The sequence below is a fragment of the Bacteroidota bacterium genome (assembly GCA_018831055.1).
In the GTDB taxonomy this organism is placed as follows: Bacteria; Bacteroidota; Bacteroidia; order Bacteroidales; family B18-G4; genus M55B132.
The window spans coordinates 1-43321 of the sequence record JAHJRE010000137.1; the positions used below are offsets into that span (position 1 = coordinate 1).

Genomic DNA, 43321 nt, shown 5'->3' on the forward strand with positions numbered 1-43321 from the left:
CCCGTATGATCAGAAAGAGCGTGGGGCGGCGGGCTTCGCCCGCCGCCCCACGCCTCTGTTTTATTAGGCACCACGCCGTCATCCCGGCGTAAGCCGGGATCTGGCATCCGTCACCCCGGTGAAAACCGGGGCATCCCGGTGTAAGCCGGGACATCCCGGTGAACCCGGGGCATCCCGGCGAAAGCCGGGATCTGGCATCCCCGTCATCCCGGTGTAAGCCGGGACATCCCGGTGAAACCCGGGGCATCCCGGCGAAAACCGGGACATCCCGGCGTAAGCCGGGATCTGGCATCCCCGCACATGCCGGGACGGGACAGCCTAACATAATCCCCCAGCCCCCCTGTGACTTTTTCCCAATTCCCCGTCTAATGTTTGTTAAAAAACGTTTATAAAATATTTTTTGTGCTTTGTACCGGGATTCAATTTTTAGCATATTATTGCACGCTTTTTCAAATACCGGGGCGTAAAATACAAGGTGTTGAAAAGCAGGAAATTATATTAGGTTCTTTACATTAACTTTTTAATCATTTTAAATGATCACTAAAAATCTGCATGTTTCAAAATCTATCCTTGAACTGGATGATTTTGAAGAACCTCCGCCTCTGAACGGAAAGAACCGCTCAACCCTCATGGCCGAACCGGCCCACGTTTCGTTTCATACTTCCCAGAAAACCATCGTCTTCCGCGAAAGATTCTTTCCAGGAATCACGGATAATGAATGGAATGACTGGAAATGGCAGATACGGAACAGCTTCACTTCTTTTGAGGCATTGAGCAGGGTCCTGAGTCTATCGGCGGATGAGATCGGCTTCAAAGAGCAATCGTTGAATCTGCCGGTGCGTATCACTCCTTACTATGCCAGCTTGCTGGATGAGTTCGATTCGCTACAGCCTCTGCGGCGAACCATGGTACCTGTGATGGATGAGCTGATGGTCTCCCCCGGGGAGGCTTCCGATCCGCTCGGAGAGGAACACGACAGCCCCGTTCCGCTGATCATACACCGTTATCCCGACAGGGCGCTGTTCCTGGTTACGGACTTCTGCTCGGCCTATTGCCGCTACTGCACAAGATCGCATTTGGTATCGAAAAAGCAACACGCGGGGTCCAGACTGATCGATGGTGCCATCCAATACATTGCCAATCACCCGGAAATCCGCGATGTGATCATCTCCGGCGGCGATCCGCTCACTCAGTCGGACGAGCGCCTGGAGTATATCCTCTCAAGCCTGCGGGCCATCCCACACCTGGAGATCATCAGGATTGGCACCAAGGTACCGGCCGTACTCCCCATGCGGATTACGAAAAAGCTCACTAACATGCTGAAGAAATTCCATCCGCTGTTCATGAGCATTCATTTTACGCATCCCGACGAGATGACTCCCGAAACCGGCCATGCCTGCAATATGCTCGCCGATGCCGGGATACCCATGGGCAGCCAGACCGTCCTGCTTAAAGGCATCAACGATATGGAAGGTGTATACCGCAAGCTGACCCACGAGCTGCTGAAGGTGAGGGTGAAACCTTATTACCTCTATCAGTGCGACCCTATCCCGGGTTCCTCACATTTCAGGACAAGCGTGGAAGCCGGACTGGATGTGATACGCAACCTACGGGGCTTTACCTCGGGTTATGCTGTACCGCATTATGTGATCGATGCTCCGGGTGGGGGAGGAAAGATTCCGCTGCTGCCCGAATACGTTACCGGCAGGGAGAACGGAGATATCCTGCTGGTCAACTATCAGAAAAAGGTGTTCCGGTATCCGGATTATATGTAGGCTTTAACCGTTTAATTTTTACAGACCATGATCATCGGACTCACATATGATCTCCGTTCGGCTTATCTTGCCATGGGCTATTCCGAGGAGGAAACCGCCGAATTCGACCGTGAAAGCACCATCGATTCCCTCGATGCCACCTTGCAGGATCTGGGATACCAGACCCGCCGCATCGGGCATCTCAGGCAATTGATAGAACGGCTGCAACAGGGAGAAAGCTGGGACCTGGTTTTCAACATCTGCGAAGGCATGCACGGCATAGCCCGCGAAGCCCAGGTCCCGGCCCTGCTGGATGCATACCGCATCCCCTATGTCTTCTCATCCCCCCTCGTGATGGCCCTTACACTCGATAAGTCGATGGCCAAAAGGGTTGTTCGTGACGCCGGTATCAACACACCGGATTTTATCGTTGTCAACAAAACATCGGATATCAACCATGTCCGTCTTCCCTTCCCTCTCTTTGCCAAACCCCTTGCGGAAGGCACAGGGAAAGGGATCAACGGGAAATCGGTGATCCGCGACAGGAAAGAACTGAACGATACCTGTACCTACCTGCTGAAGGAATTCAGACAACCCGTGATCGTGGAAGCCTTCCTGAGCGGACGGGAATTCACCACCGGCATCGTGGGTACCGGCGATCGGGCCCGCTGCGTGGGAACCATGGAGATCATCCTGAACCATAAAGCAGAACAGGATGTATATTCCTATACCAATAAGGAAGAATGTGAATCGTTGGTAAAATATGTTGCCACCAAAGGAAAGGAAAAGGAGGAATGTGAACAACTGGCCCTGGATGCATACAGGGTTCTGGGCTGTGAGGATGCCGCCAGGGTGGATATACGCTACGATGCTGATGGCCGGGCTTCTTTTATGGAGATCAACCCCTTGCCCGGACTCCATCCTGAACACTCCGACCTGCCCATCCTGGCTGGACTGAATGGGATACCTTTCCCCGAACTGATGAAGATGATCATGGATTCGGCGGTCTCTAAGATCACATCAGCCATTCATAAAACCTAGCCGGTAATATGAAAAAGGCAATCATCCTGATCAACGCCCTGGGCCCGGATGCGGGACCTGATGAAATCGATGTTCTCAAACAGGCAGAAGCCATTGAACATGCACTGCTGGAACTGGGATATGCAACGGAACGGCTCTTTCTCGACCTTGACCTGAAACATGCCGCCCTAAAGCTCCAGGAAGCATCACCCCACTTTGTCTTTAACCTCGTGGAAAGCCTCGATGGCTCCGGCAACCTTATCCACCTTGGTCCCACCCTGCTGGAACATCTGAAGATCCCTTTTACAGGATGCGGCTCCGAAGCCATGTACATCACCAGCAATAAGATCCTGGCCAAAACCCTGATGCAACAGAAAGGCATACCTACCCCCCACTGGTTCGAAGATCCTTCGGATGCCATGCCGGATAAGCATTATATCGCCAAACCGATGTGGGAGGATGCATCCCTGGGTATAGGCGACGGCAATATCCTGCCGGGTGATCCCGTTGTGATCCGCAACTTCCTGGAAAATAACAGGAATTACCGTTATTTCTTTGAAGAATACATCGAAGGACGGGAGTTCAATATTTCTCTGCTTGCCGGAACGGTCCTGCCCGTGGCCGAGATCGAGTTCCGCGGCTACCCCGCCGGCAAACCCCGTATCGTGGGATATGAGGCAAAATGGCAGGAAGGTTCATTCGAATATGAGAATACGGTTCGCTCTTTCGGGCTTGATAGCAAGGATACAAAGCTTACCGGGCATTTAAAGGATATTTGTCTTCACTGTTGGTCCCTTTTCGGTTTATCGGGCTATGCAAGGGTTGACTTCCGGGTGGATCAGAAGGGCAGGCCCTGGGTGCTGGAAGTCAATGCAAATCCATGCCTGTCGCCGGATGCCGGATTTGTGGCCGCTGCCGACAGAGCGGGCATTGGTTTTACCAGGGTTGTTGAACGAATTATAAAGGATATATGGAAAGTATAAGTTTCAGGAAGGAAGTCAGGAAAAGCGATGTGGAGACCGTACGGGAAATGGTGACAGGAACGGGTTTCTTCAACCGGGAGGAGATTGATATCGCCGCCGAACTGGTTATGGAAAGGCTTGAAAAAGGCGAGGCCAGCGGTTATGAGTTCATCTTCCTGGAGCTCGACGAGACCACCGTAGCTTATTCCTGTTTCGGCAGGATACCCCTCACTAAAAGCAGTTACGACCTCTACTGGATCGTGACCAATACCCAATGGCGCAACCGCGGACTGGGCAAGATACTCCTGAAAGAAACCGAAGAGGCCATCCTGAAAGAAAATGGAAGTGCCGTTTACGCAGAAACCTCCTCCCGGGAACAGTACCTCCCAACCCGGAAATTTTACGAAAACAACGGCTATCTGCTTAAAGCCCGCTTCGAGGATTATTACGACAGGGGTGATGACCTGGTGTTTTATGTAAAGGGGTTGGCTTAGAGCAGGTTAGTAGAAGATAGATTGCAAGGATGATACTTGTTTTTGCAGGTTTAATGCTGGATAGTATTTCACCACAATAGTCACAACCTGTCCCGATGAAAATCGGGAATAGAACACATTAGTTTTATATGATTACTATTGTGTTCTATTGTGCCTATTGTGGTTACATTCTCTCATTCTTCACCACCTACTTAATCACAAGAAGCCCGGAACTAACCCTCATACCTGCTGCCTCCACAGTAACATGATAAACACCTGATGTAAGAACAAGACTATTGTCCGTTACCAGGTCCAATCTCCAGGAATGGGTTCCCTCTTCCTGAAAAACCGGGGCCGGCCGGTAAACGATCACTCCCCTGGAATCTGTCACAGTCACCCGAACTTCAGATGCCTTATTTAGTGTATATTCCAACCTCACGCTTTCCCTTGCCGGATTGGGGGAAAGGGACAATTGTATTCCTGTTTCGCTGCTATGTTCATTCAATCCTCCCAGGCAATTCAAATCCCGCGAATGGTATATTTTCCAATGTCCATATTCATAAGCTTCCCAAAGCAGATAATTATACCAGCAATAAAGTGGAGTACTTTCTCCCAGGAAGAACTCCGGATTCCTGTTGGGGCATCCCAGGTTTGAAAAGTTTTCCAAATAATAATAATCATCAATATATGGATTCTCATTGAGGAATATCTCATTATTACCCCCAACAGGATAGGTACATGCCAGGTAGTTTCCTTCCATATACAACGCTGAGGTAATATTTTTGCTGTTTGGCAAATACTCTCTGATGGCAACATCCGGAGGACCGGTCTGCTGGAAATAATACTCTGTTCCGTGCATTACATCGTCCCTTCCCACTCCGATGGGGCTCCAGAAGGAATCAACATGTTCCGTAGAAAACGCCAGAAGGTAACTATTATATGCCTTGTCGTCGGTGAGACCCACACAATTACCCCCATTATAAAATATCTCCGGTTCGCTCCATCCGCTGTCATAATCCCATTCACTCTGATAAATAAATGCACTGCTGTCGGTATTCCGGATCCACAGCACTTTGCTGTTTTCCAATGTCCAGCATCGAAATACAGGATCGGTACAGTTACCGCTATCAATAACCAGTGGTTCGGTAAAGTTTATCTGACCATCATCATTGTACAAAAAACAATGCATGACCTTCCCCCCCTGTATCCATGCAATATCATTGGAATACCAGTAATCATACAAAAAACCGCTTGAAGCAACATTCAGCTGTGTTTCATCCTCCGGTGTTGTGGCAAATGGAATGGGATCGGAAATGTATCCTCCCGAAGACAGTTTAAGATAATAAATATCCTGGTTCCCCGCTTCATCTGTCTGATACATAATGTATAGCGTATCAGCAGGGAAATAATCCGTTTCCACCACCACCGGATGGGTATAATGCACCCCGGGTGTGCTCAATAAGGCTGCAGCAGCATTGCCATGAAGCAACTCCTGGTGCCAGAGGGCAGTGGCAGTAGAATCTGACCACCGTTCCCAGAAAAGGTGCAATTGTTCGACATCATTGTCCTGGAACACGCTCAGATAAGGATTGGTGTTGTTATCCATAGTATCTCCCAACACTGCCGGATCATCCCACTGACCCCGAACACTGCTGACCAGGAAAACAAAAAGAATCGCAAAAAACACTTTAAACATTACACTTGCCATATAAATCTTAATTTTAAATGATAATTTTTCTAAATATATAACAATTCTCTACGTATTCCAAAAAATATTCCACTTAATACACCTTCCCACCCTCTCTTCTCCCCTCTCCCTTCTCCCTTCTCCCTGTTCCCCATTTTCTTTTTCCCTATATTTGCACTTCTCACTATTCCTGAAAGACATTTTTGCCATTATGAACAACTACAAATTCAAATCCCTGCAGGCTTTCAACTGGGATACTCCTGTTAACAAAAAGAAAAAATACCGTCAGGTATTCGACCGCTGGGAACTGACTTATCTCGGTGTTGAGCTGGCTTTTTTCAACAAAAAGTTTGACGAAAGCGACTGGGAAGCAAAATTTTCTTTTAAAGCCTTTACCCTGCATAACGGGGAAAAAGACCAGGAGATCTGCAATATCGAGGATACCTTGAAAATCACCAAAGAGAAGAACGAGGTGATCATCGACAAAGGCTGGGGCGACAGCGAACCAGGGAAATTCTGGAAAAAGCGCGATTACTTGTGGGAAGCCTATATCGATGGCAAACCGGTCGGTTCAGCAAAGTTTTACATTGAAGATAATGGGGTAGTCAGTCAGGATAATAACCCGTATTTTGATGTGGTTTCACTGAAGCTATACGAAGGGCCGGATGAAAACAAACCTGAAAAGGAAAGGGTTTATCTGCGGAGGTTTAACACCTCCCGGACCCGATATATCTTCGGGGAATTCCGGTTTATAAACCAGCTTCAGAAAGACTGGCTCTGCGAGGTGTTTTTCAATTATTTCGACGACACGGGATTGCTTGTGGGCAGGATACCTTCCCTCGACCATATTGTCCGCCAGGAACCCGGCGACGATGTCATCACCATCACCCACGGCTGGGGCCATAAAGATCCGGGATCCTGGAAAAAAGACGATTATACCCTGGAAATAGAATACATGGAAACGGTGGTTGCGGTGGTTCCTTTTAATGTAGGCGATAAAAACCAGGAAGAGCTCAAGGAAGAATCCGCCATTCCGAAAATGTCCGAAAAAGCGGAAGACAAGGTCAATGATTTTGCGGAGTCTCTTCGCGAAGCAAAAGAAAAGCAAGACAGGCAGCCGGATAAAAAGGCGCTCGAATCGGCTATGAAGGAACTTGATGAACTCATCGGGCTGGAGAAGATCAAAGCGCAAATACGGGAACATATTGCATACATCGATTTCCTGAGAGTAAGGGAAGAAATGGGGTATAAGGAGGAAGAAACCCTCAGTTTGCATAGTGTATTTACAGGAAACCCGGGCACCGGCAAAACCACCGTTGTACAGATGCTTGGGAAGATCTATCATGCCATGGGACTGCTCTCCAAAGGTCATGTGCATACGGTTGAGAGCTCCGACCTTATTTCAGGATATGTGCGTCAGACAGGACAGATGACGCAGGAAGAGATAGAAAAGGCCCGTGGGGGGATACTCTTCATCGATGAAGCCTACATGTTGTTTAAAAAAGGTGCCGACAACGATTTCGGTACTGAGGCCATTGCCGCCCTCATCACTGAAATGAGCGACGGGAAGGGCGATATTGCCATCATGGTGGCAGGCTACCCCGGTGAAATGAAGGATTTCGTCGAATCCAACCCCGGACTGAAATCCAGGTTCAGGTATTACTTCCATTTCGATGATTACACACCCCAGGAACTCATGAAAATAGCCGGATTCATTGCCCGGAAAAAGATGGTTGCACTTTCAGAAGCCGCCTTTGATCTTATGGAAACGGAGGTGACACGGGCATGGCGGTTGCGCGATAAATCCTTTGGTAACGCCAGGATGGTAACCGGTATCATCGACGATGCCAAGATCAACCTGGGCGTTCGCATCATGAGGGATATGCAGAATAATCACCTGAATAAAAAACTCGTCAGCACTATTGAGGAGGAAGACATCCGTGATGTGTTCATTTCCACCGGTAGAGCCCGGGTCGATATCCCCACCGACGAGGAACTGCTTGCCGAAACCATGAAGGAAATGGATCAGCTTATCGGACTGAATAATATCAAGGAGGAGATCCGCAACATGATCAAGCTCGTCAGGTATTATCGCGATATAAACAAGGATGTGCAAAAAGCTTTTCCCGTACACAGCATATTCACAGGAAACCCGGGAACCGGCAAGACAACCGTCGCCAGAATCATGGGGAATATTTACAAGTCGCTCGGAATTCTCGAAAGAGGACATTTGATTGAAACCGATGCCAGCGACCTCATTGCCGGATACCTCGGACAAACGGCGCTCAAGACACGCGATAAGATCAACGAGGCCATGGGCGGGATACTGTTCATTGATGAAGCCTATTCGCTGACCGAAGGACTACATCCTGAGTTTGGTAAGAAAGCAGTCTCCACCCTGATCAAGCAAATGGAAGACCGGAGAGGTGAGTTCTCGGTCATCGTGGCCGGGTACAGCATGCCTATGGCCGAGTTCCTGGAATCCAATCCCGGGATAAGGTCCCGTTTCGATCAAACCTTCCTTTTCCAGGATTTCCTGGAAGATGAACTGTTTGAAATTGCTTCTCTCATGTTCCGCAATTCCGGATTACAACTGGAAGATGCAGCCGGCCAATACCTCAGTGAGTACCTGAAACATCTGTACCAGGGCCGCAACCAGTTTTTCGGCAATGCCCGGTCGGTGAGGAAAATCGTTGAACGAACCGTCAGGAAACAAAACCTGCGCATGGCATCACTCCCCTCTGCCGGGAGGACCGCATACCATATTCATACGGTCACACTCGATGATATCAAGGATTTCCCCATGGAAGAGTCGGTTTCTAGGAAACCTATCGGATTTAAAAGAGAAGGAGAGTAGGCACTCCCCTATCATCATTCATAGCGTAATGTCTCCGCAGGATTTCTTGATGCTGTGCGAAGGGCATGCAGGCTGACCGTCACCAGTGAGATCAGAATAGAAAGTACAGCCGCCAGTATGAAGTACCATACGGATATCTCCGTGTGATAAACATAGTTCTCCAGCCAGTTTTTCATGGCATACCAGGCAACAGGCCATGCAATGATGTTGGCTATCAGAACCCAGCGCAGAAAATCCCTCGTCATCAGGTACATAAGCAAAGATGTGTTCGCCCCGAAGACTTTTCGCACGCTGATCTCACGGGTGCGTTGCTCTGCCATATAGGCGGCAAGTCCGAACAAACCCAGGCAGGAGATCAGAATAGCCAGCAGGGTAAACAAACGAAAAATACTACCCATCTTCTTTTCATTCCGGAAGGTATTGTTATACTCAACATCCAGGAATTTGACCTCCACCGGGAAATCCGGATTGAATTTCTTCCATGTTGCTTCCATCTGTTCTATGGCTGCATCACGGTTCTGCATGTTGATCCTGGCATAAAGGTAATTCCCATGATCCGGATTCAGTACCATGATCATTGGAGATATTTCATATTCCATGGGAAGATGATGGAAGTCTTTAACGACTCCGATGACCTCGTACCTGTTATCTGGTCCCCAGGAAACCCATTTCCCCAAAACCTCCCTGTCGGAGATGATACCGGCAAACTTTTCATTGATCACAATTTTTACCGTATCCGTTGAGAACTGTGCATCATAAAAGCGTCCCTCCTTGAGTTCCAGCCCCATGGTTTCCAGATAATTATAGTCTACAAAAGTAAAACCTACCAGAACGTCATCATCAGGATTCTTACCCTCCCAGGCTATACCTCCGCTGTTACTTCCCATCCAGAAAGGAAGGGAATTGCCGCGGGTAACACTCAGGATATTAGTATTCTGCAGCAGGTCTGTTTTCATAGGTTTGTAATTGCTGTTGATCGAACCGTTCATCTCCATAAATACAACATGCTCCCTGTCAAAGCCGGTATCGGTATCCTGCATGTAATTCATCTGCCTGAAAATGATCATGGTGCATATGATAAGTATGATGGATAACGAAAACTGAAAAACCACCAGCGCCCTGCGGAAGATCTTGCCACCTTTCCCTCTCAAAGCTTTACCCTTCAACACCCCTGCCGGTCTGAAACGGGAAAGAAACAACGCAGGATAGCTTCCTGCAAGAAAACCCACGAATACAAGGATAGCAATGAGAGCCAGCAAATTAACAGGATCCTGGATAGAAAAATGCAGTTCAGCATCTATAAAAGCATTGAAAGAAGGGAGAACAAAATAAACGATGACCAGGGCTAAAAGGAATCCAATCACCGTCATCAGCAAGGATTCCCCGAAAAACTGGCCCATGACCTGGGAACGTGTGGCTCCTATCGTCTTCCGGATACCTATCTCCCGGCTCCTGCGCGACGATCTGGCCGTGGAGAGATTCATGTAGTTGATACAGGCTATGATAAGAATCAGCAAGCCTACCACGGAAAAAATATATACATATTGAATATCCCCTCCTTTGCCGTCGAAAGAGAATAAATGCACCTTCTCAAAAGGGAACAGAAAAAGGGTTACTGTGCTTTCTTCCAAAGGAACCTCATTTTTAATACTGATGAAGTCCTTTATTTTTTCGTTTACTTCCCGGTAATCTGCATTTTCATGCAATTCGGCGTAAACATAATATGTATTCCACCCGTATCGATCAATGGTATAACCCATTTTTTCAACATGTTCAAACGGGATACAAAGCCCAAAGCGGAAGGATGAATTGGCCGGATGCTTTTTAACCACTCCGCTTACCTTAAACTGGTATTCATTGTTCAGCGAAAGGACTTTCCCCAGTGGATCCTCCTCGCCGAAATATTTCCTGGCCATTTCATCCGACAATACTACGGAGTTAAAATCATCAAAATAATGAGAAGGATCGCCCGCAAGATATTCAAAATCTATCATTTCAAATATCTGCGGATCGGATAACAATATCCTTTCTTCAAAAACCTTATCGTCATATCTTATTATTCCGCCCATCCAATAGTACATGAATGTATTAAGGATTTCGGGTATTTCCTCACGTATATCTTCGGCGATGGGTCCCGGCATGCAGGGCGTTGTCAGCGGACCGGTGGTATATTGCTGGGTTTGCACCAGTCGGTATAAACGGTCTGATTTGCTGTTAAAACGGTTGTAGCCGATTTCACTGCTAACCCAAAGAAAAATCAAAATGCTGCAGGCTATCCCGGTCGACAATCCAAGAATATTTATGAAGGAAAAACCCTTCTGGCGAATGAAATTCCGGAGGGCGGTAATCATATAATTCTTCCACATGATAACAAAAAATTAGTTTATCAGAATACTGGAGAAAATGAAAAAGATTACAATAATCGGTGTAATTTATAATCATTTCAGATAAAGGCCGGGTGCTCTGTCAACCTGAGGGAGGGAAAAATTTTGTCTGGCCAAAATTATTTACTGATGAACTTTCGACTGAAAACATTACCCTCTGCTTCAATCCGTAGAATATACATACCGGCGGGAAGGTTTCCGGGATGGACCCTGATCCTGTTTTCACCATCATGGATCATGATCTTTTCCGAAAATATGCTTGCTCCTGCGAGATCCAAAAGTTCTTTCCTGATCATGGTAGCCTTTTCAGAGTAAATTGTTAACCATGCTTCGCCGGAAGAGGGATTAGGGAAGATACCCGTTATCATCCTGATCCACGATGGCAAATTCTCATCGATACCCTGTACAATCTGATTGTCCATAATAATGAGTTGAATACCGCTGACGACCGGTTGACTGCCGGTAATGCTGAAATGAACAGGATTCATGGTTTTGCCTACAATTTCACCCAATATGTAATAATTTCCCCATGCAAGGTCTTTAAAGGTGAAGTATCCATTTTGGTCGGAATAGTCGATCCCAATGCAGGAACCGTTCTCATTAAAAATCATGACGGGGATGCCCTGGGCGGGAGAGTCTGTGCCGGTAAAAATATTTCCTGAAATGACGCCGTTTCCTGGCTGAACGCTTTCAAAAGGCACGAGATGAATGTCGGCATTGTAAATGTCAATCTCCAGGTGGATCAGGGATGCTTCTTCCCAGTGTATCACGTCCCCATAATACGTAGGAGCATAATTGTCAGCATAATCCGAGAATTCGGCCGGAATGGCTTTTACATAATAATTATTAACGCCAAAAGGATAAAAGAAATAATAACCCAGAGTGCTGATCCCGGTTTGGTACTCGCCAATCAATGCGCCATTATGCATTTTATATCCGTTTGCGCTCCCATCCTCAAGTTTCCCTGTCCCGGCAAATACATTCCCCCCCAGTACAAGGTCACCATCAACAGTTAGCATCAGCGGTCCGGATGGCTCCGACTCACAGATCTCTACTCCCAATGAATCCTGATAAGTAGCAGTGACTTCATACCTGTAGGTCCCGGGCTGAAGGAAAGAGTCGATGTAAAACGTATCCGCAACGGGACTCGTATTGAGCTTTACATAATTCCTGTATACATTATATCCTCCCAGAAAGAAATTGATTCCCGTATTACACAATTCCAATCCGAAAAAGACATCATTTTGTATTACGCCGCCAATTGTTACCTTATCGGGAATTAGTCCGGATTGTGTAAATAAACCTCCGGCAATGCCGGTTCCTGCAGTACTCAAAAACGATAAGTCCATAACAAATCCTGTTTCAATCCCTTCAGGAAGGGCTATTTGTACAAGTTCTGCACCCGAACCGCTCTGGCTGAAACCCCACAAGTAGGGTCCTCCTGAACTCCAGTCATCATAAGCAAAACCATAATAATTACCGTAAGCACCGACCGGGAAACTATTCACCAGTGCGCCTGTTAGCCTTTCTATAACCATAATATCGGTCGACCAGTTGTTGGCATAAAATACATCCTGATCATGATCATAAGCCAGAGCCCTTGCTATATCCGGAATTACTATGCTGTCTGCCGGCAACACCGAATTGAAATCCATGATAAATAAGCGGTCGGTGGCATCACTACCATACATCAATCCCCCGTTCTCAACATAGGCTAAGTCGCGTATCCTTTCCACTCCTGCTATAGAAAACTCTCCGACAAGAGATCCGTCAATCCCATACCGGTAAAAAGAAGATCCGTTCCACTTGGCTGTGTATAGGTAATTCCCGTCGGATTCTGCCCCGGCCTCTCCATCATTCACCGCCAGCGGGAAATTAAACTGAACATCCCATTGATCCCTTTGCGATTGTCTGTTCATGATTATCCTATGAACAGGGCTGATATCAATACCTGTATCCTGAGCATTTATATCCCGGGGCTTTTCCGCGAACTGTAATGGTTCGACAGGGGCATGCCAGGACAATACTGCCTCATCCCCGGATACGCTTCCTGTTAACTGATCCGGTGGCATGCAGGAATCCGCCCTGCTCTCCAGCCCATATAGCTCACCCGACTGGGCAGAAGCCAGATGGATCAGGAGTAAGAAGCCAAGAACAGGTAATATGCTTTTCATAAATACTTATTTTTCATTTATTTATAAAGAGGTTTAGTACAAGTTAAAAGTTGTATCACTATTTTAAAATTCATAAAGAAATCCAGCCTTAAAACTACCCGATAGCGTATTTTTTCCGTTGTTTCCCTTGTAAAGGGGTTTAGGGTAATAATGAAAGGCCGGTTCCAGTATTAATCTCCAGTTCTTCCCGATTTTCCAGGAAAAAGCCAATCCCCCGCTAAAGCGTATGTAGTTTTCCCTCCGGATGGCCGGTTCGGATCCTGTGCCCAGAATTCTCGAATTTCCATTCAAAGTATAACTGTTTTTCTCCAGGATGCCCAGTTGTGTGATAAAGGCTCCTCCTGCTTTAAGCGAAAGGGAAAAACCATCTTGCCTGTACACCGTCAGACCAAGCATGACCGGAACATGAAAGTATTGATACCTGGTCGTTAAACTTGTACCCGAAGTATGATCAACCGAGTCAAAAACCTCCACTGTAGTTGTATAATAATGAACCGTTCCTGTGTTAGGATCGATATAAATAGAATCAACATATTCATAAGTATCAACCAGTTCATATTCCCTCCAGGAATAATCCGATTTTGTTTCATCCGAGCTGATCGCATAACCCAGACCGGCTTCCACTGAAAACCGTTCATATTGCCATCCAATAATGAATTCTCCGGATGCCCAGGTCTTCATATCGGTATCCTGCCATAACCCTCCGGAGAAAAAATGCTGATATTCGATAGCCGGACCTAAATACCAATACTGTTCAGGACGGTTGAAATCACAGTCCCGGTATTGGTCCTGCCTGTCGTGTCCACCTTTTACTATTGTCTCAGTCTGCAACGGAATGAACGCCTGAAGATCCAACTCTAAAGCCTCTGGTGAAAGCAACGGCAGCCATGAAATACTGTAATCCTCCAAACAAATACTTTCTTCCGGATCCTGGACAACTGCTTCCCGTAGGAGTGTTTCCTGTTGCATGTTTATTATGTCATCAAGAGGAACATCAGCAGACCTGACAACATTCCTTGAATCCGGAGTATTTGCAGAAATTATGGTATTATTCCTTGCAGGGGTATCAACGGGTTGTTTGATATGGTCTTGATGATCAAAATACCAGAAAACACCTCCTGTGACCAGGAAGGCAAGTGGAATAATCAGCCACAGTGCCATTCTAACACTATCCCATCTGTTAAGCCCTGATTCAACTCCTTCCCACACTGAAACCGGGACATGATGGACAGGAAGACCGGAAACATCCATGAGCGGCAACCTGCTGTCAATCTCGTCCCAAACAACGGCAGGTGCTTTTCTCAGGGGCAATTCCCTGATAGCATTAGTCAGAATATTTCTGTTCTTCTCCTGCATATTAGATCCAGTCTCCTTTTAATAGTCTTTGTAAATATCTCTTTGAATGATAAAGCTGCGATTTGGAGGTGCCCTCCGAAATGCCCAGCATGGTGGCTACCTCCTGATGCTTATAACCTTCCACTTCCACAAGGAGAAATACCAGCCTGTATCCCTCCGGCAGGCTGAGGATGGCCCGTTCCAGGTCTTCACCCCGCATGGGCTCCGGCCATTCAACAGGATGTCCGTTTATCGGATCATCGGTAAACTGTATCCGTTTATACTTCCTCACGACCTTAAGCGATGTCCGGATAACAATACTTTTTATCCAGGAAGCCAGTGCCTGCCGGTTCCTAAGGTGTTTGATCTCTCTGAAAATATTTATGAATGATTCCTGAAGGGCGTCGGCAGCAAAACCTTCATCACCGGTTATTCGGAAAGCAATGGAGAACATCGCATCGCAATAATTGTCATAAAGCCTCTTCTGTGCAGCCCGGCTGTTGCGGATGCATCCTTCAATCAGTTCTGCCTCTTCCATGCCGGTAAAATACCCGGCTGTTGTCCCGTATTTATTCAATGTTGAAGCTTCTTACATGCAAAGAGTTTGGAAATATTAATTTGGTTGCATGATGATTTTAAATAAAATTGAAGCATGAAATGATTATTTAAGATAAAGCATCATGTATTGAATAAAAAAGGGGCCAGAGGCCCCTTTTTCATTAGACACTTTCCTAATTACTACTCTATGATGAGTTTTCTCACCACAGCTTCGTTACCTGACCAGATCTGTACGATGTACAATCCGGTGGCGTAATTTCCTGTATTGATGCTGATGGTTTTGTTATCAGCTTTCAGCACATCGATTTCCTGACCCATATTATTGAATATTCTTACTTCGTTGATCGGGTCAACGGAAGTAATGGTCAGATGGTCTTTGGCCGGGTTGGGGAATATAACCAGAGATTCATCGCTAACAGTTGAAGGATTGCTGATACCAACCGGTGGGATGATGACTTCGAAGCAAACATCGTCGAAGTATGCCTGCGGGCTGTTACCTGCTGAAGCCCATGCGTAGAAGTTTGCACCTCCCAGAGTAAGGGCACCCGGGTCTCCAAAGGTTCCCAGGGTCCATTGCCATTCAACAACCAGCTCTCCGTCTACCCAGTATTCGGCCCAGTCGGTGTTCAGGTCAACGATAAGTTCGTTGTGAATCCAGGTATCGAAATCAAAGTTGAAGGTAGCTGCTGCTGCTGCACCAGCATCAACCGTGGCAAGGCCGTCGGCATCATATTGTACCTGGAAGCCCCATTCAACACCCGGTACAATATCCTTCTGCAGGTTAAAATAACCGCAGAATCCGTCGGCAACATACATCATCAGGCTGAAGCCAAATTTACCGGAAGCATAGTTCTCATCGTTGAAAAGGCGGACTAGGTCGGTTGATCCTTCTACCAGGAATGAATTATCAGGGCTGAAAGAAACGACATCCGAAACCATGGCATCCTCAGCACTACCGGGATTGTTGCTCCAGGTTGTCCAGGGATCTCCCAACTGTAATGCAAGGTAATCATCCGCTGTAAGGTCGTCGAAATAATCGCAACCATCGTCAATCATCATATCGAAGCATACGTCATCAAAATATGCTAAGGGAGAATTTCCTGCTGAAGCCCATGCATAGATGTTCATGCCACCCAGGGTAAGGGCTCCCGGATCTCCGAATGTTCCGAGGGTCCATTGCCATTCAACGATCAGGTTTCCATCGACCCAATACTCTGCCCAGTCGTTGTCGAGGTCAACAATCAACTCATTGAATATCCATGTGTCGAATGCGAAATTGAAGGTAGCAGCACCGGCACCTCCGGCATCAACGGTAGCAACACCGTCAACATCGAATTGTACCTGGAAGCCCCACTCAACGCCGGGAACTATATCTTTCTGGAGGTTGAAATAACCGCAATTTCCATCGGCAACTAACATGTAATGGCTGGCAATCCATTTTCCTTCAGTGAGGTTTTCATCATTGTAAAGCCTTACCAGGTCAGTGCTACCTTGTATAACAATTGAATTATCCGGGCTGTTGGAAACAACATCGGTAACAGTAGCATCTTCGGCACTTCCCGGATTATTGCTCCAGGTTGTCCAGGGATCTCCCAATTCCAGTGCAACAAAATCACCCGGGGTGAGAGCATCAAAGTCTTCACAGGGTGATGGCGGCATGGCCGGCTGATAATTAACATCGTCGAAATAGAACATGGGGTCATCGCCTGCAGGTGCAGCGGCAAAGATATCCATGGCACCAAGCTGGTTCAGGCCTTGTCCTCCGCTGGCTTCAAGGCTCCATTGCCATCCATGAACATATTGAGCATCCACATAATGCTCTGCCCAGTCGCCGTCGAGGTCAATATAGGTTTCCACCATGAACCATTCCCCGGTGGGATAGGTAAACGTTGCCGAATTGGAACCGCCGGCATTGATGTATCCTGTTCCGTCGGAAGCAAAATAAACCTCGAGCGCCCACTCAGTCCTTTCACCGGTAAACTCATGCAGCAGGTTGTAGTATCCACCATAACCGGGTTCTACATACATATACATGCTAACGCTGTACATCCCTTCTGTTTTGTCACCAAAACCAAATATCAGGTCAGTGGAGCTTCCTTCAACAAGAACGGAATTAACACCGCTGAATGCCTGGGCATCTGAAATTAAAGCATCTTCTGCCGAACCCGGATTATTGCTCCAGGTTGTCCAGCAAGGATCCTGTACAGCCAGATAATCCCCTACTACATAAGAATCAAAATCGCTGAAATAAGGATCGCAGGAAACTGCACCTCCATAAAGCCAGTCAACAATGTCCATCAACAGGTCAGCCTGAACGACCGGATCGGAAATTGCGGCAAAAGAAACCGTGGTGAAGATGGTTTTGAAAGCCCTCATCTCGTGCTGCACGGCAGCCATTCCCGAGGGAGCCGGCGAGGTTACTTCAAAAAGGTCCATTCCTACATGGGCAATGATCTCATCGATGTAAAGGCCTTCACGTCCGGATGTAAAAATATCCTGGACTTCAAAGCTATACCCTTCGGCAAGTGAACCGGCTACACCGTCAACCATACCAAGATCGGGAGCAAAAACACCCCAGAAATCCTGGAAAACCTCCCTTAGGCCAAGGTAATCATAGGGAAATTCCCCTGACTGGAAAATGCCAGCACTCGGGAAACGGTCATAAAGGTAATCCTGGCCTGAAAAGAATAGCTTTCCTCCTCCATCAAGGTAGGATGCCAGGTTCGCCTCATCGTTATCGGTCATGGTCTCACTACCGCTCCATACCTCGCCCGTAAACCAGATGATAATGTCGTACATCTGCATAGTGGCCAGATCCGGACCGTCGTTGGCTCCATCCACAACTTCAAAATAAGTATAACTGTAACCATTGGCATCCAATGCCGCTTCATAATATGGCCAGCAATCAGTGAAATCTCCGGTCCATGCACTTCCATCCCTGTCAACTGCAAGGATCTCCTGCGCATTTACCGAATTAAACAAGAAAAAAACTGATGATAGGAAAATCATCAGAAATGCACGCGTAAATCTTTTCATGACGAACTGTTTTGGTTAATAATTAAACTATCGGGTTTGCTAGTGGCTTTAAATATAGTACATTTTTTATGAAATAGGTAAAATTGTCAGAAAAAAAAATTGATTTCGAAAAAATACTTGTATATTTTAGTCTTATGTTCTTATCTGTATATGTAAATATTCGTTTTGTTGAAAAAAAGTTTTCTCCGGAAGGTTACGTTTGGGGTGATTCCGGTATTAAAGGAAAAACCGGGGTTATGAACAAGTTTTATGAGATTGATTATCTGTTTGATGAGCTTTACCTGGGCCGGGCTAGTACAGATCAAACCAGGCAACTGGTAAACAGCATCCTGGAAGACCCTGAAATATATGAGTATTGTAAATTCAGCAAGGAGATAAATGATGAGTTGTATACTTATATCTTCGTGAAGAATGCCATCCCCCCGAAAAAACCCAAAAGGCTGGAATAATTATTTGTTTACAGTCAAACCCTTCAGCGAATCAATCCGGTAGGAATAAAAGACCTGCCCATTTTCAATGTATATCATTTCATCCGAAGTTTTCATATTTATCCTGATCTGGTCAGAGGATGAGATTTTATCAATTGCATCGTTTTGATAGCGGGATAGTGTTTCTTCCCTGGTTTTAAGATACTTACCGGAAAGCAAAGTAATTTGCTCCAGGGCCGGGCTGTATTTTTCAGGTTGACCCGAATCTTCCAGAGAGATCCTCATGTCTCCCGACACTCTCCATTCCAGATCCTGATAAACCATCGACTTTTCTACATGAACGGAGTGCCTGGAGATATTCCGCTTATCGGAACATGTTTCGTGTTTGCAGGCAAAAAAAGCAAAACAAACCAGAAGAGTAACCATTGTTTTATTTGACATATCTCTCAGATATTGACATTTAATAACCGGAGAAAGCCTTTTTGGTTTGGATTTAATGGCCTCCTAAACCGGGGTTCGGATCGTTAATCAATAAGACTGGGATTTAAAAACCTGGTGTTAATTGGGATCGTTATTACCAGGATCACGGTTAGATGTTTTGCTTCACAAATATAATAAAAAACGCAGGCAAAGAAAAAATTTATATGCCTGTTAAACGCAGAAAACATCTCATAGTTACAAAAAACCGGAAAAGACCAACGTCTTTTCCGGTATGAACCCTGAAATCTTTGTTGCAATTTAGCGTACAATAGTAAGTTTTTGTATAAAACCATCTCTATCCTTTACGATATAAATCCCCTGGCCCAGTCCGTTTGTTTCCATTCGATCTGTATTATTTTCTTTGCGTATCAACTGACCATTAAGGGAATACACACTGATATCCGTAGTTTTATTGAAATATACAATTCCTGTTTTGCTGGGGTTAGGATACAATTTGAAACTGTTACTTTCCTGGTTGTTCGTTCCATTATGAATACCAACCACGCCGCTGATCTCAAAAACAGCAAGTGTGCCGCTGATTTCGTAACCTACTACCAGCAAATCCTTTCCTGAAGGATGATCAGTTTTAGAGATGAAATACAAACCTTCAGGGCTGATATCACCTGAGCCTGTAGGAAAATCAGCAGTGTTGATATAATCCAGGAAAAGTGGAGAAAGCGGGTTTGTGACATCGTACATCATGATGCCGCCTGTTCTTTCCAATCCAATAAAGGCAAGTGTATATCCTTCAATTTTTCCGGTTGCTAAACCTTCGGGTTCCGGTCCCTTATCATCGCTTCGGGCCTTAAACTCAAATACTCCTTCGTCAAAATTGCAATTGAAATAATCAGGATAGGCAGAAAAAGTAATCTGCTCAAAATCATCACCATTATCAAAAACCATGTTCCCAAATCGGTCAAAGATGGAAAAAGAGCGGGCCCCAAAAGAATGAATGTACTCGGACTGACCATCATTATTAATATCGGTATTCAGCATGGATAATTTCAAGCGTCCAAGCATTGTATCATTTTGTAATTCAGCCATATTGGGGAAATAATCAGGATTTAAATCGAGGTTCTTAACACGTTCTTCTTCAGCATCCCTTGAATCCCCTTCATTTACTGTTATAACATAAGGTTTATCGTTAAACATGATGGTTCCCAATGCATCAGGCATATGCATGCCCCAGGTTGGATGATTTGTAATATCAACCAAATCAGCTTTATCGCTTGCATCAAATCCAAAATTCTCATCAAACGAAATAATACCAAGCGAAATAACATCGGAAATACCTGCGCCAGAAATGCCAAAGTCGTTATCGTTCAGTACCGCCAGGCTCCCATCAGGAAGTAATGTCAATCCTTCGGCTTTATCGCTGGGCATATAGCCAATGGAAGGAAGATTAAGCATTTTTATTTTATAGACCGGCTGAATTCCGGCTGTATCCAAATTATCTGCCGTGTACATTTCAAGTGTGAGATCATTCAGTCCGGAAGAGGTCATCTTGTTCGACAAAGCTGTCCCAAGAATATCTGTGGCTCCATTCAGGTCAATCATAAAAACATATTTCTTTCCATCCTCCTCGCCCGGTATGCTGGAATCCCTTTCAAAAACATAAAACCTTCCGTTACCTGCATAAACGGCATCCCCTATTTTATCGGTCCTTCCGAGCGCATAGCCACTGTTACGGTTACGTTCCAGGAGGTAAACATGTTCCGATACAGGGTTCCCCTGCATATCAATTCCTAATATGCGTAATACATCCGATTTGTTCTTGGTACTGCTGTTCGGATTGTACATAGGTGATTGTATGAAAGCATAAATAATTTCCTGATCCGGGTCAAAAGCAATAGCTTCGAACCCCCTGTTGGTCCACCTTTTCTTGTAAACCTCCGGAAGTGTTTCTGCACCAAAGGTTCCGGCAGGTTGTCCTCCCAGTGCACCGGTTCCCTGCGGAACGAATCTTTCGATCAAAATGCCATTTTCATTGAATTTGTATATAGCAGGACGATACTCGTCACACATCCAGAAGTTCCTGTCATTGTCGCGGAAAATCCCTTCGAAGTCACCTCCGAAAAAATCATATGGCAAGGCATGATAATAAACATCATTAACCGTATCATGGTAATCATGGTTCGGGTAAAAAATTTCATCAACATAAGCCACTGGTACTTCATCAAATCCTTCCACATTTCCCCTTCCTGAAATCGGAGTTGTTCCGTCCTGGCGAAACAGAAAAATAAAATCATTTTCATTTAGTGTAACGGTGCCTGATGTTTTATCCAAAGTTAATTTTACTATCCTGGCTTGATATTCAGGCAGTTTGAAGGGGCTCAGGTTTTGGAAGGGAGCCGGTACTACATTGGCCTTTGCCACGGCATCCGAATTTGGGCCCCTGTCAGGAATTGCATAGAAAACCCATTCATTTTCCGATGATTGCACCGGATCAAAATATAATCCTGAAAAACCTCCCAGATAGATCGGATCGGCACCCGTATATACCGGAGTTCCCAGCACCGGAAACGTCAGTAGTTCATTCAGAAAATATTGTTCCAGCATAGGCGAGCCCTTGCTATGATCTTTCAATCCCAAAGGCAGGATATCCACAATCTTGGCCTGGGCAATGTCAACAACTGCAAGTCCGTTGTTTTCCTGTAATGAAACGTATGCGATGGCATCATCTTCGCTGATTGTGATAAACTCCGGTTCAATGTCCTGAGCAACACTATCTGCATCATCAAAAATACGGATCCCCCTGTTAATCAGCGAGTATCTCATTTCATTATAAGCGCTGAAAGAAGCAGTATTAACAACAGGACTGGCTGCGCCCCCTGAAATATCAATGATGCTTATGCTTCCTTCGGGATTTATTTCATCACTCGGTTCACCTTCATTAGCAACTAAAACCTTCATCCCGTCGTGGGTAAATTTTACCATATCAGGCAAAGCTCCCACGCTTACTTCGCTGATAATTGAATAATCATCCGTGTTGATGAACATGACTTTCCCAGGATCAGTTTTCGGATCAGCAGCAACCGACATAGCAGCGATTCCGCTGTGTATGTCAATATGTGTTACACCGTCACCGAATGCTGAGAAATCAATGCCGGTTATGTAAACGGGCGATTGATAATCGGAAAAATCATAAATATCAACAGTGGAATTGGGACTGTTCAATATCCATAAACGTTGATTTTCCAAGTCATAGGAAACAATTTCCGCGGCAGATTCTTCGCCGATCGGAATACTGATAACATGTTCCAGAGACAGCCCATCCTGGCCAATCATCTGAAATGAATTCACCAGGAAAAATAAAAATATAATTCCTGAAAGAAATGGTAATGGTTTTTTCATGATGCATTAATTTGAAATGTGTATTCGTTATTTCAATCACAAAATTCCTATAGAAAAACCCTATTTCTATTAAATGAAAATCATCAATTGATTAAAGAATTGTTATAAGCAACTTTTTCCAATTTTGGTCAATGCAATAAGCTTCTGAAGGTTTTTGTGAGCTTTCAGGGGCTAATAAAAAGGCTGTTTTAATATTAATTTTATGTTAATCGAACGGAGTCAAGGTTATAAATAATAATTTTGCGCGGATTTTCCAGAGATCCTGAAAACATATAAACCAAATCTTTGTTATTACTTCAAACAAAAAATCATGTCTCTCAAGAACTTAAGAAATATTGGCATTGCCGCTCATATCGATGCGGGCAAAACCACACTAACCGAAAGGATACTATTCTACACCGGAATTAACAGAAAAATCGGGGAAGTCCATGATGGACAAGCTACCATGGATTTTATGAAACAGGAGCAGGAAAGAGGTATCACTATTGCATCCGCTGCTATATCCTGTGCCTGGAAAGACTCTCAGATAAATATAATAGATACTCCCGGCCACGTAGACTTTACAATAGAGGTGGAGCGTTCACTGCGTGTAATCGATGGAATGATAGCAGTTTTTTGCGCTGTTGGGGGCGTTGAACCTCAGAGTGAGACCGTATGGAATCAGGCCGACCGTTATAAAGTACCACGCATTGCTTTTATCAATAAGATGGACCGTACCGGTTCGGATTTTAACGATGTTGTCGGTCAAATGAATCAGTACCTGGATGCCAATGCCGTACCTTTTCAGTTACCCATTGGTGCAGAAGAAGAATTCAAAGGCATAATCGACATCATCGAAAAGAAAGCCTACATTTTCCAGGATAAGGATAGGATAGAAGTTGACATACCGGCTGAATACAAATCGCAATGCCAGAAAGCCAGGGATTTCCTGGTGGAGAAGCTTGCCGAAGTGAATGATGAGATCATGGAACTTTTCCTGGAAGAAAAGGAGATCCCGGTGGAAATGCTTAAAACGGCAGCACGTGACGCCACCCTGAAGCTTATGATCACTCCGGTATTTTGTGGGGCAGCATATAAAAACAAAGGGGTTCAACTTCTTCTGGATGCTGTGATCGACTACCTCCCTTCTCCTTTCGACATCGGAGCCGTGGTTGGTATTGATGTGGACAATCCTGAGAAATCCCATACACGCAATCCTTCCCCCAAAGATCCTTTCGCTGCACTGGCGTTTAAGCTGATCAATGATCCTTATGTTGGTCAGCAGACTTTTATCCGCATTTATTCAGGAACACTTACAGGAGGATTGCAATTACTGAATTCCACCAAGGGAAAGATGGAAAGAACGGGCAGGATCCTGAAAATACATGCCAAAGACCGTGAAGAGGTGGATTATGCCGGACCGGGGGATATTGTTGCTCTCATTGGCATGAAACTCACGAAAACCGGTGACACATTGTGTGACCCTGATCATCCTCTTCATCTTGAATCAATTAAGGTGCCGGTTTCGGTTATTGAAATGAAGATCAACCCTGCCAACAGGAAAGATCAGAGCAAGCTCGGGGAAGCCCTCAGCAAACTGGCCAATGAAGATCCTTCATTCAATGTCAGGTTCGATCATGAAACTGAAGAAACCATCGTTTCAGGAATGGGAGAGCTCCACCTGGAGATCATTATCGACCGCCTGAAGGAAGAGTTTAAGGTAGAGGTGGAAGTTGGCGAGCCTTCCGTTGCTTATCGTGAAACGATCACAGCCGAAAAGGAAAATGATTACAGGCACTCGAAACAAACTGGTGGAAAGGGGCAATTTGCTCAGACTATGATCCGGATAGAACCCAATGAAGATATTGGCTATGAATTTGTTGACAAGATCAAGGGAGGTGTTATCCCCGCTGAATTTATCCCTTCTGTAAACAAAGGTATCACCAAAACCCTCCATGACGGGGTACTCGCGGGATATCCCATTGTGGATGTCAAAGTCACCCTTCTCGACGGCAAATTCCATCCGGTTGACTCCAGCGACATGGCTTTCCAAACCTGTGCGTCAATATGCTTTAAACAAGCTTTCATGAAAGCCGGTCCTATCCTGCTTGAACCGGTAATGAAAGTGGAAATCAATACTCCCGACGAATACATTGGAGAGATCGTGGGCAACCTGAACCGAAAACGCGGTAAAATAGAATCCATGAGAAGGTTCCGTAAAGGATCGCAAAAACTGGTCGGCTTTGTCCCGCTCAGTGAAATGTTTGGTTATGCTACGCAATTAAGGAATATATCAAGCGGAAGAGCCAATTATTCTATGGATTTTTATAAGTACTTGCCGGTCAGTTCTTCCCTCCAGGAAGAAATAATCAGGAAAATCCGCGAACAGGAAAAGGAAAAGTAATTGCAAGCATAACTATTTCAGAGTTTTCCCGTATAAAACCCAAAGCCAAATTGTACTATCTTTGAACCATTCTTATAACCAATCTTTATTAGTATGCAATTCATAAAATTACTTCCGGTATTATTTCTGGCTCTTTCATTTATTATTTCTCAGGAAACACAGGGTCAGAAAGAAGTTTACACTAATCCCATTGTCCAGAAAGCTAAGCATTTCAGAGTAACGGAACCCCTTCGGGATATGGAAATGATTGTTCCCGGGCAGCGCGACCGTTCCTGGAAAGACCAGGTTATCCGTAATGAGGAAAACATCAAAACCAACCGCCACGACGGTTCCGACCCGGGGTTTGACCCTTCCGTTCAGCATAAAATGGGAGAAAATGAAAACAGGACAGTTTTTCAGAATTTCGATGGAGTAAACAATATTAACGGGGTCTATCCGCCCGACACCGATGGCGATGTCGGTCCGAATCATTATTTCCAGATGGTGAATCTGTCGTTTGCCATTTACTCCAAAACAGGTACACTATTATACGGTCCGGCTGACAACAGCACTTTGTGGAACGGTTTTATCGGTCCATGGACAGGCACCAACGACGGGGACCCCATTGTTTTATATGATGAGCAGGCCGACCGTTGGCTCGCCAGCCAGTTTGCGGTGAATACATCCAATGGTACTTACTGGGAGTTGATCGCTATCTCCACTACGAACGATCCAACCGGCTCCTATTACCAATATGCTTTTCAGTTTCCTGATTTCAACGATTACCCGAAGTTCGGAGTATGGCCTGACGGATATTACGCATCATTTAATATTTTCGGATCATACAACCGGGTAGCTGCTGCGGCTTTTGAGCGTGATTCCATGCTTGTCGGAAATCCGAACGCACAAATGATACTTTTCGACCTGCCCACAGGCAGTGATCCTTTCAGTATGTTGCCGGCCGATTTTGACGGGACACCGCCACCCGCAGGTACACCCTGCTATTTTGCCTATTTCAACGATGATGCCTGGGGTTATGCCAACGACCAACTTCGTATATGGGAATTTGATACCGACTGGAACACTCCGTCCAACTCAACCTTTGGCGAATCGCAGACTCTTCAGACTTCAGCATTTGACTCGGAAATATGCACCGCCTTTCGCGGTCGTTGCATCCCTCAGCCAGCCACGACAAAAAAACTTGAAAGTATTTCCGACAGGCTTATGTTCCGTTTGCAATACAGAAATTTTGGAAGCTATCAGGTCATGGTTACCAATCATACTGTTGATGCAGGAAGCGGGATTGCAGGAGTACGCTGGTATGAACTGAGAAATACCGGCAGCGGTTGGAACATACATCAGCAAAGCACATACTCACCCGATACTAAACACAGGTGGATGGGAAGTATAGCCATGGACGGTCAGGGAAATATTGCGCTCGGTTATTCAGTTTCCAATTCAACCACATTTCCATCCATTCGTTTTACAGGACGATTATCCGGTGATGCACTGAACCAAATGACTATATCGGAAGAAACCATTATTGCCGGAACGGGATCACAAACAGGAGATGCCTGCCGCTGGGGTGATTACAGTATGATGTCGGTAGACCCTTCCAATCCCACAACATTCTGGTATACCCAGGAATATATTCAGACCACGGGTACTGCATCCTGGAGGACACGCATCGCATCCTTTGAGATCCAACCACCCATGCCAACCGTTAATGCCGGAAACGATACGGTGTCCTGTGAACAATTCCCCGTCTTCGTACACGGAAGCGCCACCAATTACAGCAGTGTGCTCTGGACCACGACCGGTGATGGAAGCTTCAGCATGGCAACCATGTTAAACGCAATTTATACTCCAGGATCCGGAGATATCGCTGCCGGCGGTGTTGACCTGGTTTTGTCGGCTTTTGCCGTACCTCCACTGACAGATACCGTGAGTGACACTATGCATGTTACCATTAATGTGAATCCCTCGATTAATGCAGGTAATGATACAACAATCTGTGAAAACCAGAATTTTGTTACACAACCTGTAGTTACAAATGCTGCCTCCATATTATGGCACAGCAACGGAGATGGTCATTTTAATGATTCCACACTGATCAATGCTACCTATTTCCCTGGCACCAACGATAAAACCATGGGATTCGTCATGCTTGATGTGACAGCTTACCCCCTTGCTCCTTGTATGATGACATCGTTCGATATGATCAGCCTTACACTGCATCATTTACCCACTGCTGAAGCAGGAAATAATGATACGATATGCGAAGGTGGAGCTACCATACTTCAGGGACAGGCTACCAACTTTTCGACATTGCTTTGGACTACCAGTGGCGATGGCACATTCAGCAACAATGCCATCCTGAATCCAGTTTATACACCAGGCCCGGGAGATATTTCCAGCGGAGGGGCCACCCTGACTCTGACAGCTTTCCCGACAGGGCCCTGTACAGCCAATGCACAGGATAATACCCAGCTTGTCATCAACGCCCTCCCTGTAGTAAATGCCGGACCTGACCAGTCAATCCCGTTTGGTACTATTACAACCCTTACCGGGTCAGCCACCGGAGGATCAGGAGATTTTACAATATTATGGACACCGGAGGAGCAGGTGGTTAACCCGCAAAGCCTTGTTACCGAAACAGTCAACCTCGAAACTTCAGTTGTTTTTACCTTAACTGTAACTGACAACATTACCGGTTGCGAGAACTCTGATGATGTAACGGTAACTGTTACCGGAGGAGAACTCTCCGCTGAGGCCTCAGCCACACCTCCGGATGTTTGCCTTGGAAATACTACACAATTGGATGTACTCGCTTCCGGCGGATCCGGAGCCTACACTTACCTCTGGAGTTCAGATCCCCCGGGATTCACCTCTACACAGCAGAATCCCGTTGTAGCCCCACAGGAAGACATTTCCTACATTGTTACTGTTGACGACGGTTTTAACAGCACCGAATCTTCTGTGGATGTGACCGTCCAGGAACCTGTTGTAGTCTCAGCCGGACCGGATACCACCATTTGTCACAATGAATATGTCCTGCTCCATGGCTCTGCACAGTTCCAAAGCAGTATTTTATGGACCACCAGCGGTGATGGTGAGTTTACCAGTCCTACTTTTATTAACTCCATTTATATGCCGGGCGATGCAGATATTGAAAATGGCAGTGTGGTGCTTACCCTTACTGCACAACCCATATCACCATGTACTCAACCACAGGCAGATGATCTGACCGTAACCATAGAATACTGTCCCGGAACCATTGAACTGAAAGGTGAGAATACGGAAATCAGCATTATCCCCAATCCCAATACAGGAAGCTTCGACCTGTCGGTAAAGGGCTTGCAGTGTATCGAAATCTCGGTTAATGTCGTAGACTTGCTTGGCCAATCCTACTATGCTTCAACAAAGCCGGTAAACAAGGGATCTGTGAAAGAAAAACTGAATCTTGAATCGTTAAAGAAGGGAATCTATTTTATCAGGATTCAATGCGGTAATGAGTTGTTTTCCGAAAGACTGATCATACAATAAACTTAAATGTTTGTATCGGTTATGGTTAAGAAAAAGTTACAGGGTGCAGGCTACAAGTTACAAGTTGCAGGGTGCAGGGTGCAAGATACAAGATAACATGGAGTCTTTAACTTGATAATTATCATTCCTGATAATCATTAGAATAAAAAAGGCTGGCTCAAATGGGCCAGCCTTTTTTCGTTTTGAAAACAATATTAAGGAATATCGTAAATCTTCGAGTCATCCCTGTAACCCGGATTATCTTCATACCAGTCGGTATACGTGGTTCCTCCACTCTGTGCCCAGTCTCCAAAATGCAGGTGGGCATTGATAATGTCTTCTTTTTCAATTGGGTAATCAAACCTCTGGGGAATTTCTATGCCCCAGGGTAAGTTATTACTTGTTTTATAATAGATACCCAAACCAGGGTTAGAGTTGTCATCTCCTGTACTGAAATATAATGGATTTGCTAAATCGGTAGGTGGATAATCAAAAAGATGGACCTCTTTGCCTCTTTCTTTGTTAACTATGATAAAAGGATTAAAATCTGCAAAGCCAAAGTCGTCCATTTCGTAATCATTCCCGGGTGTTGTCATTGTGATGTTAATAGTAACTGGGGTGATATATGCCTGGCTTTCTACAGTATTTATAAATCCGCCTCCATTGGGACCCATGAAACTATAAATATTATCAAATACAATTATAGTCGGATAGGTCTGACCTGTTTCAAGACCATTGGCATTGTTGGTAATGATACTTTCCGAATAATTCATCCCTGTTGCCACCAGATCATTATTCAATCCACTCAAAGCAGAGGGGAGGTTAAAACCGAATCCGTTCCTGTAGCCTGCCCCGCTGGCCCGGCAATCAAAAGAACCGAATATCTCCACAACATAATTTGAGGCGTTGGTTACTATCTGGAACCGGTACTCCACAACAAGGTCGTTGAAATCATAATCCCCCTTATCAGGCCATAGATCCTCAAACGCGAGGGAACCCGGACCATAAGACGGGTAATAATTATTGTATGCTCTATCAGGATCGCTTGGATAATCATCCTGATCATTGGGAACTCCATCACCATCGGTATCCGGTGATCCTGCCTGCAAAGGGACACATCCATTGGTCGGATCACTATAATACTGGCCGCCTACGCTGATGTCATCGATGAGTCCCCTTGAATTGCCACCCTGTCCTGTAAATCTGAAATACAGCTTATTGATTCCTGAGATGGTCTCTGTGATACTTACTGTGCGCAAAGTCGTGAAATTTCCTGAATAGCTTTCGGTATAAATCACAGTTTCATTCAAACTAGTATCTATGACTACAATTTCCAGGGTACGCCATGTTCCGTTGTTGGCTGTCATTTTGTGCTTGCAATCAATTTGTGAGGATCCGCTGAAGAGAATCCAGGGAGTAGTAACTCCGTTGGGGCTTCCAACACCCCCTGTAAGCTGACCGGTACGGCCACCGTAAACACCACTGATAGCATTGGCGCCCGTCTGGAAAGTTGTTCCCGGAAACTCCCAACAGTTTCCCTGCTCCAAACCTCTGTCACCAGATTCAAAGTCCATGGTTACAACCTGAGCATTCCCCATTCCAAAAGCTGCCAGAATGATGAAACACAACATGAAAATCTTTTTATAACGATTCATTGTTTTTCCCTCCATGATTAAATTGTATCCTGAACATAAGAAAACCTGATCTCATTGCTGATAATGTCAATGATCTCATTGGTTCCACCATAGATAAACCTTACCTGGGTTTCTGTAACCGGGATCTTCAATTCTCCCTTATAACCCTGGCTCAATTGCATAAAATGTTTCAGGTAAGTCATACCATTCATCGACTGAATGTACATTGTACTTCCGTAATTCAACGGACTGGGAAGAGGATCAACTATAACATCAACCAGCATGGTTGTTTGCCAGTTGAAATTTTGCGGTACAACCAGATCATCTGTACTGGTTACCTTTGGCGTGGTATCTTCCTGTTCTTCACTATCCTTTTTGCAGGATATTGCCAGAATGATCAATACCATCAAAGTGGTTAACGAAAGGACTTTTTTCATAAGTTGCTTAATATTAATAATTATAAAATCACCGGTTTGTGATAAAAGGGCTAGATGTGTATTGGTTGAGGCTAAAGTGGTAATCTTGTAGAAACTAATAAGAAAACCATCCTCTCAAGCATTCATGCAAACAATTACAAATATACAATAAAGTACATAGTTGTAATAAGGGCGATTATGTTTACGCATTGCCATGATAAAAGGTTACAAGGGTGCAACGTAAAAAAGAAATCGATGATTTATTCAATAGGGACGATTTTTTTTGTATATTTCTCCTCCCAATTCAAGTATTAACCAAACTTCAAGACCATGAGAAATTTTACCTTTTTCGTTACTTTGTTTTTAGCAGGAATGCTCACATTTAACAGCAATTCGCAAAGCATTCTATGTGTCGACCGTGACGGCAGCTTCGAAGCCGTTGATGTTTATACCGACGACTGGCAGTTTCTGCAGCCGGCTATGGATGCCCTGGGATATTCATATACCTATTTTGAGGTACAGGACCTAACCCAGAACGGTCCGGATCTTACTACCATGAACCAGTATGATATCATTTTCTGGTTTACAGGAGAAGCATGGACAGACAGTGAAACCATGACGAACGACGATGAGTTCAACCTCCTGCTTTATCTTACCCTGAACAACGGAAAACTCTTGCTTTCAGCTCAGGATTATCTTTACGACCGCTATTCTTCAGCCGGAACGTTCGACCCTGGCAGCTTCCCATATGACGCCCTGGGATGCACCGAAGTCGTACAGGATGTTTGGAACATTGAACCAGATACAGGAAATATTGTTGGTGTTGCCGGATCCCTGGCCGAAGGAATGCATATCACCGTGTTTGATATCTATACCGAACTAAATGCTGATGATGGGTTATATATAGATGATTTCGTCCAACATCAGGGACAGGACATGCTTGAAGTCGTATTCCCGGAACCCACCGGGATTGGCGCTTATCAGTTTGAAGGTGCAAGCTTCCGCACCATTTTCTCCACAGCATCCTATGCTGCTATCGTTGATCCTATGGATCTTGAGGAGCTACTGGACCGTTCCTTTGCCTGGTTGCTCGGAACAACAGGTATCAACACCAATAACATCAACAGCAGCGGAGATATGCTGATCTATCCTAATCCTGTTAAAGACATCACACGCATTGGATGTAACCAGGTAATGAATGAGATCTGGGTTATCAATACAACCGGACAAGTGGTTCAGCATTTCAATGTCGGTGACTACAAAACAACCCTTAATGTTAGCGGCCTTAATACGGGTATTTACCTCATCCGGGCACAAACAACACAAGGAATGGTTACTGCCAGAATGATTGTTGAGTAAGGTTTTTTTACAGATGACATCTCCCCCGGGGGAGATGTCATCTGCTTATAATCATCGCCATGAAAAGACGTACCTTCGTTAAATCAGGAATTGTTCTTGGTGGAATGGCATTCCTGGGATCATCCTTATTTTCAAAATTGGCTGCCGGAGCAATTAAGGAAGATATATTTTCAATATCCGGTGATGATCCTTTGAAAGGTATTCCGGATCTGCTTAATGCTCTGGGAGGAATAGAACAATTTGTCAGAAGTGGTAATTCGGTTGGAGTACTGGTTAATTCCCCCTGGAAGGAAAGAGGCTTTTATACCGATCCCGACGTAGCCCTGTCGGTGATCCGCTTATGCAAAGATGCCGGAGCCGGTAAAATAATATGCTATAAACCTGTTAGGGATGGGTATTGGGAAAGCAGCCGGTACTTTAACGAAATGGAATCGATAATCAGGGAAATCGAATATGGAGAAGAAAGGATGACGCTGACCATCCCGGATGGTCAGGAATTAAAATCTGCCGAAGTCTTCAGGGTTTTTACAGAAACGGATGTATTTATAAATATTCCTGTTGCCAAACATCACAATGGCACACTTTACTCCGGAACACTGAAAGGCTTAATGGGTGTTTCCTCAGGAACAACCAACCGTTTTATGCACAGTCCGGATGGTGAATATACATCTAGCAAGCAGGATTATCTTGCACAATGCATCGCAGATCTAAATCTGATAAGGCAACCTGACATTTGCATTGTGGATGCTATCGAGTGCGCCCTGGAAAACGGACCCCGGGGGCCAGGCAAAACAATACGCCCCAACCGGATCCTTGCCAGTACCGATGTTGTGGCCATTGATGTTTATGCCTCCACTCTGATGGGCATAAACCCTGCGGATATCTCTACTTTTAAGTATGCAGGAAATCACAATCTGGGAAAGAGCAATATTGAAGAAATCACAGTCAAAGCATTTTAATCGCAAAAAATAATATCCTGCTATTTTTAATTACTTTTTATTATAGATGATAGCTTTTCTTTAATGTTATCATCGGAAATGTCTAAACAGGTAGATTTTTTCTCTTTTACCCACCATTTTTTCCGTACAAGTTCCGTTAGACTTTGTCTGACAACCCATACCATTTTCCCTTCGTATTCATCAATTTTCTCTAAAGAAGGACCCCATCCACCACCTGAAAGCTCAAGCGGTCCGATTTCATCAATAATCAAGAGAGGTGATCTATTCCGTATAGCAACAAGGATGATATCATTCCCTTTATTAATGGTTTCCGGATTAAAAAAATACCTGCCTTGGTGTACCCATCCTGATTCCCCCTCCAAACGACATAAAACAAACATTTCACCAGAGGGGAGGTCTATAAGATCATATCCCTTAAATATTCCTTCCTCAAAATGTTTAACCGACAAAAACCCTCTTGAACCGGGGAGATGATCAGATGCATCTATCAAATTTTTTAGCAATCCTGTCTTTCCTGAATCAATGGGTCCTGTCAGGATGGTCAATGACCCTGAATAAGTATTTCTTTTTTCATTAAACAAATCACGTCCCCGGGCAATAACCTGCGCGAGTGATGATACCGGACGGGAGATAATATCACGTGGTTTGATGGAGCCGTCTGTCATTTCCGGTAGCACAGAAAAAGCCAGCTCCATGGCATCATATAACCTTGACAAACCTCTTTTTGTCAATAACTCGCGGACAACAGGGCTTCTGAGTTCAACGCTGATAGCAGCAAAACCCGCTACAATTACCAGAGCTCTCACTACCATTTTTATTCCTGCTAACAATCCCCCCATTTGAAATAGATTCCTGGAGCTAAAGCCCTCCCAGAAAAATGAAGTTATAACCACCAGTAACGTTAACTGAATCCAGAAACCGGGTTTTTTCAGGTATCGCAACGACCTTTTATAATAATAAGCTACAATTGCAGTAAACGACAATGAAAGGGCAAATCCGGCGATAAGATGATCCGTATTCAGCAGGAATAAGGAAACAAAAATCATGATCAAATAGAACAGTATCAATGGAAGGGAGTAACTGCCCTGCTTGTTTTCGGGAAATACCGAATGCAGATCAATCTTTCTTTTATTTGCTGTATCCCCCAACTCCCTGTTAATAATTGCAGAACGTCTTCCTGCCATTATACCGGCAATAACAGCAAATATACCTGCTGCCACATAAATAAGACAAAGCAGGATAAATGCTTCCAGTGGTCTGACATTCTCAAGGGATAGTTGCCGTACAGCAAAATTGTATAGGTTCTCAAGAACCCTTACAAAGTCTGCCCCGTAAATGATAAGCAATGTGATTATTTTATGGAACAATGCGCTTACCACCCCTGCAATGCCTCCCAGAAGATACCCGATAATATTTCTTCCGGCGAGGGTGATAAACAATTCCATCAGTAATGCCTCGGCCAATATACCGGTCATGGGGCCAATAATTATCGCGCTTGGTGAAATTGACTTCATCAGAGCACAGATAATTCCTGCCCTGAGGATCAAACCTCTCTCTTTCCATATCTGCAGGAAACCCGTCATAAGAGCTACAGATATCACTGAAAGCAGAGTGCCTGAGAATGGTACCCTCAGATTGTGAAGAAAACTACCCAGGATTATTTCATTTCCTGCCCATAAACTGCCAATGATGGCTGCTTTTAGCCACAATGTAGAGGATGCTTTCATTCCATTTGACTGTCATTATATCCAGAATCACGCTCTTTCCTGAATTTTAAAACCATATAATCTTTGGCAAGGGCGGCAAACTCCCTTAACACCCTCTTCCTGCACCACTGCCAATCCCGCCAATTGTTCATCTGATATTTACCCCCAGGATCCATACTTGCAATTCTGTAATTAACCGATATAGTTTTATCAGCGATCATTTTTACTCTTCTTTGATGATACAGGGAAGTGACCAGAATAAGCTTATCGACACCATGTGCGATGGCTATGCTATCTGCATTCACACAATTTTGATAGGTATTCCGGCTTTTAAATTCAAATATGACCGGAATTTCAAGCCCGGTTCTATCCCGCAATCTGTCGGTGATCATTTGTTTAAAAAGGGAAGTATCCTTTAAGTTCCCTTCAGAAACTACGAAAGTACGGGACCGTTGAAGGTAGAGGTCAGCAGCAGCATCAATCCTTTCTACCGTGCTGTTTCTCCAATAATCCTGAGACATCATCCCTGCTCCGTAAACAACAATCATTTCTCCATAATTATCCGCAATGGATTCTCCATTATCCAATCCGGAAAGCATTTTTTTCAGGACAAAAGGGGGCATTACCAGGATTATGGTGGCTATTACAATCAGGGGATACAGGAATTTCCCTTTTAATAAAAAACTAAAGCGTTTCAGGATCATCTTCCCGGTTGAATAAATGCAAACACTGGATTTGAAGATGTAAAAATAACGATATTTGCTATGCCTCATTAAGCATAGTTACAAGCAAGCCTAAAAGATGACACAACTACCATCAACGAGACACTAAAACCATCGACCTTTGACATCTTGACCTGACTTTTCAGGCTACCTTAACTCGGCAGACAATTTCGCTGTATTTCGACACAGACCAGCAGACCAACTTGGCAATACACAAGCCTACCCAAGAAGAAATAAAACACCCCACCGCACCAAAAAATGAATTTCTGCCACCGCACAAGTGGCACATTTGGCATTGCCCTCCTCACAAGCCGACCCTTCTGCAAAACCAAAAGAGCCACTTTTTCTCCACGCACCGGAGTCAACAGAGATCAACAATACTGCATTTGTAGAAACAATACTTAAAATAATTTTCATAAAAAGTTTGGAAATTAAAAAACTTTACTTACTTTTGTAGCGTCATTACAAAGGAATAAATTTGAAAAAGCTAATTAAAGATATTACAAACATCCAAACTGGACTCTTCGCTAAGCCTGCTGGCATTGGTGAATTGGTGTATCTACAGTCCAAGCATTTTGACGAATATGGGCAATTACTTTCTACACTTCAGCCCGACTTGATGGCTGAGGGTATTTCTGAAAAGCATCTACTAAAAGATGGTGACGTGCTGTTTGCTGCAAAGGGAACAAAAAACTTTGCAGCCCTTTTTGAAAACTTCAACAAACCATCTGTAGCTTCAACTTCTTTTTTCGTATTAAGACCAACCGACAAAAAGATACTTCCTGATTATCTGGCTTGGTTCCTTAACAATCACTCCACACAGACACTATTAAAAAGTCAAGCTATTGGCACTTCCATTCCTTCTATTTCAAAACAAGTTTTGGAAAATCTGGAAATAGCAGTGCCGGATATCGAAACACAAAAAGCGATTCTTCAAATCACTAAGCTTCGTAACAAGGAGAAAGCATTGAAGCAGGAAATTGAAACACTTCGTGAAAAACAAATTCAACAACAAATAATCAACGCAATAAAATAAGTATCATGGCTAAAATAACACAGAAAGACATCAACGATGCAGTTTGGAAAGCTTGCGACACCTTTAGAGGGAGTATTGATCCAAGCGTTTACAAAGACTATGTGCTTACCATGCTGTTCCTGAAATACCTCAGCGATGTGCATGATGATAAAATGGAAGGCTACTTGAAAAAGTATAATGGTGATGCAGAACGTGCAAAACGTGCCATGCAACATGAACGCTTTATTGTACCGGAGCACAGCCATTTTAAATTTCTTTTCGATTCACGCAATGAAGCCAACATTGGTGAACTCATCAACATTGCTTTGACTGATTTAGAAGAAGCCAACCGTGAAAAGCTATACAGTGAAGACGGTGCAGGGATATTCCAAAATATTGACTTTAACAGCAGCAAGCTGGGCGAACCCAAGGATAAAAATCAACGACTGAAAACCTTGCTTATTGATTTTAAATCGGATAAACTGGATTTGCGTCCATCGCATTTAGATGGCAACGACATTATTGGTGGTGCTTACATGTTCCTGATTGAAAACTTTGCCAGTGATGCCGGAAAAAAAGCAGGTGAATTTTTTACGCCAAAAGAAGTTTCTACGCTTATTGCTAAACTTACCAAAAGCAAACCCGGTTCACGTATATGTGACCCAACCTGTGGTTCTGCTTCTCTTTTAATTAAAGCAGGTGAAGAAGTAGGCTCAGATAATTTCTCACTTTTCGGACAAGAAGCAAACGGAAGCACCTGGGCATTGGCAGTGATGAACATGTTTTTGCATGGCTTTGACAATGCTACCATCCGTTGGGGCGATACCATTCGCAACCCGAAACTGAAAGAAGGCGATACCTTGATGAAGTTTGATACCGTAGTAGCAAACCCTCCTTTCTCCTTAGATAAATGGGGAAAGGTAGAAGACAAGGATGGCGAAAAAACCACTGTTAGCTACGACCCTGAAAGCGATAAATACAACCGTTTTTGGAGGGGTGTACCACCTAAGAGCAAAGGTGACTGGGCATTTATCAGTCACATGATTGAAACGCTGAATGAACACGGCAAAGCAGGAGTAGTTGTGCCGCATGGTGTATTGTTCCGTGGCAGCAGCGAAGGTCGTATACGTCAACGCACCATTGAAGAAAACCTGCTCGAAGCGGTGATTGGTTTACCTGCTAACCTGTTTTTTGGCACAGGTATTCCGGCAGCTATTCTCATTTTTAACAAGCAAAAAAGCAGCAACAACTTCTTGTTTATTGATGCAAGCAAGCAATATGAAAGTGCCAAAAACCAAAACAAGCTGCGAGCAAGCGATATTGAACACATTGTAAAAACCTACCGTGATTTTACAACGGGCAAATTACAACCTGGTGTGGTGGAAGATAAATTCAGTTATGTAGCCACACCCGGAGAAATACAAGAAAACGACTTTAACCTAAATATCCCTCGCTATGTGGACACGTTTGAAGAAGAGGCCGAAGTGGATATTGCTGCCGTACAAAAGGAAATTGAAAAATTAGAAGATGAACTAAAAACGGTGCAGGCTGAAATGGACAAATACCTTAAACAAATAAATGCTTTTTAATTATGCTTACAAAAGAACAAAAACAACAATTCAGCGATATTCTGGAAGAGTTAGGCAAGACGCTTGAAATCACAAAAGAACAGTATGATGCAGCAGTTAAAAGCTATAAATATGTTGGTGAATGGCTTTCAAAAGACGATTCTCCACTTGCAACCTATAGTCCAGAGATACTACCACAAGGCTCATTCTTGTTGCAAACAATGATAAGACCAATACATGAGGAAGACGAACTTGATATCGACCTTGTATGTAAGCTCGAAAAGATACAAGCCAGTTGGACACAGTACGAGTTAAAAAAACTTGTTGGTGATAGACTAAAAGCAAATGGTATTCTTAACAAACTCTTGGTGATACCTGACGGTAGAAGGTGTTGGACTTTGCAATATGCTGAATCAGCTAAGTTTCATTTAGATGTATTGCCATCAGTTGTAGCAACTGGTTATAGAACAATATTAGAAAAAGCGTTTTCGGCAACTGATTTGACAGATACAAATACATTGGGTATTCGAATAACAGATAGAAATACCCCAAATTATAGAACATCGACAAATCTTCGTGAGTGGTTAAAAAGTAACCCATTCGGTTATGCTATTTGGTTTCAAGATCGCTGTAAAATAGTGACAAGAGAAGTGAGGATGATGAGTGAAGCAATTCAACCTGTTCCTAAATACCAAACTGATAAATTGCCGTTGCAACGTGTAGTTCAAATCCTGAAGCGTCACCGTGATATGATGTTCAATGGTGATGAGCATAAGCCAATTTCAATCATCATAACAACTTTGGCTTCCAGAGCCTACGCAAAAGAAACTGATATAATTGATGCTTTAATAAATGTGGTTACCAAAATGAGAAGTCATATTTCAGACACGAATCCTTTTACAGGAGCAAACGAAAAATGGGTAAGCAACCCTGTTCATCCCGAGGAAAATTTTGCTGATAAATGGAAGGAATTTCCGGTTAGACAAACCAATTTTTACAAATGGCTTGATGCTGTAGAATTGGACGTGAAGAATATTGTTGCACAACAAGGTAAGGGTTTACAGTTCATCAATGAATCAATGGTGAAGCCATTTGGTAAAGATGCTGTTACCAAAGCATTCAGTAGTTATGGTGAAAAATATTTGAAGCAACGTGAAAGTGGTGCAATGAAAATGGCAGCAGGAACGGGAATGCTGGGTGAAACCGGGAGAACTTCTGTTCCCCAACACAAACCTTTTGGTAAAAATGAGTAGAAAGTCGCTTGTAATACAGGAAGGTACTCTTAAGTCCTATTTCCCCGGAAGCCAAATAAAGCGAAAGGGGGAATCGGAACTCACATGGATTGGAGTTGTTACGCCATCTCCGCTGAGTGCTACCTATAAATTAAAGCTACACTACAAATATAATGAGGGAGCTAAGGTATATGTAATTGACCCAAAACCATTGAAATTGGCAGTAGGGCAAGTTGTTTTACCACACGTTTACAGTACGCCAGACCAACGGCTATGTCTCTATTATCCTAAAGACAAAGAATGGAACACAGGTATGCTCTACGTGCATACATTAATCCCATGGGCATGTGAATGGCTTTGCCATTATGAATTATGGGTGGCTACAGGGACTTGGCATGGTGGAGGAATATATCACCCAACCGAGGCTGAAAAACAAGCCAACAAACAAAAAGAAACAATTGATGAAGCAAGCAGCAGTAATAAATAATTTAATGGAGGAAAGGAAGCCTTTTTACAATTCTACGATACCAACAGATTGGAGTGTAAGTACAGTTGGCGAAGCATTTGAAATTTGTAACTATTTACGTTTTCCAATAAGCGAAGAAGAACGGAAGAAAATCCAAGGCCTTTTCCCCTATTATGGTCCAACAAAAATTCAAGACTATATTAACGAATATAGAATAGAAGGGAAATATGCTTTAATCGGAGAGGATGGCGACCATTTTTTAAAATGGAAGGAATTGCCAATGACACTTTTGGTAGAAGGCAAATTCAATGTTAACAATCATGCACATGTAATAAAAGGCACGGACAACCTTACTGAGTGGTTTTTCTATTATTTTAACCACAAAGAACTAACTCCATATTTGACAAGGCAAGGAGCTGGAAGATACAAACTAACCAAGCAATCACTAGAAAAAATCCCGATTGCATTGCCAAATATTGCGGAACAAAAAGCTATAACAACGATTATAAGAACCTGTGATGCTAATGTTGAAGTAGTTGAGAAACTTATTATCCAAAAAGAACTCCGCAAAAAATGGCTCATGCAGCAATTACTTTCGGGGAAAAGAAGACTGAATAGCTTTAATGGTGAAGTAAAAACAAAAGTTGTAGGACAGTTTATAAAAGAAGTTTCTGAAAGAAATAAGGACTTGAAAGTTACCAGAGTTCTCTCTGTTACAAATTCCAGAGGATTTATAAACCAATCTGATCAATTTGATAGGTCGGTTGCTAGCGAAGATGCTTCAAACTATAAAATCGTAAAGAAAGGTCAGTTTGCATATAATCCTTCGAGGGTTAATGTTGGCTCACTTGATTTACTGAGAAATTTTGATGAAGGCATTTTGAGTCCAATGTATGTTGTGTTTTCAACAGACGAAAAACATCTACTTGCTGACTTTCTATACTTTCATCTAAAAACACAATGGTTCTATGGTCATATTCCAATGTTCGTTCAGGGAAGCGTTAGAGATAGTTTATCATTTGATGGACTTTGCTCAATGAAGTTTTTTATTCCAACGATAGAAGAGCAAACTGCCATTGTTAGAGTTCTTCAAGCAGCAGATAAAGAAATATCGCTTTTGAAATTGAAAGCAGAAAAATTGCGAGAAAAGAAAAAAGGCTTGATGCAGCAATTATTAACCGGAAAAATCAGAATCAAATAATATGGCAGATACATTCAAAATATTATCCATTGACGGAGGCGGCATCAGAGGCGTTTTCCCAGCCATGCTATTAGCCAACTATGAAGCAGAACTTAAAGCGAAAGGCGTTGAGAAATGGCAGGTGTATCAAAACTTTGATTTAATCTGTGGTACTTCTACCGGGGGTATTATGGCAATTGCTCTTTCTTTAGGAATACCTGCTAAAGAGATTTATGAGATGTATTTGAATAATGCTGGTTTGATTTTCGGTGATAAAAAAAGTTTTATCAGACAGATATGGAGGTCGGCTCATAAACGTGATGAATTAGAGAAATTAGTTCGGGAAACATTTGCAAAACACAACAATGCTAAGGATCCTAGATTGGTTGATTGCAAGACACCTGTAATGATTCCTATTTATGATATGATGGAAGGTCGTCCATCAGTTTTAAAAAGCAAGTACCATCCAGCTTTTGTTCGTGATTTTCATATTCCGGCATATCAGGCGGCCATGGCAACATCTGCCGCACCAACCTACTTCGACCCTTATTCATCAAGCTACACCGACTTAAACGACATTGAAAAACCCTTTGCCAATAAAATAGATGGCGGAGTTTGGGCAAATAACCCCACCCTAAACGGAATCATTGAAGCACAAAAAGCCTTCGGGGTTAAACTTGAAGAACTTTCTGTTTTATCAATTGGAACAGGTCATCAGAAATTCTGTGATGCCGGCATTAAATATAATAAAGGAATTATCAACTGGATTCTCCGACAGCTGAGAATCAAAAAGAAATCAGAAATGCGGAAAAAGTTTGGTATAAAATATTGGATTTACTCGGATGATAAAAAAAGACTGATTGATGTGTTTATGCAAGGGCAATCTCAACAAGTTCAAAACTTAATCAGCCTTTTGCACAAAGGAATTGATAAAGGTGAACAAGAAAATTTCAAGTATTTGCGAATTGACACAGAATTAAATGAAAGCTGCAACATTGAAATGGACGAAACGGATACCGAAAGACTTAAAAAACTTGCTGAAAAAGCAACCATAGAATTTCAAAACAATGCTACCAATATTATTAAGAATTTTGGGAGTGGCAGTCGGAGGACTGATTCTCAAAGAACTGTTTAGCGATGACGAAATAAAATACAACGACATGGCCAATACACATAACCAATTTTTAAAGTTCGAGCAAGCAATCTCACTTACAAAAGGGAAAAAGGATAAACTTACTTCATCCCGACAAGCTTTGCAAAAAAGCATTGTAGAATATTTCAAAACCAAAACGAAAGTTCCGGTACCTAAATTTTACATACAAGGTTCATACAAAATGAAAACAATGGTCGTGAAAAAGGACGGTAGTTACGATGTTGATTTAGGTGTTTATTTTCTTACCAAACCAACTATTGAGCCATTGACTTTACAAAAGTATGTAGCAGAAGCGGTGAAAGACCAAACCGTTTCTGGTATTGAGCATAAAGAAAAGTGTATCAGGGTAATTTACAAAGGCGATTTTGATATTGACTTGCCAGTCTATTACAAAATCCCAAATAATAAACATCCATTTCTTGCCACAAAAACCAAATGGCAAGAAAGCGACCCAAAAGAATTATGCGATTGGTTTGAAAAGCAACGTAAGGAGAAAGATAGAGATGGTCAAATGCTTCGCTTGGTAAAATACTTCAAAACTTGGGCTTACCAAAGAAGCAGAAAAATGCCGAGTGGTATTGCTTTCAGTTTTTGGGTAGCCACATTTTACAAACCGAACACTAGAGACGATATTGCTTTTTATGAAACTGCCAAAGCCGTAAAGAATTCATTTGGGTGGGAAACTGCAAGTAAGAACCCTGCAACTCCAAGAGATGATTTTCTGGCAAAACTGGACGGCAATCAGAAAAGCAACTTCAAAGAGGCATTTAATGAACTGATAAAACAAGCGGAACAAGCTTTACAGCAAGACAGTCTAACCAAAGCACTAAACATTTGGAAACAGCAGTTTGGGGATAAGTTTCCGGTAATTTAAAAAAGAAAGATATGGCATATAAAATACCACAACTTCCTTTGGATTTCGGTTTAGAAACCAAAGCCATTCTAAAAAAAACGGCTGCTGCCCGCAGTGCATTGGCTGAGATGAAAGGGGCTGCCCTGAGCATTCCGAATGAAAGTATTTTAATCAGTACCCTTTCTCTACAAGAAGCAAAAGACAGTTCGGCCATAGAAAACATCATTACCACACATGATGAATTGTATCAGGGCGATTACCTGAAAAAGGAGTTTAAATCCATCGCATCCAAAGAAGTACACAACTATGCAGAGGCATTGCGTTGGGGTTTTGCAACTGTTAGGCAAAAGGGAATACTGACAAACAACCACATCATTCAGATGCAGGCAACACTGGAAGAAAATGATGCAGGCTTTAGAAAAGTACCCGGCACAGAATTGAAGAATGAGCAAACGGGTGAAATAGTGTACACGCCACCACAAACCCATGATGAAGTAGTAGCTTTAATGAGCAATCTGGAACAGTTCATCAACGACAACGCACTCAGTGATTGGGATCCGCTGGTGAAAATGGCTATTATCCATCATCAGTTTGAAAGCATTCACCCTTTTTATGATGGCAATGGAAGAACAGGTAGGATTATCAATATTCTGTATCTGGTAAAAGAAG

General features: G+C 43.7%; 32 protein-coding genes. 18 read left to right on the forward strand and 14 right to left on the reverse strand.

The features are described from left to right. On the reverse strand, nt 1–433 hold a 433-nt coding region (locus KKA81_08355), incomplete at its 3' end, for a hypothetical protein (GenBank protein MBU2650932.1). A gap of 100 nt (nt 434–533) precedes the next feature. Here KKA81_08355 and KKA81_08360 point away from each other — a divergent pair. From KKA81_08360 to KKA81_08375, 4 genes are read left to right on the forward strand one after another with little or no spacing between them, the layout of a single operon-like run. Continuing rightward, the gene (locus KKA81_08360; protein ID MBU2650933.1) at nt 534–1775 is read left to right on the forward strand and encodes a KamA family radical SAM protein; all 1242 of its coding nucleotides are present in this window, start codon (nt 534–536) and stop codon (nt 1773–1775) included. Nucleotides 1776–1802: 27 nt separating this feature from the next. Continuing rightward, nucleotides 1803–2795 carry an ATP-grasp domain-containing protein gene (locus tag KKA81_08365; protein MBU2650934.1) on the forward strand — a complete coding sequence of 331 codons (993 nt, stop codon included), beginning with the start codon at nt 1803–1805 and terminating at the stop codon, nt 2793–2795. Nucleotides 2796–2803: 8 nt separating this feature from the next. Beyond that, nucleotides 2804–3757 carry a D-alanine--D-alanine ligase gene (locus tag KKA81_08370; GenBank protein MBU2650935.1) on the forward strand — a complete coding sequence of 318 codons (954 nt, stop codon included), beginning with the start codon at nt 2804–2806 and terminating at the stop codon, nt 3755–3757. Next, the gene (locus tag KKA81_08375; protein MBU2650936.1) at nt 3745–4230 is read left to right on the forward strand and encodes a GNAT family N-acetyltransferase; all 486 of its coding nucleotides are present in this window, start codon (nt 3745–3747) and stop codon (nt 4228–4230) included. Before KKA81_08370 ends, KKA81_08375 begins: the two co-directional genes overlap by 13 nt. Before the next feature lie 187 nt (nt 4231–4417). Here the strand turns inward: KKA81_08375 and KKA81_08380 are convergent, their stop codons facing one another. After that, nucleotides 4418–5917: a hypothetical protein gene (locus KKA81_08380; protein ID MBU2650937.1), complete on the reverse strand. Its 1500-nt coding sequence runs from the start codon at nt 5915–5917 to the stop codon at nt 4418–4420. Between the two features lie 190 nt (nt 5918–6107). On the opposite strand from KKA81_08380, the gene KKA81_08385 reads away from it, so the two are divergent. Beyond that, a complete protein-coding gene (locus KKA81_08385; GenBank protein MBU2650938.1) occupies nt 6108–8753 on the forward strand; it encodes an AAA family ATPase in 2646 nt (881 codons plus the stop codon). A 14-nt stretch (nt 8754–8767) separates the two neighbouring features. Here the strand turns inward: KKA81_08385 and KKA81_08390 are convergent, their stop codons facing one another. From KKA81_08390 to KKA81_08410, 5 genes are all read right to left on the reverse strand, one after another. Further along, on the reverse strand, nt 8768–11119 hold the full coding sequence (locus KKA81_08390) for an ABC transporter permease (protein ID MBU2650939.1): 2352 nt from the start codon (nt 11117–11119) through the stop codon (nt 8768–8770). A gap of 137 nt (nt 11120–11256) precedes the next feature. Further along, nucleotides 11257–13311, reverse strand: coding sequence for a T9SS type A sorting domain-containing protein (locus tag KKA81_08395; protein ID MBU2650940.1), 2055 nt, complete (start codon nt 13309–13311; stop codon nt 11257–11259). A gap of 63 nt (nt 13312–13374) precedes the next feature. Beyond that, nucleotides 13375–14667 carry a hypothetical protein gene (locus KKA81_08400; GenBank protein MBU2650941.1) on the reverse strand — a complete coding sequence of 431 codons (1293 nt, stop codon included), beginning with the start codon at nt 14665–14667 and terminating at the stop codon, nt 13375–13377. A gap of 1 nt (nt 14668) precedes the next feature. Continuing rightward, on the reverse strand, nt 14669–15223 hold the full coding sequence (locus tag KKA81_08405) for an RNA polymerase sigma factor (GenBank protein ID MBU2650942.1): 555 nt from the start codon (nt 15221–15223) through the stop codon (nt 14669–14671). A 161-nt stretch (nt 15224–15384) separates the two neighbouring features. Further along, nucleotides 15385–18240: a T9SS type A sorting domain-containing protein gene (locus tag KKA81_08410; protein ID MBU2650943.1), complete on the reverse strand. Its 2856-nt coding sequence runs from the start codon at nt 18238–18240 to the stop codon at nt 15385–15387. Between the two features lie 134 nt (nt 18241–18374). Here KKA81_08410 and KKA81_08415 point away from each other — a divergent pair, with 134 nt between their 5' ends. After that, complete coding sequence (locus KKA81_08415; protein ID MBU2650944.1) at nt 18375–18689, forward strand: hypothetical protein; 315 nt, start codon at nt 18375–18377, stop codon at nt 18687–18689. Here KKA81_08415 and KKA81_08420 read toward each other — a convergent pair whose 3' ends face one another. Together KKA81_08420 and KKA81_08425 are read right to left on the reverse strand one after the other, a co-directional pair. Beyond that, on the reverse strand, nt 18690–19109 hold the full coding sequence (locus tag KKA81_08420) for a hypothetical protein (GenBank protein ID MBU2650945.1): 420 nt from the start codon (nt 19107–19109) through the stop codon (nt 18690–18692). It lies immediately after the preceding gene. A 297-nt stretch (nt 19110–19406) separates the two neighbouring features. After that, complete coding sequence (locus tag KKA81_08425; GenBank protein ID MBU2650946.1) at nt 19407–22502, reverse strand: esterase-like activity of phytase family protein; 3096 nt, start codon at nt 22500–22502, stop codon at nt 19407–19409. A gap of 310 nt (nt 22503–22812) precedes the next feature. Here KKA81_08425 and fusA point away from each other — a divergent pair, with 310 nt between their 5' ends. Together fusA and KKA81_08435 are read left to right on the forward strand one after the other, a co-directional pair. Further along, nucleotides 22813–24885, forward strand: coding sequence for an elongation factor G (gene fusA, locus KKA81_08430; GenBank protein ID MBU2650947.1), 2073 nt, complete (start codon nt 22813–22815; stop codon nt 24883–24885). Nucleotides 24886–24978: 93 nt separating this feature from the next. Continuing rightward, nucleotides 24979–28410 (forward strand): T9SS type A sorting domain-containing protein, encoded by a 3432-nt coding sequence (locus KKA81_08435; protein ID MBU2650948.1) that lies wholly within the window; start codon nt 24979–24981, stop codon nt 28408–28410. A 194-nt stretch (nt 28411–28604) separates the two neighbouring features. On the opposite strand, the gene KKA81_08440 is transcribed toward KKA81_08435, so the two are convergent. Together KKA81_08440 and KKA81_08445 are read right to left on the reverse strand one after the other, a co-directional pair. Further along, the gene (locus KKA81_08440) at nt 28605–30059 is read right to left on the reverse strand and encodes an LruC domain-containing protein (GenBank protein MBU2650949.1); all 1455 of its coding nucleotides are present in this window, start codon (nt 30057–30059) and stop codon (nt 28605–28607) included. A 2-nt stretch (nt 30060–30061) separates the two neighbouring features. Next, a complete protein-coding gene (locus KKA81_08445; GenBank protein MBU2650950.1) occupies nt 30062–30460 on the reverse strand; it encodes a hypothetical protein in 399 nt (132 codons plus the stop codon). A gap of 309 nt (nt 30461–30769) precedes the next feature. On the opposite strand from KKA81_08445, the gene KKA81_08450 reads away from it, so the two are divergent. After that, nucleotides 30770–31798 (forward strand): T9SS type A sorting domain-containing protein, encoded by a 1029-nt coding sequence (locus tag KKA81_08450; protein ID MBU2650951.1) that lies wholly within the window; start codon nt 30770–30772, stop codon nt 31796–31798. A 59-nt stretch (nt 31799–31857) separates the two neighbouring features. Then, a complete protein-coding gene (locus KKA81_08455; protein MBU2650952.1) occupies nt 31858–32757 on the forward strand; it encodes a DUF362 domain-containing protein in 900 nt (299 codons plus the stop codon). Between the two features lie 26 nt (nt 32758–32783). Here the strand turns inward: KKA81_08455 and KKA81_08460 are convergent, their stop codons facing one another. The 3 genes from KKA81_08460 to KKA81_08470 all read right to left on the reverse strand — a co-directional run bounded on the left by KKA81_08460 (nt 32784) and on the right by KKA81_08470 (nt 35602). Continuing rightward, complete coding sequence (locus KKA81_08460; protein MBU2650953.1) at nt 32784–34484, reverse strand: hypothetical protein; 1701 nt, start codon at nt 34482–34484, stop codon at nt 32784–32786. Further along, a complete protein-coding gene (locus tag KKA81_08465; GenBank protein ID MBU2650954.1) occupies nt 34481–35236 on the reverse strand; it encodes a YdcF family protein in 756 nt (251 codons plus the stop codon). The genes KKA81_08460 and KKA81_08465 overlap by 4 nt, the downstream gene beginning before the upstream one ends. 168 nt (nt 35237–35404) lie before the next feature. Beyond that, on the reverse strand, nt 35405–35602 hold the full coding sequence (locus KKA81_08470; protein ID MBU2650955.1) for a hypothetical protein: 198 nt from the start codon (nt 35600–35602) through the stop codon (nt 35405–35407). A gap of 61 nt (nt 35603–35663) precedes the next feature. On the opposite strand from KKA81_08470, the gene KKA81_08475 reads away from it, so the two are divergent. The 8 genes from KKA81_08475 to KKA81_08510 all read left to right on the forward strand — a co-directional run. Continuing rightward, on the forward strand, nt 35664–36221 hold the full coding sequence (locus KKA81_08475) for a restriction endonuclease subunit S (protein ID MBU2650956.1): 558 nt from the start codon (nt 35664–35666) through the stop codon (nt 36219–36221). Between the two features lie 2 nt (nt 36222–36223). Further along, complete coding sequence (locus KKA81_08480; protein MBU2650957.1) at nt 36224–37789, forward strand: type I restriction-modification system subunit M; 1566 nt, start codon at nt 36224–36226, stop codon at nt 37787–37789. 2 nt (nt 37790–37791) lie between these two features. Then, nucleotides 37792–39021, forward strand: a complete 1230-nt coding sequence (locus tag KKA81_08485; protein MBU2650958.1) for a nucleotidyltransferase — start codon at nt 37792–37794, stop codon at nt 39019–39021. Beyond that, nucleotides 39014–39487, forward strand: coding sequence for a hypothetical protein (locus tag KKA81_08490; protein ID MBU2650959.1), 474 nt, complete (start codon nt 39014–39016; stop codon nt 39485–39487). Before KKA81_08485 ends, KKA81_08490 begins: the two co-directional genes overlap by 8 nt. Continuing rightward, nucleotides 39462–40667, forward strand: coding sequence for a restriction endonuclease subunit S (locus KKA81_08495; GenBank protein ID MBU2650960.1), 1206 nt, complete (start codon nt 39462–39464; stop codon nt 40665–40667). The genes KKA81_08490 and KKA81_08495 overlap by 26 nt, the downstream gene beginning before the upstream one ends. 1 nt (nt 40668) lies before the next feature. Continuing rightward, on the forward strand, nt 40669–41781 hold the full coding sequence (locus KKA81_08500) for a patatin-like phospholipase family protein (GenBank protein MBU2650961.1): 1113 nt from the start codon (nt 40669–40671) through the stop codon (nt 41779–41781). A gap of 25 nt (nt 41782–41806) precedes the next feature. Then, nucleotides 41807–42673, forward strand: coding sequence for a hypothetical protein (locus KKA81_08505; GenBank protein ID MBU2650962.1), 867 nt, complete (start codon nt 41807–41809; stop codon nt 42671–42673). An 11-nt stretch (nt 42674–42684) separates the two neighbouring features. Beyond that, nucleotides 42685–43321: Fic family protein (locus KKA81_08510; GenBank protein MBU2650963.1), on the forward strand; the 637-nt coding region annotated here is incomplete at its 3' end.

Excerpts from the sequence above, each read along its gene's own strand:
- KKA81_08360 (MBU2650933.1), top strand. The coding sequence starts at position 534 with ATGATCACTAAAAATCTGCATGTTTCAAAATCTATCCTTGAACTGGAT.
- KKA81_08365 (MBU2650934.1), top strand. The coding sequence starts at position 1,803 with ATGATCATCGGACTCACATATGATCTCCGTTCGGCTTATCTTGCCATG.
- KKA81_08370 (MBU2650935.1), top strand. The coding sequence starts at position 2,804 with ATGAAAAAGGCAATCATCCTGATCAACGCCCTGGGCCCGGATGCGGGA.
- KKA81_08375 (MBU2650936.1), top strand. The coding sequence starts at position 3,745 with ATGGAAAGTATAAGTTTCAGGAAGGAAGTCAGGAAAAGCGATGTGGAG.
- KKA81_08380 (MBU2650937.1), bottom strand. The coding sequence starts at position 5,917 with ATGGCAAGTGTAATGTTTAAAGTGTTTTTTGCGATTCTTTTTGTTTTC.
- KKA81_08385 (MBU2650938.1), top strand. The coding sequence starts at position 6,108 with ATGAACAACTACAAATTCAAATCCCTGCAGGCTTTCAACTGGGATACT.
- KKA81_08390 (MBU2650939.1), bottom strand. The coding sequence starts at position 11,119 with ATGTGGAAGAATTATATGATTACCGCCCTCCGGAATTTCATTCGCCAG.
- KKA81_08395 (MBU2650940.1), bottom strand. The coding sequence starts at position 13,311 with ATGAAAAGCATATTACCTGTTCTTGGCTTCTTACTCCTGATCCATCTG.
- KKA81_08400 (MBU2650941.1), bottom strand. The coding sequence starts at position 14,667 with ATGCAGGAGAAGAACAGAAATATTCTGACTAATGCTATCAGGGAATTG.
- KKA81_08410 (MBU2650943.1), bottom strand. The coding sequence starts at position 18,240 with ATGAAAAGATTTACGCGTGCATTTCTGATGATTTTCCTATCATCAGTT.
- KKA81_08415 (MBU2650944.1), top strand. The coding sequence starts at position 18,375 with ATGTTCTTATCTGTATATGTAAATATTCGTTTTGTTGAAAAAAAGTTT.
- KKA81_08420 (MBU2650945.1), bottom strand. The coding sequence starts at position 19,109 with ATGTCAAATAAAACAATGGTTACTCTTCTGGTTTGTTTTGCTTTTTTT.
- KKA81_08425 (MBU2650946.1), bottom strand. The coding sequence starts at position 22,502 with ATGAAAAAACCATTACCATTTCTTTCAGGAATTATATTTTTATTTTTC.
- fusA (MBU2650947.1), top strand. The coding sequence starts at position 22,813 with ATGTCTCTCAAGAACTTAAGAAATATTGGCATTGCCGCTCATATCGAT.
- KKA81_08435 (MBU2650948.1), top strand. The coding sequence starts at position 24,979 with ATGCAATTCATAAAATTACTTCCGGTATTATTTCTGGCTCTTTCATTT.
- KKA81_08440 (MBU2650949.1), bottom strand. The coding sequence starts at position 30,059 with ATGGAGGGAAAAACAATGAATCGTTATAAAAAGATTTTCATGTTGTGT.
- KKA81_08445 (MBU2650950.1), bottom strand. The coding sequence starts at position 30,460 with ATGAAAAAAGTCCTTTCGTTAACCACTTTGATGGTATTGATCATTCTG.
- KKA81_08450 (MBU2650951.1), top strand. The coding sequence starts at position 30,770 with ATGAGAAATTTTACCTTTTTCGTTACTTTGTTTTTAGCAGGAATGCTC.
- KKA81_08455 (MBU2650952.1), top strand. The coding sequence starts at position 31,858 with ATGAAAAGACGTACCTTCGTTAAATCAGGAATTGTTCTTGGTGGAATG.
- KKA81_08460 (MBU2650953.1), bottom strand. The coding sequence starts at position 34,484 with ATGAAAGCATCCTCTACATTGTGGCTAAAAGCAGCCATCATTGGCAGT.
- KKA81_08465 (MBU2650954.1), bottom strand. The coding sequence starts at position 35,236 with ATGAGGCATAGCAAATATCGTTATTTTTACATCTTCAAATCCAGTGTT.
- KKA81_08470 (MBU2650955.1), bottom strand. The coding sequence starts at position 35,602 with ATGAAAATTATTTTAAGTATTGTTTCTACAAATGCAGTATTGTTGATC.
- KKA81_08485 (MBU2650958.1), top strand. The coding sequence starts at position 37,792 with ATGCTTACAAAAGAACAAAAACAACAATTCAGCGATATTCTGGAAGAG.
- KKA81_08490 (MBU2650959.1), top strand. The coding sequence starts at position 39,014 with ATGAGTAGAAAGTCGCTTGTAATACAGGAAGGTACTCTTAAGTCCTAT.
- KKA81_08495 (MBU2650960.1), top strand. The coding sequence starts at position 39,462 with ATGAAGCAAGCAGCAGTAATAAATAATTTAATGGAGGAAAGGAAGCCT.
- KKA81_08500 (MBU2650961.1), top strand. The coding sequence starts at position 40,669 with ATGGCAGATACATTCAAAATATTATCCATTGACGGAGGCGGCATCAGA.
- KKA81_08505 (MBU2650962.1), top strand. The coding sequence starts at position 41,807 with ATGGCCAATACACATAACCAATTTTTAAAGTTCGAGCAAGCAATCTCA.